Source organism: Xanthomonas sp. GPE 39 (genome assembly GCF_000963005.1).
In the GTDB taxonomy this organism is placed as follows: Bacteria; Pseudomonadota; Gammaproteobacteria; order Xanthomonadales; family Xanthomonadaceae; genus Xanthomonas_A.
The window spans coordinates 2,538,749-2,594,853 of sequence record NZ_JZHZ01000007.1 but is presented as its reverse complement, the minus strand read 5'-3'; the positions used below and the strand labels follow the sequence as shown (position 1 = coordinate 2,594,853).

Below are 56,105 nucleotides of genomic sequence, written 5' to 3'. Positions count from 1 at the left end.
AGGTGGCCGAGGCCATGCAGTTCGGCGCGCATGGCACCACGTTTGGCGGTAATCCGTTGGCGGCCGCAGTGGCGCGGGTGGCGCTGCGCAAGCTGGCATCGGCGTCGATCGCGGCCAATGTGGTCAAGCAGTCGGCGGCGTTGCGTGAGGGATTGGCTGCGCTCAACGACGATTTCGCGCTGTTTTCCCAGGTGCGCGGCCGTGGCCTGATGCTGGGCGCGGTGCTGACCTCGGTGCATGCGGGTCAGGCGGGCGCGATCCTCGATCATGCCGCCGCGCATGGCGTGCTGATCCTGCAAGCCGGTCCGGATGTGTTGCGCTTCGTGCCGGCGTTGAACCTCAGCGATGCCGAACTGAGCGCCGGCCTGACGCGTCTGCGCGGCGCTTTGCACGATTACCTCGCCACGCGCTGAGCGTTATTCGCTTCGGGCTTGGTCAGCCGCAGCGACCTCCGCAAACGCCTCGCGTGCTGCTTGCAGCGTCGCCGCCAATACGGCGTCGTCGTGGGCGCTGGAGACGAATCCGGCTTCGTATGCCGAAGGCGCCAGGAACACACCGCGTGCGAGCATCGCGTGGAAGAAGCGGTTGAACGCGGCGGTGTCGCAGGCGGTGGCCTGTGCGTAGGTCTCCACCTTCTCGCTGGTGAAGAACAGGCCGAACATCCCACCGACTTGATTGGTGGTGACGGCCACGCCAGCGGCGGCGGCGGCTTGTTCGAGCCCAGCGCACAACGCCGTGGTGCTCGCCTCCAGACGTTGGTGGAAGCCCGGTGCCTGGATCAACTCCAGCAGTGCCAGGCCGGCGGCCATTGCCGCCGGATTGCCGCTCAGCGTACCGGCCTGATAGATCGGGCCAGATGGCGCGATTTGTCGCATCAGCGCGGCGCGTCCGCCATAGGCGCCCACGGGCATGCCACCGCCGATGATCTTGCCGAAGGTGGTCAGGTCCGGCACCACGCCATAGTGCGCCTGCGCGCCGCCGAGGGCGACGCGGAAGCCGGTCATCACTTCGTCGAAAATCAGCAATGCGCCATGCTGGGTGCACAGTGCGCGCAGATGCTGCAGGTAGCCGGCGCGCGGCGGGATGCAGTTGGCGTTGCCGACCACCGGCTCGATGATGACGGCGGCGATCTCATCGCCCATCTGCGCGAACAGCGCGTTAGCGCCCTCGACGTCGTTGTAGGCCAGTGTGGCGGTGAGTTCGCTCAGCGCTGCCGGCACGCCAGGGGAGGTCGGCACGCCCAGAGTCAGCATGCCGCTGCCGGCCTTGACCAGAAACGAATCGCCGTGGCCGTGATAGCAGCCTTCGAATTTGACGATGCGGCTGCGCCCGGTCGCGCCGCGCGCCAGACGCACGGCCGATAGCGTGGCTTCGGTGCCGGAGTTGACCATGCGCACCATCTCGCACGAAGGCACCAGCCGGGTGATGGTCTGCGCCATCGTCACCTCGGCCGGGCATGGCGCGCCGAACGATAGCCCGTCGGCAATTGCGCGCTGCACCGCCTCGCGCACCGCCGGGTGGTTGTGGCCGGCGATCATCGGCCCCCACGAGCCGACGTAGTCGATGTAACGGTGACCGTCCACGTCGTACAGATATGGGCCGTCGGCGCGCTGCACGAAGAACGGTTCGCCGCCGACCGATTTGAAGGCGCGCACCGGCGAATTGACTCCGCCGGGGATCAGCGATTGCGCTTGTGCGAACAGGGCGTGTGAGCGGGTGTGCTGCATGGGGGACATCCTCGGCGGGCTGAGCGGGCGTGCGCATGGCGCATGTGCGGTGATTGTCGCGGCTGTGGTGGTGAGTCGCCATGCGCATTGGTGGCGGACGTGCTGTTCTCATGCCATGTAGGCGGCGGACGTGGCGTGGATATCGGGGGTGAGTCGGGGCATGGAGCCTGCGCGTAGACACCATGCCGGCCCCGCCAGCGCATCAGGCGAAACAGGCGCGATAGGCCGCCAGTGCGGCCTGCGGATCGGCGGCATCGAACACGCCACTGATGACCGCCAGCAGATCGGCGCCGGCGTCGACGATGGGCCGGGCGTTGTGGGGGGTCAGGCCGCCGATCGCCACGCGTGGCAGTCGCAGCGATGCGGCGTCGCGCAGCAGGCCAGGATCGGCGCGGCGTGTGGCGACCTTGCTGCGGCTGGGAAAGAACGCGCCGAACGCGACATAGCTGGCGCCTGCTGCGGCGGCGGCGTGGGCGCGCTGTAGGTCGTCGTAGCAAGACGCGCCGATCAGCGCGTGTGGTCCGAGCATGGCGCGGGCGCGTCCCAGGTCGCCGTCGTCCTCGCCCAGATGCACGCCAGCGGCGCCGACTGTCTGTGCCAGCATCACCTCGTCGTTGATGATCAATGGCACCCCGGCCCGCAGGCACATGGCCTGTAACGCGCTGGCCTGGGCCAGACGCTGCGCCGCATCGGCGCGCTTGTTGCGGTATTGCAGCCAGGTCACGCCCTGTTCCAGCAATGGTGCCACCCGTTCCAGCAGGCGTGTGCCATCGGTCTCGTCCGGGGTAATGAGGTACACGCCGCGAGGCGTGGTGGATGTGCTCATGCAGGTGCAAGCCTTTCGATACGTCGGCGGCGATGGGACAATGGCGCTTTCCCCTGCCGTAGACCTGCGATTATCCAATGAGCGATACCACTACCACCATCTACCGCGCCTGGATGTGCGTCGTCTGCGGCTTCATTTACAACGAAGCCGACGGTTTGCCGGAGGAAGGCATCGCGCCGGGGACTCGCTGGGAAGATGTGCCCGACACCTGGACCTGCCCCGATTGCGGCGTCACCAAGGACGATTTCGAGATGGTGACGATTGAGTAATTTGGTGGGGATTGGATGTTTTCCGCCGGTGCGCGGCTTCGTTGAGATGTCGCTCGCGCGGTTTTTGCTGCGCGGCTTCACTCTTCGCTAGGCTGTCACTGTTGCCTTCCCTGCAATCGCGCAGCGCCCGGATGCCTGCAGCGCTGGGTAGCTATTTCTCGACCGGGCAACCCTTTTTAAGCCATGGCTCGATTGCAGTGACCCAGCGGTGTAGGTCAATCCATCGCGCCTCAATGCATCCGTTGTGCGCGTGCGCTGAGTTCCACCAGGTATTCGCGGATCGTCAAGGCGTCGTGCGCTTCCGGATTTAGCTGCAGATAGCGGCTCAGGTCGTGGCGGGCGCCGAGCACATAGTCCAGTTGCAGATAGGCCAGGCCCCGATCACGCAGGGCGTCCGATTGGTCGGGCATCAGCTTGAGTACCCGGTCGGCGCTGCGTGCGGCACGGTCCCATTCCTTGCGTTCGGCATAGACGCCGTGAAGGTTGCGCAGCACCCGGGTGAGGATCGCGCGGTGCGGAGCCGGATTCAGTATCTGCAGTAGCGCCCGGTCGTCCGGGTTTTCCCCGCCCAGGTGTGGTCGCACGCGTTCGCGGAGTTCTTCCACCGCCAGTGGGCGGCCGCCGTTAAACGGGTCCATGACCAGCAGACCATCGTCCACCGGCAAGCGGACCAGGAAATGTCCAGGGAAGGACACGCCATCCAGCGGGATGCCCAGGCGCCGGGCCACTTCCATCTGCACCAGCGCCAGCGAGATCGGGTTGCCCAGGCGGCGCTCGAACACCTGGTTCATGTAACTGTTGCGCGGGTCGTAGTATTCGTCGTGATTGCCGCTATAGCCAAGCTCTTCGAACAGATGGCGATTGATCGCCGCCATTTTCAGCGGCCATGGTTCGATCAGCGCGACCTCGTGCCGCAGATGGTCGGCATGGTTTTGCGCCAGCGTGTCGTAGTGGGCCGCATCCAGTTCCGGATATTCGTCGCGTGCGATCAGCAGTGCGGTTGCCAGCAATGGCAGCGCATCGTCGTCCAGGGTGGACAGGGTGTTCCAGCTTGGCAATGTCAGTGCGTCGGCCATGATCGAAGACTGGCGGCAAAACGTGGCCCGATCAAGTCCGGCATTTCCTGACAGCGATGTCGGATTCAGCGCCGTGATGGCGGCCCGCTGTGGAGTCAATGGGCCTGCGGAATGCTCGGGTCGAAGTGCAGTTCGGCACCGTTTTGCAATTTGAGTTGCTCGGCCTGACCGGCGTTCAGTTCGAGCACGTAGCGCGCCGGCGCATTGCTCGGATACGGTGGGCAGCCGTTACCCGCCGAGCACGGTGGCACATTGCGCTGCTGCGCCACCAGCTTGCGCTGGGTGTCGAAGTAGAGGATGTCCAGCGGGATCTTGGTGTTTTTCATCCAGTAGGCTTGGGGTTCTTCGTGTTCGTGGATGAACAGCATGCCGTGGTCGGCCTCCAACTTGTCACGAAACATCAGCCCGCGTGCGCGTGTAGCGTCGTCCTGCGCCAACTCGACCTGATAGCGGTGTCCGCCCAGTTCCACCCAGTGATCGCCAGCGCTGGCACAGCTGCTCAGTGCAACAAGGAAAAGAACGCTAAGGGCTCGGGACAGGGACATGGCGTTGCAATAAATGCGAGAAGGAGAGCGCGCACCTTGTTGCATCGTGCGCGGGGAGTCAAGCCTCTGACGGAATTCCTTGCGTGGCGCTTGTGCTGCGGCTGCGGACACTTTTGTTTCTGTAGGAGTGATCTTGCTCGCGATGCGCGAGCGGCAAGGCATGCAAAGCGTCGCGGCGTAAACCGCGCCGACAACCACATCGCGATGGTCACCGATGGAGACGATCCGATGGCCGAATCGGTCGAGCACGATGCGGCACCGGAAAACATCGCCGAATCCCGAATCAAAACACCCGTGGCGGCTCGCCGCCGACGATCACCACATCGGCGCGGCGGCGCGCAAACAGGCCGACGCAGACCACACCGGGGATTTGATTCAACTCGCGCTCCAGCGTGAGCGGGTCGGTGATCGAGAGGTGATGCACATCGAGTATCACGTTGCCGTTGTCGGTGACCACGCCATCGCGCCAGACCGGCTGGCCGCCGCTGCGCGCGAGGATTTCACGGGCAACTAGGCTGCGTGCCATCGGGATCACTTCGATTGGCAGCGGGAATGCGCCCAGGGTCTGCACCTGCTTGCTGGGGTCGACGATACAGACAAAGCGCTCACTCGCCTCGGCGATGATTTTTTCGCGGGTCAGTGCGGCGCCGCCGCCTTTAATCAGGCATTTGTTCGGATCGCATTCGTCGGCGCCATCCACGTACAGCGACAGGGTGCCGGTGTGGTTCAGTTCCAGCACCTCGATGCCGTGCTGGCGCAGGCGTGCGGTGCTGTGTTCGGAGCTGGAGACCGCGCCCTTGAGGCGGTGGCCGATGCGGCCGAGCGCATCGATGAAGTAAGCGACGGTGGAGCCGGTGCCGACACCGACGATCATGCCGTCCTCGACGTACTCGATGGCTTTCTCGGCGGCAAGGCGTTTTGCTTCGGACATGGGGGGATTCCGTGGGCGGGATTAGGGGGGGGCGTGGGGCAGGGGACGTGCTGTGCGGGTGGTTACTCCAGCGACAGCAGCAGGGCCCACTGCGCGGCGCTGACCGGGAAGACCGACAGGCGATTGCCGCGCGCGACCAGTGGGAAACCATCGCCGAGCACATCGGCGTGCGATTTGATCTCCTCCAGGGTGATCGTGCGCGTGAGCTTGCGCTCGAACGCCACGTCCACCAGATACCAGCGCGGCTGCTCCGGTGTGGCTTTGGGATCGTGGTAGTCGGAGGAAGGATCGAACTGGGTCGCGTCTGGGTAGGGATCGCTGGCCACTCTGGCAACGCCGACGATGCCTGGCACCTTGCAGTTGGAGTGGTAAAACAGGATGCCGTCGCCAACGTTCATGCTATCGCGCATGAAATTGCGCGCCTGGTAGTTGCGCACGCCGTTCCAGGGTTCGGTCCCGACCCGCTGCAGGTCGTCAATCGAGAAGGCGTCCGGTTCGGATTTCATCAGCCAGTAGCGGGTGCGTGCAGTCATGCGGGCAAAGTGGGCGCGGTCGTGAGAGTGAGGGATTCAGTACAGACGGCGTCTAGCGTCACGTCCCAGGCGGCGACCGGTAATGCAGCGACCTGTTGGGTGTCGAAGGCGGCACCGACCAGCCATGGCGGATGGGGTTGCTGTTGGCGGAATGCGAAGCTGCGATCATACCAGCCGCCTCCCATGCCCAGACGGTGGCCGGCGTGGTCGAAACCCACCAATGGCGTCACCACCAGCGCCATCTGTTCGGGGGCGAGCATCGCTGCCGCATCGAGATCGGGTTCTGGAATGCCATAGCGGTTGGCGACCAGTGGCTGCCCCGGACGCCACGGCGCAAAGCGCAGGGTCGTGCCGTGCAGGACTGGCAGGCAGTACTGCACCGTGTCTGGCAGCGACAGTTGCCAGCGATGCAGGGCGATCTCGCCGTCCATCGCCCAGTAGCCGGCGACATAGCCGTGTTGCGGTGCGAACGGTAGCTGGAGCAAGCGTTGCGCCAGTGCGTCGGCGGCGCTGAGACGCGTCGCGGCGGGAAGCGCGCGGCGGCGCGCGCGCAGTTGCTGACGCAGGAGCTCGCGAGGGTCGGCAGGCATGGCTGGGCCGTCAGTGAAAGACGCTCCTATTGTCCTGGCCGGCGCGGACGCTGCCTAGAGCGTGGCAGTTGGGTTGAGGTGAGGTGCTTGGTCGCCTCAGCAGCAAGGGCGGCCAGTTCGGTCGGCGGCCAGGAGCGGTGGCGCGGTTGGCCGCAGTGCGGGCCGCAGATGAGATCGGGATCGCAGCGGTGCCGCGTTGTCGGTGATGCGGAGCGTGCCGAGCTGGAGATGGCGATGGTAGGGGCGCGCGGCACCGGCAGAAAAGGAAACGGCGCCTTGCGGCGCCGGTTCCTGGAACAATTGCATTCTCCGCCGTGACGATGCGTGCGAAACGACCTTGAACCCGGGGTTCAAGTGGGATGGCTGGGGAACCTTCGGGCTTCCCGCTACGAGGCGGACCTGCACTCCCGATTCCGTCGCCACCCCGTGGTCGTCATTAAGGGACAAGGCGAATGTTTGCACACGCTGTCGTTCACAGCAGAGAACGCGGGGCTAGTATAACGCTGTCGCCGCGCTTGGCACGTCCGTCTGTCGCACGGTGCGTTGCAATTTACCTTCATGATCGAGCCGCGATGGCCGAATCAACGCGTCGTATCGGTCACACTATCCAGGCGCCGGTTGAGATCGGCAAGCGTGCGGGTCATTTCGTGTTCGCGCTGGGCGTTTTCGTCGCTCAGCTGCTGGAGTTCATGTGCCAAATTCAGCGCGGCGAGGACGGCGACGCGGTCCACTGCCGCCATGCGGTTGCTGCCGCGTATCTCGCGCATCTTCGCTTCGAGCACACGCGCGGCAGCGAGCAGGCTGTCGCGCTCTTGGGCCTCGACGCCAACGGTGTATTCGCGGTCGAGGATACGGATGCTGACCGGTTCGCTCACGTGTGCTGCTCCAGCGATTTCAGTCGGGCGATCATGGCTTCCACGCGCGAGCGCGCCTGCTCGTTCTTGGTCAGCAGTTGCGAACGCTCGCCGATCAATTGCTCCTGCTGTTGGCGCAGGCTGCGGTTTTCGTCGGTCAGGCGCTGGCAACGCTCCACCAGTGTTTCCACGCGCATGGCGAGTGCGCGAAGTTCGGCGAGTACATCGGGTGTGTCCATGGCGCTCACGATAGACATGCGTTCGCGCGGTGGTCAAGACGCCGCGCGGCGGTGCGATGGCTGCCGCTCAGATGGGCAGCCGCAGCGGTTGTTGCAGCAGCTTGAGGCAGGCATCCGGTTCTAGCGCGGGCGCGACCAAGTGGCCCTGGATTTCGTCGCAGCCATGTTCGCGTAGGAACATGAGCTGGCTGGGCTGTTCGACGCCCTCGGCGACGACCTTCAGGTCCAGCGAGTGGCCCATTGCGATGATGGTGCTGGTGATGGAGGCATCGTCCGGGTCCATGCTCAGGTCGCTGATGAAGGCCTGGTCGATCTTCAGGGTGTTGATCGGCAGCCGCTTCAGATAGGCCAGCGACGAGTAGCCGGTGCCGAAATCGTCGATTGCCAGGGTCAGGCCCAGTTCCCGGCAGGCGCGCAGGATTTCCGCGCTCTTGCCGACCTGCGACATCACCACGCTCTCGGTCAGTTCCAGTTCGACATTGGCCGCCGGTACGCCGGTGTCGGCCAGGATCTGCGCCATCAATTCCGGCAGGTTGCTGCGTTCGAGCTGGATCGCCGAGACGTTGATCGACATGCACAGATCGGTCAGGCCCATTTTGCGCCAGTCACGCAGCGCGCTGCAGGCTTGGCGCAGGACCCATTCGCCGATTTGCAGGATCAATCCGGTCTCTTCGGCCAAGGGAATGAACTGGCTCGGCGAGACGGGCCCGAAATCGGCACTGTGCCAGCGCAGCAACGCTTCCACGCTCACCACGCGCTGTTCGCGCAACGAGTAGCGCGGCTGATAGACCAGTTTCAACTCCTGATCCAGTGGAATCTTGCGCAAGGTGCTGGCCAGTGTCGCGCGATGGCGGGTGGCCTCGTCCATGCTGGCCGAGTACACCTGGGCATTGCGGCGTCCGGCCGCCTTGGCCTGGTACATGGCTGTATCGGCGTGCTTGAGCAGTTCGCTGGGCAGTAGCGCATGTTGCGGGAACAGCGAAATACCGATGGAGGTGGAAACCGCCACCTCGCGGCGATCGTCCAGACGCAGCGGCGGCTCGAACGCCGCCAGCACCCGCGCGGCGACGCTTTCGGCCTCGTCTTGGCTGATGATGTCCTCCACCACCACGGTGAATTCGTCGCCGGCCAGACGTGCGACTGTATGCTGCGGTCCCACCGCCTGTTGCAGGCGTTCGGCGACTGCGCGTAGGACCTGATCGCCGACGGAGTGACCCTGTGAGTCGTTGATGTCCTTGAAACGGTCCAGGTCCAGGAACAGCACCGCAACCGTGCCGGCCTGACGGCGTGCCCGGACGATCGCCCGGGCCAGCCGCTCTGACAGCAGGGCGCGGTTGGGCAGGCTGGTCAACGTGTCGTAGTTGGCCAGGTAGCGCAGTTCCTGCTCGGCGCGTTTTTGTTCGGTGATGTCTTCCAGTACCACCACTTGGAAGCTCTGTCGGCCGTCTGCATCGACCACGGTGTTGCGGCGCATGTGGCACAGGATCTCGTGGCCGTCCTTGCGTCGCTTCCAGGCATCGCCACGCCAGTGAAGCCCTTGATCGAGCATCGGCGGTGGTGGGACGTTGGGCGCGTGGTCGATCAGTGTCATCGGCTGGCCCAGGACCTCGCGCTCGCTGTAGCCGGTGATCCGGGTGAAGGCCGGGTTCACCGAGATAAAGCGCCGCTCCTCGTCGAGCACGGCCACCGCCTCGTTCATGCTGCGCAGTACTTCTGCGGCGATACGCCGTTCCAGGTCGGCTTGACGGTGCGAGGTGATATCGCGTGCGGTGCCGGCGAGGCGGCGCGGATTGCCGGCCGCATCGTAATCCACCACGCGTCCACGCACCCGCGCCCACTGCCAGACGCCGTCGCCGGTCAGGTCCACCCTGTATTCGGCCAGATAGATCGCGGTGAGCCCCTCAAGATGTTCGCTGAGCGCATGTTTGGCCTGGGCGATGTCGTCGGGATGGATCCTGAGCGGATCGTCCTCGTGGATCACCAGAGCGATTTCCTGCATCTGCGGGTTGGCATCGTCCACGCGCATCCGCCGTAGCGTGCGATTTTGCAGGTCGTAATCCCAGAAGTGCTCGCCCGAAGCCCATAGCGCCAACTTCAGGTAATGGTCGTGTCGCTGCAGCTCTTCGTAGCGCCGTAGCTTTTGCCGCATACGCCGCCGGTAAAGCAGTGCATACAGTGACAAGGTCAGCCCGCCGATGGCCAGGAAGAGGGCAATGACTGGGCGGTCCCAGCTCCAGTCGGCGGTGAGATGGCTTGCGATTCCCGCAGTGAGGTGCTCTAACAGCATGGCGGGACGTGATATCTATCAAGGAAAGGGACTGCTGAGTGTAGGCATGTGCCGGAAGCCTTCACAAGCAGCAAGGTGTATGCGGATTGTTACACTGGTCCGTCATTCAGTCCGCTGCCGGCCTCCCGAGCCGGTGGCAAGCCCCCCGACAGACCCTGTATCCATGACCGAACTTCCCACCGCCGCCGCTATCGTCAATGCCAGTCAACAATTGGACCTGGCCGCATCCGCAGCCGAGCTCCACGGTGCCCTGTGCGGCTGGCTGGCTGGCGGCGGCGCCGACCTGCCCGCCTGGCCAGCGGCGGTATTGGCCGATGCCGACATTGCCACGCCACGCCGCGGCGATGCCCTGGACCAACTGCGCCAGGCTACCGTAGCGCAGTTGGAGGACCGCGATTTCGGTTTCGACCTGGTCCTGGCCGAGCCTGGGACGCCGTTGCCCGAGCGAGCCGATGCGTTGTTCGAGTGGTGCCGTAGCTTCCTTGGTGGTTTCGGTCTTGCCGCAGGGGCCAAGCCGCCGCTGTCCGAAGAAGGGCTTGAGGCCTTACAGGACTTGGCCCGACTGGGGCAGACCAGTGGCGAGGAGATCGACAGTGGCGACGAAGACGAGGAGGCGTTGGCCGAGATCGAGGAATTCGTGCGGGTGGCGGTGCTGCTGCTGCACAGCGACTGCGTCCTCGCTCCGCGTCACCGGCAGCGGTTGAACTGATGAAGCGGCTCACCGGGATTGGTGCAGCCGAATACGCGCGCCGGCGTCGACGGCTGATGGACATGGCGGGCGAGCAGGCCATCTTGGTGTTGCCGAGCGCGCCGGAGCGCGTGCGCAGTCACGATACCCATTATCCGTACCGCCAGGATTCGGACTTCTGGTATCTGTGCGGATTTCCGGAACCAGAGGCGGTCCTGGTGTTGGTGCCCGGACGCCGTCATGGCGAGGCGCTGCTGTTCTGCCGCGAGCGCGACCCCGAGCGCGAAGCCTGGGACGGCCCGCGTGCCGGCCAGGAAGGCGCGGTGGCTCACTATGGCATGGACGATGCCTACCCGATCGAGGATCTCGACGACATCCTGCCTGGCCTGCTGGAGGGTCGCTCGCGGGTCTACTATCACTTCGGCCGCGATGTCGATTTCGATCTCAAGCTGATCGGCTGGGTCAAGCGCGTGCGCGAGCAGGTGCGGCATGGCGCGCAGTTGCCGCACGAGTTCCTGGAACTGGGCCACTTGCTGCACGAGCAGCGCCTGTTCAAGTCGCGCGATGAGATCGCGTTGATGCAGGTGGCCGCCGACCTGAGTGTGGCCGGACACCGCGCGGCGTGGCGGGTGGCGCGGTCCGGAGTGCACGAATACCAGTTGCAGGCCGAGATCGAACACGCGTTCCGTGCAGGTGATGCCTGTCCCGCCTACGCCAGCATCGTCGGCAGCGGCAGTAACGCCTGCGTGCTGCACTACCGCGCCAATGCCGCGCGCCTGCGCGACGGCGATCTGGTCCTGATCGATGCGGGTGCCGAGTACCGTGGCTATGCCGCCGACATCACCCGCACCTTTCCGGTCAACGGCCGCTTCAGCGCCGAACAACGCGTGCTGCACGATTTGGTTGGCGCCGCCCACGCGGCGGCGCTGGCGCAGGCGCGGCCGGGCGTCGCATACGAGGCCGGGCATCTGGCCGCAGTGCAGGTGCTCACCGAAGGTCTGCTGCGGCTGGGTTTGCTCAAGGGCGGCCTGGAGCAGAACCTGGAGAGCGGCGACTATCGGCGTTTCTACCGGCACAAGACCGGGCACTGGCTGGGGCTGGACGTGCACGACGTCGGCGACTACAAACTGGCTGGTGCATCGCGCCTGCTGGAGCCGGGCATGGTGTTCACCATCGAGCCGGGGCTATACGTCGCCCCCGACGATCAGGAGGTGCACGCGAAGTGGCGTGGCATCGGCATTCGCACCGAGGACGACGTGCTGATCACCGACGACGGCCACCGCGTGCTGACCGACGCGCTGCCGCGCAGTGCCGAGCAGATCGAAGTGGTGATGGCGGCGGATTGATCCAGCGCATGCGCTGCGCTTGACCGGTGCGCTGGTTCAGACCGCCGCGAACGCCGGGCGCGTCAGATTCTCCGGTTCGTCCTCGGTGCACACCACCTCGTCCTCGATGCGGATGCCGCCGTAGGGCTTGAAGTGCTCCACCCGAGCCCAGTCCACGCTGTGGACGTGTTTGGTCTGTTTCAGCGCGTCCAGCAGCATGTCGATGAAGTACAGGCCGGGTTCGATGGTGACCACCATGCCCGGTTCGAGTGTGCGGGTCATGCGCAGGTACGGGTGGCCGTCGGGCCGCTCGATGCGCCCGCCTTGGTCGCTGGCGGCGAAACCACCAACATCGTGGACTTGCAGGCCGATCGGATGACCGAGGCCGTGCGGAAAGAAGGTGGCGCTGACGCCGCTGGCGACGGCGGCTTCCGGCGATACCGTGAGCACGCCGAAGTCTTTCAGTACGCCCATCAGCGCCAGGTGTGCGTCCAGATGCAACTGCGCGTAGTCCACGCCGGCGCGCACGTTCTGGCCCATGCGCTGTTGCGCGGTGTCCACCGCGTCGATCAACGCCTGGAATTCGCTGCTGGTGTCGGTGGCGTAGGTGCGGGTGATGTCGCTGGCGTAGCCGTGTGCGCTGGCGCCGGCGTCGATCAGCAGGCTGTGCAGCGGCGTCGGCGTCTGTCGTTGCAGCTCGGTGTAATGCAGCACGGCGCCGTGCTCGTTCAGTGCCACGATGTTGCCGTAGGGCAGTTCGGTCGCGTCTTGGCCGACGGCGGCGCAATAGGCCATGTGGATCTCGAACTCGCTGCGGCCTTCGCGGAACGCCGCTTCGGCGGCGCGGTGGCCGCGCACCGCCAGTTGCTGCGCCTGACGCATCAGCGCCAGTTCGTAGGTCGTTTTGTAGGCGCGGTGGTAGTCCAGATAGTCCAACACCACCTGCGGATTGTTGGGAATGTAATCGCCGAGTGCGCTGTGCGGTTCGCCGAGAATCGCGCAGCGCGCTGGCGTTGGTAGCAGTGCCAGTGCTTCTTCCGGGCTGCGAATGATGTGGATGTCGCAATGCTCCACCCACCAGCCGTTGGGTGCCGCCGGCACTGCGTGCCAGTAGTCGTGTGGTTGGTGGAAGATGACTTGCGGTCGCTGTCCCGGGGTGTACATCAGCCAACTGTTCGGCACTCGGGTGAGCGGTAGCCATGCCTTGAACTGTGGATTCACTGCATAGGGATAGTCGCGGTCGTCGAATGCCTGGTAATGCAGGTTGCCGCTGGGTACCACCAGGTGCTCGAAGCCAGCGCGCGCCAGCGCTGTGTCGGCGCGGTGCGATAGCGTGCGCAGATGGTTGGCGTACAGGGCACTGAGGGTGTGCTGGAGCATGGGCAGAACTCGGTCGGCGTGGGATCAACGAGGACGCAGTGTGCCGCAATTCGGGGGTGGGGATTCGGCGCCTTGCGGCTAAGAATGGCTAACAACGCTGCCGCGTCGCCGCCGGACGGGGGCGGGCAGTGCTCGGAATCCTCATGTGCCGTCTGTACATGGCGGTTGCTGCGCGCGGTCTGTTACCCAACCGGCCGCGACTGGCGAGGTTTTTTAGCCACGCTAAGGCCAGCGATGGCGTCGCATTAAAGACGCAAGTCGCCGCTTCTGCGCGTGTCGTGGAGTATGCAATGAACAGGTCAGCCGTTGGGCTCGGCGTTGTTGACCCATTGTCGTAACAGATCGCGGTGCGCGGCGGAGATGGTGAGAAAGCAGAAGCCTGTCCAGGCATGGCCTGGCGTGTGCGAGGCTTCGCTCCACAATAGGTGTGCGCCCACGTCGATCTGCACCTGACGATCGGTTTGCGGCATTGTGAAGCGCAATTGGTACAGCGCGTCGTCATGCAAGTGGGTCGATGCCAGCAGCAGCATGCCGTGTTCGGACACATTGCCGAGGCGGCCGATCACCACCTCTTCCATCATGTCCAGGACCGGCACCATGTCCGGCACCGGGCGGCGCGGCGAGCGACGAGCTTCGGCGATCATACGTCCTCCGTGGAGATATTCGACGCAGTCGCGCCCGCGAGAGTTCGCAGCCTGTGCATGGCCGCTTGCCAGGCGCGGTCGATCAAGCGTGTACGGTTGCCGCTGATGATGCTTACCTGGCCCCGCGCCAATAGTCTGGCAAGTCCATCCAGTGAGTAGTCGGCGGTTTTTTGTCCGCGTTGATTGACGAACAACGCGCGTTCTGTGGACGTGCTGTACCACGACAAACGTTGTCGTTTCGGGTTGTGCTGTTGGTCGGTGACGAACACGAACCATGTGCCGAACGGCAGGCTGCGCAGATGCTCGTAGGCTGCTTGTTCGTCCGCGGTGCGTGGCGGTAACGGCGGCTCATTGTCTTCGCTTTGCACGCCAACACGCGCACGCAACTGTAGCGTGGTGTCAGATACAGGTAGCAGTGCCGATGTCTCGGCAGCCCCCGGCGTGGAAAGAATGCGGGCGATGGCCGCAGCCTCGTCCTGGTGATAGCCGACCTGCAGCAAAGCGTTGCACACAGCATCGGTCAGAGCAGTGTCGGCTGCGTCATCGGTGCGGCAGGTGATCTCGGCGATGCGTGCGCTGAGCCGCTCGCGTTCGCGCCACGCATCGGAGTCTTCGCCTTGTCGCAGCAGCGTCAGCACCAGCACGTCGGACCATGCCTGTTGCAAGAGGGTCTGCACCACGTATGGCGGTTGCCAGGCATTGCACAGTCGCTCCAGGCTGTGGCCGGTCGTCTGCTTGGCTAGCGCCAGTCGTTCCTTGCCACGTGCCGCTTCGATGTGTCGGCGTTCGGCGATCTCCGCCTTGTGTACCAGCGCGCGGCAATGTGCCTGGATTTCTTGGTATGCCTGTTCGAAGACCGTGACATTGCCTTCGTATTCCTCGACGACCCGATCCACGGTTTTGTTCAACTTCAGTAGCAACGGTGCATCGACGTCCTCGTCGCCGAGCCAGAGCAGGCTGGATTCGGCCACCGCATTGAGTAGTTCGCGTGCTGGATGCCGGTCGCACACGAAGAGCGTGGGATCCTGCAGCGCTGCGCGTACCAGTGGCACCTGTAAGCGTTCCAATAGCAATGCTGCTGGCGTGCCGCTGCGTACCTCGCGTTCGATTTCGCCGTACAACAGGGCGAGCAGATCGAAGATGTCGGCATCCTGGCAGGCCAGCGTGGCCTGCGGACCGTGTTCGCTGCGCAAGACGTTCGATAGTGCCGCCTGCACGTCGCGGATATGGCGACGTCCGCGCAACCCACCCATGGTGCTGTGCGCTGGCGGCTGCGCTTGAAATTCGCCCAGTGCCTGCAACAGCGTGGTGGTCGCAATGGTGACCGTCTCGGCTTGGGGCGCGTCGGTCTGCGCGGGGCGGATGGCGGCGATTGGATCGGCCGCCGATATGGCCGTGGCAGGGGCGGCATTCCTGCGTGCCGCCATGAGCAAGCTGCGCAGCGTGGTCAGCTCGGCCGGTGCATCGAGCGTGTTGGCTGGCGTCACCGTTGCCATTGGTGCGGCGATCGCGCGGTCCTCTGCCGTGATCGCAGTGCTGTGGGGATGGCTTGCCGCTCGTGTCTGACCGATGACCGGATAGGGAGTGTCGGGTGCACGTGCTGCGCTGCGTGCGGCGACCGCTGCTGTGGGCGAGGACGTGCGCGTGGGGTAGGGCCGGTAGACCAGTCCAGGCAGTACGCCAGCGTCCGTGAGCAGGTCATTTGCCCGTTCCACGATGATGGCGTAATGCGTCATGACATGGCGCTCGAACGCGCGGTATAGGGCCAGTTGTGCGTCCAGCCCCATCTGTAGTTGCTTGCCGGCTTCGCGCAGTATGCGGCACAGCGCCTGCGGTCCCATTGGCAGGTGTTCGACCTCGAACGCGGGACGCGCGGCGAGTACGCCGAAGCGGTGGCCGAGCAGTTGCAATGGAATGTGGGTGCGAATCGCCTCGCGTCGGGCAATCTCGTGCAGCACGATGTTGCGGTCGATCTCCACGTCGCAGACCAAACTCAGGGCCTGGGTTGCCGCCTTGGTCGTGCTGGACTGCTCCGACTGAACGCTCGCCGCAGTGCTGCGAATCGTGGCCAGCGCGGATTCCAGTTGCGCTCGGAACAGTGGGACGAAGTGCGGGCGTTGTGCACGCAGGTTCTGCGCATCCTGATGGTTGTCTTGCCGCAACTGGCAGTTGTGCGCGTGTTCGGCTTGTTCGAGCAGTGCTCGCTCCAGTTCGTCCAGGGTTGCTTGTAGTGGCGACTCCAGCGACTGCCGCAACAGCGCGTTCAGACATGTCAGCAGATGACGCACGCGCGCCGGTAAGACGACGCTAGCAAGCGTCGCCGGGGAACCCGACAAGATTGCAGACAGGGGCATCCTGTGACCGTCGTTTTTTACCGAGGGGGGTATGTAACACGTTTCTGCCGACACAACCATGCCGGCAGCGGTCGCTTCAGAGCATGAATAGGGCGATGACGTCGTTGGTGAAACGCCGCCCTAGTTCGGTTGGTATCACCTTGTCATCTTCCAACTGCAGCCATTGGCGTGCCTGCGCTTGTTGCAGTGCCGAGGCAATGCTGGCCGATGCGAGCCCGGTACGCGCGGTGAAATCGCGCAGCGCGAAACCGTGGTTCAGGCGTAGCGCGTTAAGCATGTATTCGAACGGGCGTTGCTTTGACTCGATCCAGTCCTCGCCGCCGATCGCGGCCGGCGTTCCAGCTGCGTCCATGAAGGCTTGAGGATGCTTGTGCTTCCAACGGCGCAGGATGCGCTGTTCGGCGCCAGAGCTGATCTTGCCGTGGGCCCCGGCCCCGATGCCGAGGTAGTCGCCGAAGGTCCAGTAGTTGAGGTTGTGCGCGCAGCGCGCGCCAGCGCGTGCATAGGCGCTGACTTCGTACTGAGCGTAGCCTGCCGCGGCCAGCAGCGCTTGGCAGTGTTCCTGCATGTCCCAGGCGTCGTCGTCCTCGGGGATGCCCTGCGGCGGCCGTGCTGCGAACAGTGTGTTCGGTTCCAGGGTGAGCTGGTAGTGGCTGATGTGAGTCGGCTGTAGTGCCAGCGCCCGTGCTACGTCGGCCTCGGCCTCGGCCAGAGTCTGCTGTGGCAGTGCGTACATCAGATCCAGGTTGAGGTTGACGTAGCCGGCGTCCTGCGCCAGCTTCACCGCGCGCTCGGCTTCGGCGCTGTCGTGGATGCGGCCCAGGCGCTGCAGGGCCGCATCGTCGAAGCTCTGGATGCCGAAGCTGAGTCGGTTGACCCCAGCGGCGAGATAACGGTCGAAACGGCCGTGTTCGGCGGTGCCCGGATTGGTCTCCAGGGTGATCTCCAAGCCCGGCGCGAAGCGCAGGCGTGCGCTCGCCGCCTCCAGAAAACGCGCGATGGCCTCGGGCGGGAACAGGCTGGGGGTGCCGCCGCCGAAGAACACACTGTGTACCACCCGGCCCCACACCAGCGGCAGATCCTGGTCGAGGTCGCGGATCAGTGCGTCCACATACGCATCGAATGGCAGCGCGCCTTTGGCCGCATGCGAGTTGAAATCGCAGTACGGACATTTGCGCACGCACCACGGCAGGTGGACGTACAGCGACAGCGGCGGCGGCAATAGCCGCGGCGCGACGTCGTGCGCGCGGTGGTCCGTGTCCGACGCATCGGATGGGGGCTGCTGGTGGTCGTGCGACATGGCCAATGAGTCAGACGTCAGTGCGACACCAGTTCGGTCAGCCGCTGCTTGAGTTGCCGCAGTGCGATGGCGCGATGGCTGATGCGGTTCTTCAACGCGAGCGACATTTCTGCGGCGGTCTGACCATGCTCGGGATCGAGGAATACCGGGTCGTAGCCGTGTCCGCCATTGCCGGCGCGGGCCTGGGCGATGCGCCCGCGCCAGCGACCCTCGACCAGCAATGGCTGTGGATCCTCGGCGTGCCGCATCAGCACCAACACGCAGTAGAAATGCGCGCCGCGCTGTGCGTCCGGCACCTCGCGTAGGGCGTGCAGCAGTTTGTCGATGTTGCCCTGCGCATTGCCGTGTTCGCCCGCGTATCGCGCCGAGTACAGGCCCGGCGCGCCGTGCAGCGCGTCCACGCAGATGCCCGAGTCGTCGGCCAGTGCCGGCAGTCCAGTGAGGCGGGCGGCATGGCGCGCCTTGAGCAGCGCGTTCTCGACGAAGGTCAGGCCGGTCTCGTCGGCATCGTGCACGCCGAGTGTGGATTGCGCGAGCAACTCCACACCGACATCGTCGAGCAGGGCGTGCAGTTCTTCGAGTTTGCCAGCGTTGCTGCTGGCCAGGACCAGTTTCATGGTGTCGGCTCCATTGGCTCCCAGACTGTGCCGTCGACAGCGCACAACGCCGCGACGATCAGCCTGACTTTGGCGATGTGCGGATTCATTGCGCCAGCGCGGTGCGTTGCGCCGCCAGCAGCTCGCCAATGCCGCGCTCGGCCAGACCGAGCAGTGCATCCAATTCGTCGCGGCGGAACGCATGACCTTCGGCGGTGCCCTGTAGTTCGATGAAGCCGCCGCCATCGTTCATCACCACGTTCATGTCGGTATCGCAGTCGCTGTCCTCGGCGTAGTCCAAGTCCAGTACCGGAACGCCACGGTAGACGCCGACTGACACCGCAGCGACCGCGCCGAGCACCACGGGTTTTTTCAATTCCCCGCGCTGGCGCAGCCAGTTCACCGCGTCCACCAGGGCCACGTAGGCGCCGGTGATGGCGGCGGTGCGGGTGCCGCCATCGGCTTGCAGTACATCGCAGTCCAGGGTGATGGTGCGCTCGCCCAACGCGTTGCGATCCACGCATGCGCGCAGCGCGCGACCGATCAAGCGCTGAATCTCCAGCGTACGACCGCCTTGCTTGCCGCGTGCGGCTTCGCGTTCGGAGCGCGAGTGCGTGGCGCGCGGCAGCATGCCGTATTCGGCGGTGACCCAGCCTTCGCCCTTACCACGCAGAAAGCCCGGCACGCGGTGTTCGACGCTGGCGTTGCACAGCACGCGGGTGTCGCCGAAGCTGACCAGGACCGAGCCCTCGGCGTGACGGGTGAACGCGCGCTCGATGCGGACCGGGCGCAATTGCTCGGCCGTACGGCCGCTGGGACGGGAAAAAGACATGCAGGGAATCCGGGAGTGTCGTGAGGCCGTGCGCGGCGAGGCGGGAACGGGCGCTGGAGCGGGTGATGGAGGTTGAGGTGAGGACGAAGCCGGCTGGGGGCGTCATGCACTTCGGGCGCATACCAGCCAGCGTCAGCATCGAGGGTATAGCGTCGTTGAAGGTCAACGCGGCTCGCCTCGAAGGACATGACGAGCGCTAGGGTAACATTCGTGCTTTGTTCGCACGGGAACTTCGCATGATCCGCAGCATGACCGCCTTCGCTGGCGCCGAGCGCATCACGCCCTGGGGGACGTTGGGGTGCGAGCTGCGTTCGGTCAACCACCGTTTCCTGGAAGTGGGCGTGCGCCTGCCGGAGGAACTGCGTGCGCTGGAGCCGCAACTGCGCGAGCGCGTGGCCGCGCGCATCAGTCGCGGCAAACTGGACTTGATGCTGCGTCTGCGTGCGCCGGACACGGCGCACACGTTGGTGGTGAACGACACGCTGGTCGAGCAGTTGGGCATCCTCGCGCAGCGGCTCGGCGTGCGGTTCCCGCAGTTGCGGGTGCAGTTCGTCGACCTGTTGCAACTGCCTGGCGTGTTGCAGGGGCAGGTGGTGGACCCGGCGCTGCTGCAGGCGCAGGCGCTGGAATTACTGGACGAAGTGCTGGTCGAGTTCGTTGCCGCGCGCGAGCGCGAGGGCGGCAAGCTGGCCGCCGTAATTGTCGAGCGGGTGGACGCGGTGGAGCGTGTCGCCGGCGAGGTGCGCACCTTGATCCCGGCCATTCGCGATGGTCAGCGCGCCAAGTTGGCTGCGCGTCTGGCCGACTTGTCGCATCCGGTCGATCCGGGGCGGGTGGAACAGGAGCTGGTGCTGTGGCTGCAAAAACTCGATGTGGACGAGGAACTGGATCGGCTCGGCAGCCACATCAAGGAATTGCGCCGGGTGCTGCGGCAACCGGAACCGGCTGGGCGGCGCCTGGATTTCCTGTTGCAGGAATTCAACCGCGAAGCCAATACGCTGGGTTCCAAATCGGTGGATAGCCGCACTTCCAACGCCGCGGTGGAACTGAAAGTGTTGATCGACCAGATCCGCGAACAGGTGCAAAACCTGGAGTAGGTGACCCCTGCCGTCGTGGCGTGCCGGTGCCGATGCGTTTGGCACGATCGGCACGGCGATGTTCACAAGCGCGATCTCAGCGCGTCTTCATGAGGGCACGTCGCCGCGATGGGCGCGTTCCCCGTCATCCAGGCGCGGAACGCGCCGGTTGCATCGGGGGTGTGCCATGCCACGGCCGACGCCGTTCGACTTCACTGTGCCTGCGATCCGTGGCAGGCCAAACAGTGGGTGATCCGTCGGCGGACGAAACCGATCGAAGGAGACCCGAGATGACTGCCATCGTGATTTATGGAGATGCTGTACAGCAAGCCCGCAACCGGATCCGCTCGGTGCAGGTGTCCGTGATGTTCAACATACTGGGGTATATGCAAATCAGTGAAGGAGAGCAGTATGCAAGTCTGCTTGTAACGAAGATTAATTCACTGAAGGAAGTTCCAGGAAACGGCGCTGCCAATGCCAACCTCGCGCGCGCAAAAATTTACATCAATAATTTCTACAACAACAATAACGGAGAAGGCGGGGAGGTTAAAGATGTATTCGCGCTGGGGGATGCCATTCGTGAAGTTGGGGAGTACATTGAAAATGGTGGCGCAGGAAAGTCTATCAAGGATTTCGAGAATAATCTGCGTAACAAAGTGGCATTCGATAAGTCAACCAACAGGGCGCGCCAGGAGGTGTCTGACTATGCATTGAGCGAATGGCCGCCCCTTGGGATATTCAAGAATCGCCTCCTGGATCGCAGTGTGGTCAAGTACATGGAGCGTTTTTATGGGCCATATATTGGTGCGGATATATCAGGAACCACCACCGATGGGCTGGCGGTGTTGGCCTATCTAGAAAATGTTGGTAACGAAAATGGCATGAAAGAACGAGCAATGACGCAAGCTCAGCAGGGATGGGAGTTGCCGCCGATCGCCAGCATGGTACTGCAGTACCATCATTCGCTACTGGAGTGCGGCTTGGCCTTGGCATTGAAAAATAGTGCATTGAAAGAAGGTGAGTCGGATGAATCTTTGTTGAGATATTTTAATTATTACGACTTGGGGACGCTTCTTAATTCAATAAGGGCGAAGTCGATATTCAGTCATCTCCTTAGGGATGGCAGTGAAATGATGCGTTCCGAATTGGGTGGATATAGGTTGATTGTATTGCGTGATTTTATTGACGTTGGATCAGTTGATCGGGAGTATTGTGAGATTGGATTGCTGGTGAATGGATGCGATGATATGTTTAATATTGGGCAGGAAGTTTATAATTTATTTTGCGAAAAAATAAGGGATCAATTAATTTCCGGTGATGGTGCATATCGCGACGGAAATCCCAGTCTTTTGAATGTGGCTTTGTCATGTGGTGGAAATGTTGGGATCAGTGAAGATGGTATAAAAAATCTGGCTAGGATGAAATTGGCTGACTTGAAAAATTTGAAAGAAAACGGGAAAGCATTTGATGATTTATATAACGTAATCAGGGGTGCGTCGCCAAATCAGGGGGTGGGCATTGTTGATTCTGGAGACGCCGCTGCCGAAGATAGTGCTGTCGAAACGACGCCGCCGAACACGCTGCTCTCCACATTAAATTCGCTTCAGCCTTCCCAGCTTGCGGCATTGAGAAAAATACTGTCCAACTGATGCTGGGGTGACGTCGCTATTCCATGCTGTGCTATGGGTATGCGCGCCTATTTCTAGTTCGGAACGGCTGACCGAACAGTCGGCCGTTTTGTCTGCCTCTGTCTGTATCATGCGGTTTTTGGGTTGCGCGACATGTCGCGAAGGCCATCCTGGCTGTATTCGCGATGTTGCGACAGCCGATCGGAGCCGTGGGCGATAAAAGCGATTATGGCATCTTGGAGGTCGTAGACAAGTTTTCACAGGCCTCCGCGTCACACGTCATTTCTCACCGAAGTTTCAGGCACAACGCCGCAACGAAACATTCGGGGTAATGAAAAATGTTCGAAAGTGAAGCGACGGTTAGTGTGAAAAAGGGTTCCGTCCCAGATGAAATATGGCAAGACTGGGTGCAGTGCGCGAAGATTCTTCGCGGAAGAGCAATGTTTTTGACAAAAGGAAATGTCGAGGAGGCTGAGGATATTCTTTCATCGACTATTATCAGGACAGCAAATCACGTTTTGCTGCATCGTACTGTAGTGCGTGAGCCGCGTTCGTTTTTCCTGTGTGCGCTCAATAACGAGTTCATTAGTCGCTGTCGGAAGCATGCACATGAGCGTCGTTTGCGCGACTTTCATGCCGATGTGTACAGCGATCTGCTTGCGCCTGAGGACGGGTTGGGAATAGTAGGTGTTGAGGACACCAGATCGAATCGGGACACATTGGCGCTGCTGGAACGCGTGGTTGCACGGCTACCGTCTGACGGTCGCTTATTGTTTCGGTTGCGATTTCGTGAGGAACGCTCCAGTGTCGAGATCGCTTCGCTGTTGAAAATATCACCAGCACTTGTGCGTAAACGCGTCCAATTGTTACGCCAAAAGCTGCGCGGTGCGGTTGCCGTGCTGGAGTGATCATCGCGTTGCCTTTCACAGTGTGTTCCTTGCTGCGTCTTAGTGATAAGCCCCTTGTCGATCCACCGTATAACGAGGAATCAATGTCATGGCAGAACAGAACGTCAATGCGCAGGTGACCGATGCAGTCACTCAAACCAATGTGAAGGTAGTGGCCGAGGCGCCAGCGCAGGCGATTGCCTCGCTGTACCAAGTGGTCAGCCATGCGACCGGGCTGTCGGTGCAGAACGCTGTGCACAGTCAGCAGGCGATGAACCAGATTACGACCGCGATCGTGTCCAAGGCCTGTCAACTAATCATGGAAGTGGCCGATAGCGGAACCAAGCCCTAGTCGCTGATTGCCGGAGATCCTTGCCATGAATTTGATGGATTGGTTGCGGAATTTCAAACTGCCACTTGCCAGCGTGTCGACCGCGCCAGGCAGCCAGACTGCGGATCGTGCCAATGAACGCGATGCCGTATCTGACGCGACGGACACCGCCGATGCTGCTGTGGCCGTGTCCGCCGCGCCGACGGAGACGGAGACGGAGAAAGCGACCATGGGCCAGGCTGCGTCGGCGCAGGGCGAACATGGTGTCGTTGCATCCACGTCGCCTGCTTCACAGCCAGCGACAAGCGTCGAGGCTGACAGTGCCACGAATGTCGCGGACACGCCTGTCATCGCTGAGGCCGACCAAGGTGGCGAGACGGGGGCGGCCAGCAGTACCAGCAGTACCTGCAGCCCAAGCAGCCCAAGCACAACAACTACGCCAGCTACCGTAAATGGGAGTGTCAACGCAGCTGCGTCGCCACCGGATACCTCCGCGCTCAATCAGAAGATCGTGCAGGCGGTGGATTTCAGCAATGCGCAAACGACTCAGTATTTGTCGCCGGCTATGATCCGGACACCGCCGGACGTGATGGCGACGCAGAGCGCGGGATTGGCGGTGCAGGATGCTGCGGGCTACATGAACGCGATCATGCAGATCGCGTTGGCGGCACAGGCCGTGATTGCCAAGAAGGCGGCCGAAGGGCCGGTGCAGGCGGTCGAGGAGATTCCGGTCTTGTTGGAGATGCAGAAGATGGTCGCTTCTGCGGTCGAGGTCTATGGCCAGGTTAGTCAAGTCGCCGGAAACTCCGCCAAGGCGATTGGCACTGCGGTTTCCTCCATCACCAGTGGGTAAGGGGGTGTCTATATGGATCCCGGACAAGTGAAGGCGGTCAAGCAGCACGCCAGTGATACGGCATTGTCCCAATTGTTGTCCGCGCAGCGTCAGGTCGAGCAGGCGCGCAGTTGCTACCAGGCCTTGCGCGCGTTATTGCCGACCACCTTGATCGAAGCGGTGCGCCTGACACAGGGCGAGCAGCGCGCTGCAGAAGCCGGCCAGCAGGGTCGGGATGCGGCCAACGGTCTGATCCACCAGGCAGAACGCGCGTTGCAGCAAGTGATCACCGCTTTGCGGGTGGATCACGAAGCGATGGTTGCGTTGATCCGGCAATTGAATGGCGCGGCGCGGGATATCCAGGTGCCTCCACCTTTGTCGATGGTTCCGGTCGGCGACGACGATCATGGCGAGGATGCGCGGCGTGTTGTGGCATCACTGCGTGGCGCTATCGCCACCGAGGTTGCGCAGGCGATCGATCAGCAACTGCAGCCCTTGCGTGCGCAGGTCGAAGCGCTGTTGGCGCAGATGGGCGCTGCCTCGCCGACACCGTCTCGCGTGACACGATGATCGCGATGCGACGCGAGTTCACACCCTTCCCGTTGTTGCGTCTTTTAAGAGCCGAACGCCTCCGGCTAAACGAGGCTTATCCCACAGGAGTAAAAATCATGCCAGATCCCACTCATGTCAATACGATGGTGACCGATGCGGTTACCCAGTCCAATGTGAAAGTGGTGGGCGAAGCTCCCGCCATTGCGATCAGTTCCTTGTACCAGACGATGGCGCATTCGACCGGCATTCTGTTCGAGAATGCGGTGGCAGCTCAGCAGCAGCAGAACACCCTGGCGCAGGCCGCGGCTAATCAGGGCGTGATGCAGATCTATAGCGTCGACACAATGTCTGGTGCTGGCGCGACCGAGAAGGTGGCTCAGTCCGGAGTGGCCGATAATCTGACCAGCCTGCTCACCGTGTTGCAGGCGTTCAGCAACAACAACAGCTGATCGTTGTAGCGATGCGTTTCAAGGCTCCTTTCTGGAATACGGAAAGGAGCCTTTTTGATCCGCAGCGGTGGCACTGACGCTGCGCCCAGCGCTCAATACGCAATGAGTGTGGGGTGTGCCTGGATTCCATACAGTCTCAGGCCGCCATGCCGGAGCGGAGAGAGGTGCAATGAAATCGCGCAAGTCACCACCGCGCATGCAAGTGTCCGAGCAGGTACAGGGTCTGCTAAAACTCGCCACGACGGCGTTGCCGGTGCTGTACCTGTCCGGGCGCATGTTCGCCGACGCCTACTGGTCGGCGCTGGGAATGGGGGCGCTGCCGTTGAGCTATGCCAGCGACGATTACATCTACATGGGATTGCTCGCGTTGACATGGAGCGCGGCCTCGCTCTTCGGTATGAACCATGAGCAATGGCGAGGTGTGGTGTTGCTGGGGGGCATCGGCCTGGGCATCACGGCGCTGTTGGGCTGGTCCGTGTTCGGCGCGTTACGCGATTGGTTGCGAGTGCGCGCGCAAGTGCGGATGGCCGGCATCAGTCCAGATAATGCATGGCGTGTTTCCGAGGCCATGGTGCTTGCGTTCGTGATGGTGGTAGCCCTGTTGGTGCTGACGGCATTGGCGGCGCGGCAGGAAGGCACTCGTCATGCTAATCAGCGGCTGCGGCGCTTGACCATGGAGGCGAACGTTGGCAGCGCTGTCGGACGCGTGGAGGAGAAGGTCGCGGATAAGGTGGTCGTACTCGATTGCAATGGGCGCTGGTGCGTGGTGTGGCAGCCGGGTGGGCCTGTCGCTTTGCCGGTCGACAAGATCGTGCGTGTGCAGGCACGAGGTCACGTGGCCGATGTCGCATCCGTGCATCAGAAGAGTGATTAAGAGCGGCTAACAAAACGACTGCGTCGCCGCCGGACGGGCGCGGGCAGTGCTCGGAATCCTCATGTACCTCTGTACACTGCGGTTTCTGCGCGCTGTCCGCGCCCACCCGACAGCGACTCGCGACGTTTTGTTCACCACTCTAACGAGAAACGTCGCGACTGGCTGTCGGATGCACGCGGACAGCGTGCAGAAACCGCGGTGTACAGTGAGGGGGACGCGAGCATTGCCCGTCCCGTACCCGTACCCGTACTCGTACTCGTCCGGGGGCGACACCGTGTCGTTTTGTTAGCCACTATATTGGTGCGCGCGGAGCCAATTGCACAGTGTGCGATGGTCGCTATATCCCAAAGCTATCAGGTCGTTGTGTTGCAATGGCGAGTGCATCCGCATTCGGCGTGTTGACGCCTCTGTACACGTGTTTCCTTACACGTGTTTCCCTATTCGTCAGAACATGAGAGCCCTTCTCAAGTTTGCGTGTGCCGTGCGTGTGCTGGCGGCCGCTTGCCGAGGAGGGCGCGCCTGCTGGTGGGGCGCCGGCGTTTTGAAAAAAATAACCTTTAAATCATATGGTTATATGATGTTTGCGAGCCGGGCGAGGGCTCCGTTCGGTGCCGCAGGCCGATCGAAACTGCTTGCGGTCGCCGCTGGGGCTGGTATCGTGCGCCGCCCGACCATCGACGCTGAGATCCGACCGATGCGTGGCACCCTCTACATCGTCGCGGCGCCTTCCGGCGCCGGCAAGAGCAGCATCGTCAATGCGACCCTGGCGCGTGACCCGCAGATCGCGTTGTCGATCTCGTTCACCTCGCGCGCGCCGCGCCCGGGCGAGCGCCATGCCGAGCACTATCACTTCGTTACCGCCACGCAGTTCCAGGGCATGATCGAGGCCGGCGATTTTTTTGAATACGCCAGCGTGCATGGCGATTGGAAGGGCACCGCGCGGCAATCGGTGGAGCCGCAGTTGGCCGCCGGCCGCGATGTGCTGCTGGAGATCGACTGGCAAGGCGCGCATCAGGTGCGCGCCAAGGTGCCCGACGCGGTCAGCGTGTTCATTCTGCCGCCGTCGCGGCAGGCGCTGGAGCAGCGCATGCGCAAGCGCGGCCAGGACAGCGAGGCGGTCATCGCGCAGCGGCTGGCCGCCGCGCGCGAGGAGATGTCGCACTACGCCGATTTCGACTACGTCATCGTCAACGAGCATTTCGATACAGCGGTGGACGAGATGTGCGCGATCTTCGTCGCCAGCCGCTTGCGCCGCTTGCCGCAACAGCAGCGTCATGCCGGGCTGATCGCGACCCTCTTGCAGGAATCGCCAACTGGCTGATTCCAAAGGAAACTGAATGGGGTGAGGTTGATTCCGGGCCGGTGCCGCCCTACAATCGCCACTCTTTCCCTCATTCCAACGCGTGGCCGTCGCCGGCCCGCCGGGAGCCCGCATGGCCCGCATCACCGTAGAAGATTGCCTGGAAGTTGTGAACAACCGTTTCGAACTGGTCATGATGGCGTCCAAGCGCGCCCGCCAGCTTGCCAACGGCGTGCAGGCCACCCTCGACAACACCGAGTCCTCCGACAAGCCCACCGTGCTGGCATTGCGCGAAATTGCCGCGCGCAAGATCGACAATGCGCTGATCGATCAGGTCGAGAAAGCCGAACGCGAGCGCGCCGAGCGCGAGGCGCTGGAATGGGCCGCCGCCGAGGTCGTTGCCGACGAGGACATGTCCAAGAACGACGATTGATCGCGCCGCCGCGCTGTGATCGTTCGACCAGCAGCCCGCATCCGCGGGCTGTTTCGTTTCTACGGTTTGCCGTCCACGCGCTGCTGACATAGTCTTTGCCAATGAACCCCGGTCCCCCCGCCCAGGTCGCCAGCGCTGCGCCTTCACCAGTCGATGGGTCAGTCCCCGACTACGTCCTGCAACTTGAGCGCAGCGCCAGTTATCTGCCCGTTGAGCAAATACCGTTGCTGCGCCGCGCGTGGGAAGTCGGTGCGTCCGCGCATGCCGGGCAGACCCGCAAGTCGGGCGAACCCTATATCACGCATCCGGTGGCAGTGGCCGGGGTGTTGGCTGAGTTGGGCCTGGACGTGGAGGCGCTGATCGCGGCCATCTTGCACGACACCATCGAGGACACGCCGTTGACGCGCGCCGAGCTGGCCGCCGAGTTCGGCGAAGCGGTTGCCGAACTGGTCGATGGCGTCACCAAACTGGACAAACTCAAGTTTCGCGACCGTCAGGAGGCGGCGGCGGAGAGCTTCCGTAAAATGCTGTTGGCGATGTCGCGCGACCTGCGCGTAATCATGATCAAGCTCGCCGACCGCTTGCATAACATGCGCACGCTCGGTGCGCAGAGCGCCGAGGCGCGTGGTCGTATCGCCCGTGAGACCTTGGAAATCTATGCGCCGATCGCGCAGCGTCTGGGCATGAGCTTGATGAAATCCGAGTTGCAGAACCTCGGGTTTCGCGCGCTGCATCCGTGGCGCCACGCGATCATCGAGAAACATATCCGCAGCCAGCCGGTGGTGCGCCGCGAGTCGATGACCCTGGTGGAAGTGCAGTTGTCCCAGCGCTTGGCCAAGGAAGGGTTGGAGCACCGTCTGGTCAGCCGGATCAAGACCCCGTGGAGCATCTACAACAAGATGCGCGACGAGAACAAATCCTTCGATCAGGTGATGGATGTGTTCGGCTTTCGTCTGGTGTTGCGCGGCGTATCCGATTGCTATCACGCGCTGGGCGCGGTGCATGCCACGTTCAAGCCGCTTGATGCGCGTTTCCGCGATTTCATTGCCATTCCCAAGGCCAATGGCTACCAGTCGCTGCATACGGTGTTGTTTGGTCCCTACGGCTCGCCCATCGAGGTGCAGATTCGTACCGAGGAGATGGACCTGATTGCCGAGCGCGGCGTCGCCGCGCACTGGACCTACAAGTTCGGCGGCGACTCGCCCAACAACGCGCAGAGCCGCGCGCACGCCTGGATCGTGGAGTTGATCGAGTCCCAGCGTGCCGCGGGTTCCTCGCTGGAGTTTCTGGATAACGTCAAGGTCGATCTGTTTCCTGACGAAGTGTATCTGTTCACGCCCAAGGGCAAGATCCTGGCATTGCCGCGCAATTCCACTGCACTGGATTTCGCCTATGCCGTGCATACCGACGTCGGCAACCGCGCGGTGGCCTCGCGCGTGGATAAGAAGCTGGTGCCGCTGCGCACCAAGTTGGTCAGCGGGCAGACCGTGGAAGTGATCACCGCGCGTTCGGCCACGCCAAAACCGCAGTGGCTGGAATTCGTGGTCAGCAGCAAGGCGCGCACCGCGATCCGTCATCAGCTCAAGCAACTCGAACACGAAGATGCGGTGCAGCTTGGTCATCGCATGCTCGACCGCGCGTTGGAGGGGATGGACAGTGCGTTGGAGCGCCTGCCGAAGGGGCGCCTGGATTCGTTCCTCAGCGAGCATCGCTACCCGCGCCTGGAGGCGTTGCTGGCCGACATCGCGCTGGGCAACTGGATGCCGACCCAAGCCGCGCAGGCATTGATGGCCTATGCCGAGTTGCGTGGCGGCGGCCATTCCAAGCACTCGCAGGAAAAGATTCTAATCAACGGAACCGAGCGCGGCGTGGTCAGCTTCGCCAATTGTTGTCAGCCGATTCCCGGTGACGAGATCATGGGGTATCACACCGCCGGCAAGGGCATCGTGGTGCACCGCTTGGATTGCCCGAACCTGGCCGAACTGCGCAAGTCGCCCGAGCGCTGGGTGCCGATCGATTGGGACGCCAGTGTCATCGGCGATTACGACACTGCTTTGGTGGTGGACGTGGAAAACCGCACCGGCGTGCTGGCGCAACTGGCTGCGGCAATCGCGCAGAGCCAATCCAACATCGAGCGTGTGGACTACCTGGATCGCGATTTCAATGCGGCGGTGCTGCGTTTCAATATTCAGGTGCGCGACCGCAATCACCTGGCCGAAGTGATGCGCCGGTTGCGACGTCTGAGTGCAGTGCAGAGCGTGCGCCGCCAGTAAATTCCAGATGCGGATGCGGATTTTCCGCGAGCGCGTGGCACGCGTATCGTGTGGGGCGTAGGCCCCGCGTCCCGGCTAAACTAGGCGGAAATTTCCCTTCCTTGGAGTGGACATGTCTCGCCAGATCATCCAGACCGACCGTGCCCCGGCGGCCATTGGCCCGTATTCGCAGGCCGTGCGTGCCGGCAACACCGTGTATTTCTCCGGGCAGATCCCGCTGGATCCGGCGACGGGCGAAATCGTCGCTGGCGACATCGCCGCGCAGGCGCGGCGCGCGTTCGATAACTTGCAGGCGGTGGCTGAGGCGGCGGGCGGTTCGCTGGCGCGCATCGTGCGGCTGGGGCTGTATCTCACCGACCTATCGCAGTTCGCGCAGGTCAATGCGGTGATGCAGGAGTACTTCCAGGCACCGTTTCCCGCGCGCTCCACGATTGAGGTCTCGGCCCTGCCAAAGGGAGCGGGTTTCGAGGTGGATGCGGTGATGGTGCTGGACTGATCAGCGCCCGTGTCGCCTGTGCAGGTTCCGCCGCCGGCGCTGTCTGCGGCAGGGCAGGCGGCGCTGACGACGCTGCCCGGCGTCGGTCCCAAGCTGGCGGAAAAATTCGCCGCGCGTGGTCTGTCCATCGTGCAGGATCTGTGGCTGCACCTGCCGCTGCGCTATGAGGACCGCACGCAACTGACCGCGGTGGCCGCGCTGCAGCCTGGGGTGCCCGCACAGGTGGATGTGCGGGTGCAGGCGGTGGATCGCGGTTTTCGCTACCGGCCGATGCTGCGTGTCGCGGTGGCCGATGCCTCGCATGGCACGTTGGTGTTGCGTTTTTTTCAGTTCCGCGCGGCGCAGGCGGCACAGTTCGTGGTTGGCGCGCGTTTGCGTGCTTTCGGTACGCCCAAGCCAGGTCAGCATGGGCTGGAGTTCGTGCATCCAAGTTATCAGTTCCTCGGCGAAGACGAGGACGTGGCGCTGGGTGATCGTCTGGATCCGGTGTATCCGGTGGTGGAAGGGGTCGGTCCGGCGACCCTGCGCCGACTGATCGGCCAAGCACTGGATCGCCTGCCGCAAGACGCGTCGCTGGAGCTGCTGCCACCGGCGCTGCTGGCCGAACTGGACTTGCCATCCTTGCGTCACGCGTTGCTGGTCGCGCATCGGCCGCCACCGCAGGCTGATCTCGCTGCGCTGGCGGCGGGTCTGCATCCGGCGCAGCAGCGGCTGGTGCTGGAAGAGTTGCTCGCGCACCACCTGAGCCTGCGTCGTCAGCGGATCGCCTTGCAGCGGCAGCCAGCGCCGTCGTTGCGTAGCCGTGGGCTGTTGGTCAAGCGCCTGCAGCAGTCGTTGCCATTTCAGCTTACCGGCGCGCAGTTGCGGGTGTTCGCGCAGATTCGCGCCGATCTGGAGCAGCCGGCGCCGATGTTGCGGCTGGTGCAGGGCGATGTCGGCAGCGGCAAGACCGTGGTCGCGGCGTTGGCGGCGATGCTGGCGGTGGAAAAGCGCAAGCAGGTGGCGCTGGCGGCACCGACCGAACTGCTCGCCGAGCAGCATCTGACGAATTTGCGCGCCTGGCTGGAGCCGCTGGGAGTAAGCGTTGCCTGGCTGGCCGGCAAGGTCACCGGCAAGGCGCGCAGTACGGTATTGGCGCAGATCGCCTCGGGCCAGGCGCAGGTGGTGGTCGGTACGCATGCGTTGATGCAGGCGGCTGTGACATTCCACGATCTGGCGCTGGCCATCGTCGATGAACAGCACCGCTTTGGCGTGCACCAGCGCCTGGCGTTGCGCGACAAGGGCGCCTCGGGCGCGGGCGTGCCGCACCAATTGGTGATGACGGCCACGCCGATCCCGCGCACGTTGGCGATGGCCGCTTACGCCGATCTGGATGTCTCGGCGATCGATGAATTGCCGCCGGGTCGCACGCCGGTGCAGACCATCGTGCTCAATGCCGAGCGTCGTCCTGAGTTGGTGCAGCGCATTCGCGTCGCCTGCGCCGAAGGGCGTCAGGCCTATTGGGTGTGCACGTTGATCGAGGACGCCGAGGAGGGGCAGACATCCGCGCAGGCCGGTGCCGGCAATCGGCTTGAGGCCACTGCAGCGCAGGCCACCTTCGAGACATTGTCGGCGCAATTGCCGGAGCTACGCGTGGGCCTGGCTCATGGGCGCATGAAGTCCTCGGAAAAACAGGCCGCGATGCGTGCCTTCAAGCAAGGTGAGATCGACCTGCTCGTCGCCACCACGGTGATCGAAGTGGGTGTGGACGTGCCCAACGCCTCGCTGATGATCATCGAGAACGCCGAACGCCTGGGCTTGGCCCAACTGCACCAGTTGCGTGGTCGTGTCGGGCGCGGTGCGGCGGCTTCCAGTTGCGTGTTGATGTACCAGGCGCCGCTGTCGGCGATGGCGCGGCAGCGGTTGGAAACCATGCGTCAGACCAACGATGGTTTCGTCATTGCCGAAAAGGACCTGGAATTGCGAGGTCCTGGCGAGTTGTTGGGGACTCGCCAGACTGGTCTGGCGGCGTTTCGCGTGGCCGATCTTGCGCGTGATGCGGGATTGCTGCCGCGTGTGCATGCGTTGGCCGATCGGCTACTGGATACATCGCCTGCACTTGCCGACCGCATCGTCGCACGTTGGGTCGGTGGCGCGGTGCGGTTCGTGGCGGCTTGATGGGTAGCTCAGAATCCGGACTTCTCGGCTAGAGCGTGTGATGAACTTTGAAGGATGCTAGCGGCGTTGCTGAGCATGAGAGCGGTTAAATACGACGAAGTGCAGACCAGTCAGAGTTTCTGGCAAGTGCTCGTTGTCGCGTGACGTAGAATCGAGCGTAGGTCATTGACGATCGCTTCAAAGCAGCCTGCTTGCAGCCATCATTGCGTCTGCTAGTGGTCGCCTCCCATGGCGTGAAATCGTTGTGCAGCAGACGCCAGTTTTGCATGATGTGCAATGCCAGACTCGGTGTCCGAACGAATCAGCCAGCGATAGTGCATGCGCGACAAAATTCCTCTGTTGATCGATACCGATCCCGGTGTGGACGATGCGTTGGCTTTGTTGATGGCCTTCGCCGATAGGCGCCATGACGTGGTCGGCCTGACCGTTGTCGCGGGTAACGTTGGTCTGCAATACACGGTGCGTAACGCGCTGAAGGTGTGTGAGGTGGCGGGGCGCGAGGATGTGCCGGTGTTCGCAGGTTGTGCCGATCCCTTGCTGCATCCTGCAGTGGACGCGGCGCATGTGCATGGCATGGATGGGTTTGGCGATGTCGGCCTGGTGCCGGCGGCACGCGCTGCGCAAGCCGAACATGCGGCGCTGGCGATCCTGCGCCTGTCGCACCAGTATGCTGGTCGCCTGTTGCTGGTCGCGCTGGGCCCTCTGACCAATCTCGCGCTGGCGTTGAAACTGGATCCGACCTTGCCGCAGCGGCTACACCGCTGCGTGGTGATGGGCGGAGCGGTCACCTGTCACGGCAACATCACCCCGGCCGCGGAATTCAACATCGCCTTCGATCCGGAGGCGGCGCACATCGTGTTCTCCAGCTTTCCGCACATCGACGTCTGCGATTGGGAGGCGACCGTGGCGCATGGCCTGCCGTACATCGAGGTCGAACGATGGTTGGCTGCGGACAGCCCGCAGGCGCGTTTCTACGAGGCAATCTCGCGTAAGACCCGGCACGACTCGGAAGATGCGCGCGGCGAGTGCTGGTATGCGGCCGATGCGTTGGCGATGGCCTGGGCGTTGCAGCCTGATGGTGCTGAGCAAGTGCAGTCGCGTCCCTTGCAGATCGAGCTTTCTGGTGCTCACACCCGTGGCGCGACCCTGGTCGACTGGCAACGGCGACTTGGCCGGCCCGATAACGCGCAGATATTGATCCGCTATGACCCATCTTGCTTCCTGGTCCAGGTTCGCGCGGCGCTTGGGGCGGCATGACGTAGCGTGGTCGCATGGTCGCATGGTCGGCCGAGGCGGGGCTTGCGTTGCTCGGCTGGCGCTCGCGGACAACAGACACGTTGCGCCCAGGGCCGTCGCACTGCTATAGTTGCCCTCTTGTCCAGCAGCCACCTACGGTGCGAGCCCATGAAGGCCGACATCCATCCCCAGTATCGCGACGTCGTGTTTCACGATGTCACATCCGGTTTCAAGATTCTGACCCGTTCCACCATGTCCTCGAAAGAGACGATCAAGTGGGAAGATGGTGCGGAGTACGCGCTCATCAAGGTCGAAATTTCTTCGGCGTCTCACTCGTTCTACACGGGTAAGAGCAAGATGATCGACACCAGTGGTCGTATCGACAAGTTCCAGAAGCGCTACGCGCGCTGATCGGAACGCTCGGTAAGTATGCGGCGGCCGCGTTTTGCGCGGCCGTTTTGCTATCCGGCGCGTGCGTTGTCACTTCGGCGTGAATATGTCGGAGTCATTGCCAGGCTGTGCCCGGCGAGGACGCAACGCTGTGTCCCGCGGCCTCGCCTCTGTGCTGCATCACGTATTTTGGTGGTGAGCAGGATGACAGGCGCTACAAATGTTGCTGTGCGATAATGCCGTGATCCATGGTAACGACCGTGGACTTTCTTCACGCGTCTGTTCGCAATGTGCCGGACGGGCGCCTTCCATCGAGGAGCGCACACTGTGTCCGATCTTGATCAGGTCACGCTGAATGCCGGCGACAAGTCGGTCGTTCTGCCGGTACTCAAGCCCACCTTGGGCAACGATTGCGTCGACGTTTCCAAGTTGACCAAAGAGACCGGTCTCTTTACCTACGATTCGGGTTTCACCGCCACTGCAAGTTGCAAGTCGGCGATCACCTACATCGACGGCGACAACGGCGTGCTGCTGTATCGTGGCTACCCGATCGAGCAGTTGGCCGAGAAGTCCAACTTCCTGGAAGTCGGCTATCTGCTGATGAACGGCGAGTTGCCTACCGCCGACGAATTCAAGAAGTTCGAACACGAAGTGACGCATCACACGATGATGCACGAGTCGCTGAAGAACTTCCTGGGCGGTTTCCGCCACGACGCGCACCCGATGGCCATGCTGGCCGGCTCAGTGGCTTCGCTGTCGGCGTTCTACCACGACACGCTCGACTTGAACGATCCGGAACAACGGCGTCTGGCGGCGATCCGTCTGATCGCCAAGGTGCCGACGATCGCTGCCGCTGCCTATCGCTATTCGATTGGCTGGCCGATCCGCTATCCGCGCAACAATCTCGCTTATGTCGAGCGCTTCCTGCATCTGATGTTCGAGGTGCCTAGCGAGCAGTTGCAGATGAATCCGGTCGTGGCCAAGGCGCTGGATCTGTTGTTCATCCTGCATGCCGACCACGAGCAAAACGCCTCGACCTCGACGGTGCGCCTGGTCGGCTCCACTGGCGCCAATCCGTATGCGTCGGTTGCTGCCGGCATCACCGCGTTGTGGGGTCCGGCTCACGGCGGCGCCAACGAAGCCGTGCTGAAAATGCTGGAGGAGATCGGCACTGCGGACAACGTCGAGAGCGCCGTGGCCAAAGCCAAGGACAAGAACTCCAGTTTCCGTCTGATGGGCTTCGGTCATCGCGTTTACAAGAACTTCGATCCGCGCGCCAAGATCATCCGCGAGATGACCCATAAGGTGCTGGGCGAACTGGGTGTCAACGATCCGCTGTTGGAAGTGGCGTTGAAGCTGGAAGAGGCGGCGTTGAAGGACGACTACTTCGTGCAGCGCAAGCTGTACCCGAACGTCGATTTCTATTCGGGCATCATCTACAAGGCGCTCAACATTCCGGTGGAGATGTTCACCGTCATGTTCGCCATCGCCCGGACCGTCGGCTGGGTGTCGCATTGGCTGGAGCAGCAGGTCGATCCAGAAATGAAGATTGGTCGTCCGCGGCAGATCTACACCGGTTACGACAAACGCGATTACACCAGCGTCGGCAAGCGCTGATCCCAGCGTCGTTGCTGTGTGTCTCTGAAACGCCTCACATTGTGGGGCGTTTTTTTGCCTCTCGCAGCAGCGAGCATTCGGTGCGAATGTTCCCCGCCAGGTGGGTTTTGCGTGGCAGGTGGGGCTTGCTGCGCGAGGCGATGGCACCGGCGGTGCGGTCAGTCCAGTCGCTGACCCTCGGCGAGCTCTTGTTCGGTGAGTAATTGCCGCAACTGGCTTGCCGAAGCACGCCGCATCGGCTTTTCGTCCACCTGCGATAGCGGCGCTTGGCGTAGCGCGTCGTAAGGCAGCACGGTCAGGTCGAAGGTCAGATCCTCGGCGCTGAACAGCCATACCGGGAAGTCCTCGCTGCGTTCTCGATCCAGGCGCAGACGGCGGCTGCGTAGTTCGGCCGGAATCCGTTGTTCCTCCAGAAAACGCGCCACCGCTTCCGCATCGTCGCTGTGCAATTGCAACTGCACGGGACTATTCGCATCGGCGGTACCGTCGTGCACTGGCCCGGTCAGGCGGGGGGCGAATGCGTGCAGAAACTCCATCGCGCGCAGTGCCGCCTCGCGCCGTCGACGCAGGCCATCGGCATGGCCGGGGCCGGCGAACAGGCGTTGGTGCTCGCGCAACGCCTCCTGGATTTCGCTGTTGCGTGGGAGCGAGGCGTCGTCGTGGATGCCGAGGCGGGCGGCGGCTTTGCGTTTGGCTTGATGGAAGTCGCGGATGCCGCCTTCGGCCATTAGGCGTGCCGCTTCGTGTGCCAGTTGCCGGCGGCGTTCGTGCGTGCGGGTGCGGGCGTGTTGCAGGGCATGATCCATGACGCATCTCAACGCAGAGATTAGCCCGACTGTACAACAGTTGCGCGAATATTCGGGTGCAGGCGCATCGCTATCGGATTGTGCGACTTGCGGCGAGCCTCGCCGCTTGGCGGTGCCAGCGCTGACGGACGGCTGTCAGCGCTGGTGGCTGCGCAAGGTGAGCAGCGCAAGGTCAGAAGATGTCGAATGCGGCGTCGTTGGTCTTCTGGTTCTGCAGGCTCTCGTCCACTTGCTGGATGTGATCCATGTCTTCGGCCTTGATCCATTCGGTGGCGCCGTTGAGGGTGGCCTGGACCATGCCGGCCGGTGGATCGTTGCTGGCGATCGGTTGATCCTTCAGTGCGACGCGCATGTAGTCGATCCAGATCGGCAGCGCCGCCTTGCCACCGTATTCGCGATAGCCGAGCGAGCGGTAGTCGTCACGACCGACCCAGACCGTACTCACGTAGGGGCCGCCGAAGCCGGAGAACCACGCGTCGCGGTGATCGTTGGTGGAGCCGGTCTTGCCGCCGACGTCCGCGCGGCCGAGAACCTTGGCGGGGGTGCCTGTGCCGCGTTGGACGACGTCGCGCATCATCGAGTTCATTTGGTAGGCGATGCGCTCGTCGATCACGCGTGGCGCGACCTTGGCTTGGGGATCGACGGCTGGCGTGGTTTGGGGGGCCGCAGGGTTTGCCGCCGTCGTCGCGGTCGGCTTGGCTGCCGCTGGCGGTGCGGCGGCACCGAAGTTGAAGCCGTCGACTACTTGGCTGACCGGGGTCGCATGATTGCCGATGCTGCCGCAGCTACGGCACGCGGTCGCTGGGTGTTCCTGGAACAGCACGTGGCCGTCGCGATCGGTGACTTTGTCGATGATCCAGGTGTCCACGCGCGAGCCGCCGTTGACGAAGGTCGCATAGCCGCGCGCCATCGATAGCGGGGTCAGCGAGGCAGTGCCCAGCGACATCGATAGGTTCGGCGGCAATTCGGCTTCCTGGAAGCCGAACTGGCTGATGTATTTGCGTGCGAAGTCCACGCCGATACTGTCCAGCAGTCGCACCGAAACCAGGTTGCGGGATTGCACCAGTGCTTCGCGCAGCCGCATCGGGCCGCGGAAGGCGCCGTCGTCGTTCTGTGGCGACCAGGTCTTGCCACGGCGGTCGCGGAACACCACGGGCGCGTCGAGCACGATCGAGGCTGGGTTGAAGCCTTTTTCGAACGATGCCGCGTACAGGAACGGCTTGAAGCTGGAGCCGGGCTGGCGTCGCGCCTGGGTGGCGCGGTTGAATTTGTTGCTGGCATAGCTGAAGCCGCCGACCATGGCGCGCAGCGCGCCGTTGCTTGCATCCAGCGACACCAGGGCGGCCTGCGCGTGCGGGATCTGCGTGAGTTCCCATTCGCCCGGCTTTTCGCCTGCCTGGATGCGCACCAGATCGCCGCGCTTGAGCAGGGTCGCGGGGCTGCGTCCGGTCCAGCGGCTGGCCGCGACCGGCAGCACCACGTCGGTCTTGTTGGCGAGCACCACCGTGGCGCTGCCGTCGCTGCTGGTGGCCGCGACGATGCTCGGCAGCATCCCGCTCTGGGCGTAGATCCCGGCCAGATGGTTGGCCAGCGCGGCCGCGTCGGCCGTGGCGGGGACCTCGAAGTGCTTCTCCACGCCATGCCAGCCATGGCGCCTGTCGTAGACCACCAGGCCCTGGTGCACCGCATGGGTGGCGGCAGCTTGCAAGGTGGAATCGATCGTGGTGAAGACGTGGTAGCCCTTGTCGAGCACGTCGCCACCGAAGCGCGCGATCATTTCCTGGCGGACCAGTTCGGCCACATAGGGGGCATCGACCTCGACCGGGCGCTCGTGCGGCGTGGCGTGCATCGGCACCGCCTTGGCCGCTTCGGCCTCTGCCGGAGTAATGAAGCCCAGCGCCTCCATGCGGCTGATCACATAGTTGTCGCGGCGCTGCTTGGCGCGTTCGGGGTTGCTGATCGGGTTGCCGCTGGAGGGGAACTTGGGGATGCCGGCCAGCGAGGCCATCTCGTCCAGGCTCAGCGCGTTGAGCTGTTTGCCGTAGTAATACTCGGCGGCGGCGGCGATGCCATAGGCACGGTTGCCGAAGAAGCTTTTGTTCAGGTACAGCTCGAAAATCTCGTCCTTGCTCAGTTCGGCCTCGATCTTGCGCGCCAGCAGGATCTCGGCCAGTTTGCGGGTATAGCTGTACTCGGAACTCAGGAAGAACTGGCGGGCGACCTGTTGGGTGATGGTGGAGCCGCCCGGTACGCGTTTGTCGCTGGTGGTGGCCAGCAGCCAGACAGCGCGGGCGATCCCTTTGTAGTCCACCCCGCCGTGCTCGTAGAAGCGTGCGTCTTCGGTCGCCAGGAAGGCCTGTTTGAGCCGTTCCGGCACATCCTTCATGGTGATCGGATAGCGTCTGGTCTCGCCGAACAAGGCCATGAGCTTGCCGTCGCTGGCGTAGACGTACATCGGCTCCTGCAGCTCGACCTTGCGCAGCGTCTGTACATCGGGAAGCTTGGAGGAAACGACGTAGTACAGCCCGCCGAGAGCGGCGGCTCCGACCAAGGCGAGCATGACCAGCGCTGCCAGCGCCCAAAGCAGCCAGCGACGAAAACGTGGCATCGCGAGAGATTCCGATTGCAGATTTCTTGGGCGCAGAGTATAGAGTACGCGGGGGAGCGGCTGGGGTCGTTTCTGGGGATGCAAGGGGTTTCACGCCGTAGGGTATGCCGTGACACGGGTCACGACATGTCCTGGGTGGTTGCCAATTGCGAAGAAATCGTTATTAATGCGCCGACGTAATATTTTCGTCCAAGTGCCCGTCGGCAGGGGAAAAACCGTGGGGCTTATCCCGAAAAGTCAGCCGCCGCTGATCGGTATCGACATCAGTTCGACTGCAGTCAAGTTGCTACAGCTATCGCGTAGCGGCAACCGTTTCCGTGTCGAGCATTACGCCGTCGAACCCTTGCCTCCAAACGCCGTGGTCGAAAAGAACATCGTCGAGGTCGAGGCGGTGGGCGAGGCGATTCGTCGCGCCGTGACCCGCTCCGGCACTCGCGCCAAGCATGCCGCTGCGGCTGTTGCTGGTTCGGCGGTGATCGTCAAGGTGATCCCGATGCCGGCCGAATTGGACGAGAACGAACTGGAAGCGCAGGTCGAGTTGGAGGCGGTGAACTACATCCCGTACCCGATCGAGGAAGTGAACCTGGATTTCGAGGTGCTGGGTCCCGTCGCCAACAATCCGGAGATGGTGCAGGTGCTGCTGGCCGCGTCGCGTTCGGAGAATGTCGAGCTGCGCCAGTCGGCACTGGAGTTGGCCGGTCTGGTCGCCAAGGTGATGGATGTGGAGGCCTTCGCGGTCGAGAACGCCTTCGCGCTGGTGGCCAGCGAGCTGCCCATGGCCAGCGACGGCATCGTCGCCCTGGTCGATATCGGTGCCACCATGACCACGCTCAACGTGCTGCGTGGCGGACGTAGCCTGTACAGCCGCGAGCAGGTGTTCGGCGGCAAGCAACTGACCGACGAAGTGATGCGCCGCTATGGCCTGACCTACGAGGAAGCCGGTATGGCCAAGCGCAAGGGCGGCCTGCCGGAGAGCTACGAAATCGAGGTGCTGGAGCCGTTCAAGGAGGCAACGGTGCAGCAGATCAGCCGTTTGCTGCAGTTTTTCTATGCCGGTAGCGAGTTCAACCGGGTCGACCATATCGTCCTGGCGGGCGGTTGCGCAGGATTGGCCGGGTTGCCGGAGATGGTCGAGGAACAACTGGGCGTGGCGACCGTCGTCGCCAATCCGTTGGCTCAGATGACCCTGGGGCCGAAGGTGCAGGCACATGCGTTGGCTCAGGATGCGCCGGCCTTGATGATCGCGACCGGCTTGGCGCTGAGGAGCTTCGACTGATGGCGAAGATCAATCTGCTGCCCTGGCGGGCGGAGCGGCGCAAACAGCGCGAGCGCGAGTTCTACGGGATGCTGGGTCTGGCGGCGATGGCTGGGGTGCTGTTGTCGCTGCTGATCTGGTTCTACTACGACCGCCAAGTCAGTGGCCAGAATGTGCGCAATGCCTACTTGCAAGCCGAGATCGACAAGGTCATGGCGCAGAACAAGGAAATCGACAGCCTCGATGAGCAGAAGCGGCGCCTGTTGGCGCGCAAACATGTCATCGAGGAGTTGCAGGCCAAGCGTTCGCAGATGGTGCACCTGTTCGATTCGCTGGTGCGCACCATCCCCGACGGGGTGGTACTGACCTCGGTGAAGCAGGAAGGCGACATCCTCACCTTGGAAGGCCGTGCGCAATCCAACGCGCGTGTCAGTACCTATATGCGCAATCTCGAAGGCTCGGGCTGGATGACCAAGCCGGAGCTGTCCGTCATCGAGGCCAAACCGCAAGATAAGACGACCAAGGGGCCGATCGTCGACGCCAAGGCGTTGCCTTATGTGTTCACGCTCAACGTCAAGCTGCCGGTGCCTGGCGATACCGCGGATGCGGCTCCAGGCGACGCCGGGCGCGCATCGGGGGCGAAGACTGCGGTGCCGGCAACAGGCACCAAGACGGCGACTCCGGCGGCTGCGCCTGCCGGTGCGGTCGCTGCGCCGATGCCGGGTGGGGCAGCGCACGCGGCGACCGCCACGTCAACGCAACAGGGGCCGGCGTCATGAGTAAGAAATTCAATATCAAAGACCTGGATTTCAACAATATCGGTAACTGGCCGCAGCAAGCCAAGGCCGGTTTCTGCGTCTTGTTGGCGGTGTTCATCCTGATTTTGTCGTGGTTCCTGCTGATTAGCGGTAAGTGCGATGAGCTGCAGTCGTTGGAGCACAAGGAAGCCCAACTGCGTGCTTCGTTCGAGAAAGAGCAGAGCCGTGCGGTGAACCTGCAGCCGCTGAAACAGCAACTGGTGCAGATGGGGCAGGTCTTGCAGCAAATGCTAAGGCAGTTGCCGAGCAAGACCGAAATGCCCGATCTGATCATCGATATTTCGCAGACCGCGCTGTCCAGCGGCCTGAGCAATGAGCTGTTCCAGCCGGGCCCGGAAGTGCCGAAAGAGTTCTACGCTGAGAAGCCGATTGCGCTGCGGATGGTCGGGAGCTACCACCAGTTCGGCGCATTCGTCAGTGGCGTTGCTTCGTTGCCGCGGGTCGTGATCCTGACCATGCACGACATCAACCTCAAGCCACGCGACAAGGCCAGTGGTGGTGGCCGGGGCGAACTGGAACTGTCCGGCACGGTCAAGACCTATCGCTACCTCGACGACAAGGAAATGGCCGAGCAGGAGAAGGCGGCAGCGGAGAAAAAGAACGCAAAGCAAGGCGGTGGCGCATGAGCCGACATGGCACGGTCTTGAAGGTCGTGGTCGCGGGCGTGCTGGCGTTGCTGCTTGCAGGATGCGCGCGCGATGTGACCAGCACTCCCGGCGATGCGCCGAACCTGGAGAATTGGGTCAAGGAAGTGCGAGCGCGTCCGGCGCAACCGCTGGAGCCGTTGCCGGTGATGCAGCAGTTCGAGACCTTCGAGTACACCGCGCAGGGGATGCGCGATCCGTTCAGCGATGCCTGGGTCAATCCCGACGGCAACAACGGCCTGCGCCCGGATCCGAACCGGCGCAAGGAGCCGTTGGAACAGTTTCCGCTGGACGGTCTCAAAATGGTCGGCACCTTGGGGACCGGCTCCGGTCAGGTGGCGCTGGTGATGGCGCCGGACAAGGTGACCTACCGGGTGCGTCCGGGCGTGTATATGGGCCAGAGCGATGGCCGCGTGACCGCAGTGCACGATGATCGCATCGATTTGATTGAACTGGTGCCCGATGGCGCTGGCGGTTGGCTCGAACGTCCGGCCTCTGTGGCGCTGGACGATCAATGATTGATTATGGGGATAGCACGATGACTTTTTCCAAAGCCCTGAGCCTGCGCCCCATTCGGCGCCGCGCGACGATGCGGCTATGCGCGTTGGGGGTGGTGGCGGTGCTGGGCAACGCGGTCGCCGCGCCTGTTACTGCTCCTGCTCCGGCCGCCGTCGCGGCGCCGGTGTCGACCAAGCTCTCGCTGTCGAAGATCGACTTCAAGCGTGGCGATGGTGGTTCGGGACGCATGATCCTGTCCTTCAGCGGAGCTGGCGCCAGCCCGGATCTGCGGACTCAGGGCAATAGCGTGGTGGTCGATGTCGGCAATGCGGTACTCCCGTCGGAGTTGCAGCATTCGCTCAATGTCATCGACTTCGCCACCCCGGTGCAGCGTATCGATGCCAAGCCATATGCGGGTGGCACGCAACTGGTGCTCAACACCAATGGCACGTTCGAGTCGCTGGCCTACCAGTCCGGTAACGAGTACGTGGTCGAGATCACTCCGCGCGCCGCCACGCCGGCGGTGGGCGCTGTCACCGCGGCGACGGTCAGCAAGGCTGCTGCGCAGGTGGCCGCGCGCGGCTACAGCGGTAAGCCGGTGACCTTCAACTTCCAGGACGTGCCGGTCCGCACGGTGCTGCAACTGATCGCCGAGGAATCCAACCTCAACATCGTTGCTTCCGATACCGTGCAGGGCAGCGTAACCCTGCGTCTGGTCAACGTGCCGTGGGACCAAGCCCTGGACATCGTGTTGCGCGCCAAAGGCCTGGACAAGCGCCGCGACGGTGCGGTGATCTGGGTTGCCCCGCAGCAGGAACTGGCTAAGTTCGAACAAGAAAAAGAAGACGCGCGTATCGCGATCGAGAACCGCGAGGATTTGGTCACCGACTACGTGCAGATCAACTATCACAGCGCCACGGCCATCTTCAAAGCGCTGACCGAGGCCAAGGGCATCGGTGGCGGTAGCGGTGGTGCGGGTGGCGGTGGTGGCGCTGGTGGCAGCGGTCAGAGCGACAACGGTTTCTTGTCGCCGCGTGGTCGCATCGTTGCCGACGAGCGTACCAATACGCTGATGATCAGCGACATCCCGAAGAAAATCGCGCAGATGCGCGAGCTGATCAACGTGATCGACCGGCCAGTCGATCAGGTGCTGATCGAGGGACGTATCGTCATCGCCACCGATACTTTTGCCCGTGATTTGGGAGCGCGTTTCGGCGTGGCCGGGCGTCGCAGCTACGGCAGTAACACCGGCGTCGTCAGTGGCAACGTGGCGGACAATAGCTCCATCCTCAACAACAGCTTGCATAACATCCCGAACGGGCTGAACGTCAACCTGCCCGCAGGCACGTTCACCACCGGCAACCCCGGTGCTATCGCCTACACCTTGCTTGGTGCCAACTTCTCGTTGGACATGGAGCTATCGGCGCTTCAGGAAGAGGGCCGTGGCGAAGTCATTTCGAACCCGCGCATCGTGACCTCCAACCAGCGTGAGGCGGTAATCAAGCAGGGCAAGGACATCGCCTATGTCACCATCACTGGTGGTACGGGCGGTGCGGCGGCTACGCCGAACGTGCAATTCAAGGAAGTGCTGCTTGAGCTGAAGGTGACCCCGACCATCACCGACGATGATCGTGTCTTCTTGAACATGAACGTCAAAAAGGACGAGGTCGATCACTACGTCACCTTGCAGAACTACGGCACCGTGCCAGAAATCAACCGTCGTGAGATCAATACGGCGGTGCTGGTGGACGATGGGCAGACCGTGGTGATCGGCGGCGTTTACGAATTCACCGATCGTAACAGCGTGGCTAAAGTGCCGTTCCTGGGCGATGTCCCCTTCCTGGGCAATCTGTTCAAGCAGCGCGGTCGCAGCAAGGCCAAGGCCGAGTTGCTGATTTTCGTCACGCCCAAGGTCATGCGCGTCGCCAAGCGCGCTGGTTGAGGTAGCGCCGTCAGGCGCTGGAGTCGTCCAACGGGAGAGGCGCAGGTCTCTCCCGTTGTCGTTCCTGGCGCTGGATGATGAGAGTCTGAATTCGTCTCGTGCGGCGTTGCTTGTGCACGGAACCATTTCAGCGAGGATCGGTCAAACTCGGCACATGAACACTCCATCCCCGACTTTCGATTCTTCCTCTGCTGCGTCCGAGCAGCAGCGCCTGCACGCCGCGTTCGTCGCCTTGCGCGAAGGCCTGTCCCAGACCATCGTCGGCCAGTCGGCGCTGGTGGAGCGCCTGCTCATCGCGTTGCTCGCCGATGGTCATCTGCTGGTCGAGGGCGCGCCCGGCCTGGCCAAGACCACCGCGATCCGTGCACTGGCCGCGCGCCTGGAAGCGGATTTCGCACGTGTCCAGTTCACTCCGGATTTGCTCCCGGCCGATCTCACCGGCACCGAAGTCTGGCGTCCGCAGGAAAGCCGCTTCGAGTTTCTGCCGGGACCGATCTTCCATCCGATCCTGCTCGCTGACGAGATCAACCGCGCACCGGCCAAGGTGCAGTCGGCCTTGCTCGAAGCGATGGGCGAGCGCCAGGTCACCGTTGGCCGCCACACCTATGCCCTGCCTAAATTGTTCCTGGTGATGGCGACACAGAACCCGATCGAGCAGGAAGGCACTTTCCCGCTACCGGAAGCGCAACTGGACCGTTTCCTGATGCACGTGCGTATCGGCTATCCCGAAGCCGCCGCAGAAGCGGAGATCCTGCGTCTGGCCCGCGAGCGTGCGCGCGAAACGTTGGAAGCAGGCGAGGCGCTGCCACCGCGCATGCCGCTGGACGATGTGTTCGCGGCACGCCGCGCGGTACTGGCGTTGCATATGGCGCCGCCGCTGGAGCGCTATCTGATCGAACTGGTGCTGGCCTCGCGCGATGCCAGCGGCTACGACGCCACGCTGGCGCGGCGGATCGCGTGGGGCGCAAGCCCGCGTGGCTCGATTGCGCTGGAGCGTTGCGCGCGCGCACGCGCCTGGTTGGCCGGGCGCGATTTCGTCACTCCCGACGATGTGCGTGCGGTCGCGTTGGATGTGCTGCGCCACCGTGTATTGCCCAGCTACGAGGCCACCGCCGAGGGCTGGGACGGTGATCGTCTGGTCGCTGCCTTGCTGGATAAGGTGCCGCCGCCGTGAACGGGGCCGGGGAAGATCGCAGCGACGCACGGACGCGTCGCGCTGTCGTGCTGGCGAGGTAGGGCGAGATGACCGTGCAGGCGACAACGTCGGGCATGTCACAGGCTGCCGTCTCGGTCGATGCCGGGATTGCCCCTAGCCTGGCGGAATTGGTGGCGTTGCGTGCCGCCGTGGCCAGGGTGCCACCGCCGCGTCGCGGTCGGCATGGTCTCAGTGGTGCCGCGCCATCGGCATCGCGCGGGCGTGGCATGGACTATGCCGAGTCGCGCGAATACGTGGTGGGCGACGATGTGCGCCATATCGACTGGCGGCTCACCGCGCGGAGTGGTCGCACCCATACCAAGGTGTTCCAGGCCGAGCGCGAACGGCTGAGCCTGATCGTGGCCGACACCGCGCCGTCGTTATATTTCGGTACCCGTGTGCGTTTCAAATCGGTGCAGGCAGCGCGTGCCGGCGCAGTGGCTGCCTGGGCCGCGCAGCGGCAGGGCGACCGCTTGGCCGCCTTGCGTGGCAGCCGCAGCGAAGCGCCGGTGCCGCCAGCATCGGGGCAGCGTGGTGTCTTGCGTGTGCTGGATGCGTTGGTGCGTTGGTATGCGCAACCGCCGCAGGACGATGCGGGTCTGGGCGTGGCGCTGGAGCATGCGGCGATGCTGCTGCGTCCGGGATCCCGACTGGTCGTGCTGGCCGATCCAGCCAGTGCCAAGGCCGTCCCCGCAGCGCGCTGGGCGACCCTGGCGCGGCACAACGACGTGGAACTGCTGCTGTTGGCCGATGCACTGGAGTTGCAACCGCCGCGCGCGGCGCTACCGTTCTGGACCAGCGAGCGTCGGGTCGAGGTCGATCTGCTGTCCACCCACGCGCGACAAGGTTGGCGCGAGCAGTTTGTGCAGCCGCTGGAAACCCTTGCGGCCGAGTTGCCTGGCCGTGGGGTGCAGGTGCGGGTGCTGCGCGGCGATGCGCCCAGCGAGTCCTGGCTGCTGTCATCGGGATCGCGAGCTGCAAACGTATGAGTCCGCAACACCTGGCGCTGCGTGATGTGCATCTGCCGCCCGCACCGGCCTGGTGGCCGCCTGCGCCTGGCTGGTGGATGGTGGCTGCGCTGCTGTTGCTGGTCATCGGGGGCGTTGTGTTTTTGGCGATGCGCAAGCGTCGGCGCGGCCAACGTTGGCAGCGCCAATTCGATGCGGCATTGCACGCGCGCGCGCTTCCCGCGCAAGTCGCTGCGGTGTCGGAACTGCTGCGGCGTGCGGCACGGCGCAGCGACCCTGTCGCCGCAACATTGCAGGGCGAGGCATGGCTGCGTTTCCTCGATGGCCCCAAACGCCAGGAGTTCTCCGTCGGTCCGGGGCGCCTGCTGCTCGATGGCGGGTATCGGCGCACGCTGGATCCTGCGCAGGTGCAGGCGCTGCTACCGTTGGCACGGCAGCGCTTTCTGGAACTGATGGCGGCGCGGCGCGGATGATGGCGATGAGTATGTTTTCGCACGATTGGCACAGCGCCGCCGACATGTTGGCTGGATTTGCCTGGCCATGGATGTGGTTGGCCCTGCCGTTACCATTGTTGGCACGTTGGCTGTTGCCTGCGCGCCGGGGCGATGCACCGGCCTTGCGTGTGCCCTATGGCGAACGCTTGCAGGCGGTGGCGGCAGCGCCGACGCGAGGTGGCCTGTGGCGTGCCGGGGGCTGGCTGGCGTGGCTTGCCTGGTGTTGTCTGTGCGCGGCAGCGGCGCGCCCATTGCAGCTTGGCGAGCCGATCGCGCCACCGCAGCAGGCCCGGCAAATGATGCTGGCGGTGGACCTGTCCGGCAGCATGAGCGACCCGGACATGCGTCTGGGGGGGCGCGTGGTCGATCGCCTGACCGCAGCCAAAGCGGTGCTGGCCGACTTCCTGGACCGCCGCGACGGTGATCGCATCGGTTTGCTGGTGTTCGGTCAACAGGCCTACGCGCTGACCCCGTTGACCGCCGATCTGGCCACCGTGCGCGACCAATTGCGCGACAGCGTGGTCGGACTGGCGGGCCGCGAAACCGCGTTGGGCGACGCGATCGCGCTGGCGGTCAAACGTTTGCGCGAACAACAGCAAGGCGAGCGGGTGTTGATCGTGCTCACCGACGGTGTCAGCAATGCCGGTGTCCTGGATCCGCTCAAGGCGGCCGAACTGGCCAAGGCCGAGCACGTGCGCGTGTACACGATTGCGTTGGGGGGCGAGGGTGGTGGCATGTCGTTTTTCGGCATGTCGATTCCCGGCAGCGGCGGCGACGACGAAGTCGACGAAGACACCTTGCGCAAAATCGCACAGGACACCGGCGGCCGCTTCTTTCGCGCACGCGACACGGCCCAATTGGCCTCGATCTATGCCGAATTGGATCGGCTGGAGCCGGTGCGCTCGGCGGGGCCGGCGGTACGTCCGCGGATCGAACGTTATGTGTGGCCGCTTAGCGCGGCGCTGGTGTTGGCGCTGGCGGCGTTCGCGTGGCCGTGGAGGCGCAGATGAGCGCCGTGATGGACTTTTTGCATGCGTTGCACCTGCTGCGCCCGCAGTGGTTGTGGGCGCTGCTGTTACTGCCCTTGCTGGGCTGGAGTTGGTGGCGTCGTCGCCGCCGCCGCGACATCTGGCTGCGCACGGTGGATGCGCACCTGTTGCCGCATCTGCTCGCGCGCGCTGGGCGCAAGGGCACGCTGGGACTGTGGCTGGGGACGCTCGCTTATCTGATTGCGGTGCTGGCGCTGGCCGGACCGAGTTGGCGTGAGCAAGCGCAGCCGCTTTGGCAGTCGCACATTCCGTTGGTGATCGCGCTGGATCTATCCTCGCGCATCGAGGCCAGCGACCTGCCGCCGTCGCGTTTGCTGCAGGCGCGTGCCAAGCTGGCAAGGTTGCTGAAAGAGCGCAGCGGTGGCGAGGTGGCATTGCTTGCCTATGCAGGCGAGCCTTATACCGTCGCACCGTTGACCGACGACGCGGGCAACGTGGCCTTGTTCCTGGATGCGCTGTCGCCGCAGGTGATGCCGGTGGCAGGGCAACGTAGCGATTTGGCGATCGATTGGGCGGCGCGGTTGCTGCGTCAGGCGGGTTTTTCCCATGGCGATATCCTGCTGCTCAGCGATCAGGCCGATGCTCAGGCGCAGCAGGCGGCTGCGCGCGCGGCCAGCCAGGGCTATCGCGTCTGCGTCCTGGGACTGGGAACGCCACAGGGCGCCGCCTATCGTGACGCTCAGGGTGGCTTGGGTCATGCGCAATTGGATGCAGCATCGTTGCGTGCGCTGGCGTCTGCAGGTCATGGCGATTACGCCGGGATAACGCCCGACGATGCGGATCTGCGTGCGTTGGGTGTGCTGCGGTCGCAGGATCAACAGGCGACGCTGGCGGATAAAAGTCAGGGCCGTATTTGGCTGGATCAGGGCTACTGGTTGCTGCCGCCGTTGATGTTGTTGGCGTTGTGCGCGTTCCGTCGTCGTGGCGTTACGGCGCTGGTGTTGTTGTGCGTACTGTTGCCATTGGCGACGCCACGATTGGCGCAGGCGGCCGATGCGGGTCGCCGGGATGGGTTGTGGCAGCGCCCGGATCAGGTGCGTCAGCAGCGCCTGGATACGGGCGTGCAAGCGTATCGCAAAGGCGATTTCGCCGCCGCGCAACAGCAGTTCGAGGGCGTGGATAGCGATGTCGGCTGGTACAACCTGGGCAATGCGCTGGCGCGTCAGGGCCGTTACGATCAGGCGATCACGGCCTACGACAAGGCGTTGAGCTTGCATCCGCAGATGGCCGATGCGATCGCCAATCGCGCGGCGGTGGAAGCGGCGCGCAAGCGTCAAGCGTCGGCGCAGCCTCCGCAATCGGGTCAGCAGGGACAGGATCGCTCGCAGCAGCAAAAGGGTCAGCAGCAAAAGGGTCAGGCGCATAACGGCGATCAACAAAACAGCCAGCAGCAAATGGGCGAACAAGGCAAGGATTCGCAGCAAAACGCCCAACAGCAAAACGGCCAATCGCAACAGAAAAACCCCGCTCAGCAGCAAGCTGCCCAGCAACACGCCGATTCGCCCGCTACGCAAAAGCGCGATGCGCAAAAAACGCCGCCGACGCCTGCCGATGCTAAGGCCCAGCAACAGGCCGATGCGGCGCAGCGCCAGCAGATGCAGCAAGCGATGGCAGGGCAGGGTGCGGAGGATCAACACGCAACGCGTGCCGCCGAGGTGGCGAAGGAAACTCCGCAGCAGCGCGCGCAACGTCAGGCGGTGGAAGCGTGGTTGCGACGGGTGCCGGATGATCCCGGTAATCTGCTGCGGACTAAATTCATGCTCGAACACCAACGCAGACAGCGGGAAGAACCATGATCGACTTCAAGCGACATTACCGGAGCGCACACGGTGTTGCCTTGCTGCTGTTGGTCGCGTTGTGGCTGACGGTCATGCCGGTGGCTGCGGCCACGCGTGCATGGCTGGACCGCGATAGCGTCGGTATTGACGAAGGCGTCACCCTCAATATCGAAACCGATCAGACGACAGCGCTGCCGGACTACACGCCGCTGCGTGCGCAGTTCATCCTCAGCAACGAAATCAAGAGCCGGCAGATGCAGGTCGTCAACGGGATGGTTTCGTCCAAGGCGTTGTTCGGCGTGGTGTTGACGCCGCGCACCAGCGGCACCTTGCAGATTCCCTCGTTGCGGGTCGGTAATGAGCAGACGGCGCCATTGCGTTTGCAGGTCGCGGCTGCAGCGGCCGCGTCGCCGCCGGCTGGTACTCCTGCAGCCGATTCGTCAGCGCTTGGCGATGCCGACGTCTTCGTGCAGACGCAGGTGGATGACGCCCAGCCGTATGTGCAGCAGAGCGTGGGCGTGGTGGTGCGGTTGTACCTGGGTGTGCCGTTGAATTCGGGAGAGCTGGATCTGCAGGCGCCTGTGGGCGCGGCGTTACAACGCATTGGCGAGGATATCCAGAGCCGGCGCGAGATCAACGGGCGGATGTACACGGTGGTCGAACGCCACTATCTGCTGGTGCCTGAGCACAGCGGTCCGTTGCTGTTGCCCGGTGCGCGCTTCGTTGGGCACGGTCTGGGCGGTTTATTCGACGATGACTTCATCGGCCGTGGGGGCGATCTCAACGCGCGTAGTGCGGCGCAGACCTTGCAGGTGCGTGCGCAGCCGGCCAGCGCGCCGCAGCCGTGGTTACCCTTGCATGGGTTGAGCTTGCGTTACACGGTCACGCCGCCGCGTGCGAAGGTCGGCGAGGCGGCGGATATCGTCGTCGAGGCGCATGCGCGCGGTGCCATCCAGGCGCAGTTTCCGGAATTGCCGACGCCCAGTGCCGATGGCGCGCAGGTGTTCGCCGAGCCAGCGAAGGTGCAAGAGCGTTTTGTCGATGGGGGGCCGGAGCTGACGATTACCCGACGTTATTCGATCGTGCCGCAGAACGCCGGGCCGCTGCTGCTGCATGGTTTGCAGATGCCTTGGTGGGATGTGGCCGCCGGCGCCGCGCGTGAGGCCGTGCTGCCGGATCTGACCTTGCAGGTGCAGCCCGGTCAGGGAGTGCCCGCGCCGCCACCGGTCAGTCCCACGGCGACAGCGCCGAGCGCGACGCCGGCTGACAGTGCGCCAGTGACATCGTCTACGCAGTACGCGGGGGTCGCCTCTGTGCGGCTGTGGATGGTGCTCGCGGTGGGCTTTGCGGTGCTGTGGCTGGCGACCCTGGTCTGGGCCTGGCGTCGCGTGCGGCACACACATGGTGCCGCCGCAATGCCGCCGATGCCAGTCGCTGCCGCTGCGTCGCGACCTCCGCGTGCGGGCCTGGCCGAGCTGCGCAAGGCGTTGGACAGCGGAGGTTTTGAAGAGGTCGTCATGCTGTTGTGTGCCCAGGCGGGTGTTGCCGATCTCGATGCGGTAGTGCTGCGGCTGGACGATGCCGCGCAGCGCGAGGCATTGCTGCGAATGCAGCGCGCGTGCTGGGGCACCGCAGGCGATGTGCAGGGCGCGCGTGCCGCATTGCGCGCTGCGTTCGCGTCCGGGCCGCGTTGGCGTGAGCAGGGGCGGTCTGCGTCCGATGGCGATGATCTGCCGCCGCTGTATCCGCGCGATGCGTGAGCTCTGATCGCATTTGCCGCAACGCATTGTGTTGCCCGGCGCAGCGCACGAGCGGCGTGCGCTGGAGTCGTTGCGATGATCCGCCACGGCTTGGGCGCGGCGACATTGCCGTGATGTTGGGTGCTCGCTGACTCGCGCCTGCGCAAAGTGCATGGTATGTGCCGCCCCGACATGCCGTGTCGCCGCCTGTGGGACAATGGCAGGCCCGACGCCACGCGCCCGCTGCCGACAGAGCCCTCATGACGACGCCTACCCGCCGCCAACTCGCCAATGCGATTCGCTTCCTCGCCGCCGATGCGGTGGAGGCCGCCAAGTCCGGTCATCCTGGCATGCCGATGGGCATGGCCGATATCGCCGAAGTGTTGTGGAACGATTTCCTGCGCCACAATCCGAACAATCCGCAGTGGTTCAATCGCGACCGGTTTGTCCTCTCCAACGGTCATGGCTCGATGCTGCAATACGCGTTGCTGCATCTGTCCGGTTACGACTTGCCGATTGAGGAACTCAAGCGCTTCCGTCAGTTGCATAGCAAGACCGCTGGCCATCCCGAGCGCTGCGAAACCCCCGGTGTGGAGACTACGACCGGGCCGCTCGGTCAGGGCTTTGCCAACGCGGTTGGTTTCGCGCTGGCCGAGAAGTTGCTCGCGCAGCGCTACAACCGGCCCGAGCATCAGATCGTTGATCACCGCACCTGGGTGTTCATGGGCGACGGCTGCCTGATGGAAGGCATCTCGCACGAAGCGGCCTCGCTGGCCGGCACTTGGGGCCTGGGCAAGCTGGTGGCGTTCTGGGACAACAACCATATCTCCATCGACGGCAACACTGCCGGCTGGTTCAGTGACGACACCCCGGCGCGCTTCGAGGCTTATGGCTGGCATGTGGTCCGCGACGTGGACGGCCACGATGCCGAGGCAATCAAGGCGGCGATCGAGACCGCAATGGCCGAATGCGATAAGCCCACACTGATCTGCTGCCGTACCACCATCGGCTTCGGTGCGCCGAACAAGGCCGGCAAGGAATCCTCGCACGGCGCGCCGTTGGGCAAGGACGAGCTGGAGGGCGCGCGCAAGGCGTTGAACTGGCCCTATGGCCCGTTCGAGATTCCGGCAGAAATCTACGCTGGCTGGCGCGCCGGTGGTAGTGGCACGCTGCGTCAGGCCGAGTGGGAGCAGGCGTTCGACAAATACGCCAAACAGTATCCGGCCGAAGCGGCGGAGCTGATCCGGCGCTCGCACGGCGAACTGCCGGAGGATTTCATCGCCCAGGCCGATGCCTACATCGCCAAGCAGGCCGCCGAGGGCCAGAGCATCGCCTCGCGTAAGGCATCGCAGATGGCGATTGAGGCATTCGCGCCGCTGCTGCCGGAATTGGTGGGTGGCTCGGCTGACCTGGCTCACTCCAACCTGACCCTGTGGAAATCCAGCAAGTCGGTCGCCAGCGACGATCCCAATGCCAACTACGTGTACTACGGTGTGCGCGAGTTCGGCATGACCGCCATTGCCAACGGCTTGGCGCTGCATGGCGGCTTTATTCCGTTCGACGCCACCTTCCTGGTGTTCAGCGATTACGCCCGCAATGGTCTGCGCATGAGCGCGTTGATCCCGGCGCATGCGATCCACGTGTACACCCACGACTCGATCGGCCTGGGCGAGGATGGCCCGACCCATCAGCCGGTGGAACACCTGGCCGCGTTGCGCTATATCCCCAACAACGATGTGTGGCGTCCCTGCGATACGGTCGAGTCTGCGGTGAGCTGGAAGGCCGCGATCACCCGTAAGGACGGCCCGAGCTGTCTGGTGTTCAGTCGCCAGAATCTGCCGCACCAAGCGCGTAGCGATGCGCAGATCAAGCAAATCGAGCGCGGTGGTTACGTGTTGGCCGATGCCGCTGGTGGCGTACCCGATGTGATTTTGATCGGCACCGGCTCGGAAGTTGGTCTGGCGATGGAGGCGAAGCAGGTGCTCGACGCCGCAGGCTTGAAGACCCGCGTGGTGTCGATGCCATGCACCGATGTGTTCGACCGTCAGGATGCTGCTTACCGCGAGTCGGTACTGCCGAAGGCGGTGCGCAAGCGTGTGGCGGTGGAGGCTGGTGTCACCGGCTTCTGGCGTGCCTACGTTGGCCTGGACGGCGCAGTGATTGGTATCGACAGCTTCGGCGCCTCGGCGCCGGCGGAGGTGTTGTACAAGCACTTCCAGATCACGGTTGAGCATGTGGTCGCGGCAGCGCGCGCGCTGTAGGGCGAACCTGTCACTTGTCGGCAACAGCGGGCCGACACAGGCTGGCCGGCTGTTTGTGTGTCGCGTCGATTCGCTACGCGGCTATTTGCATTGTTGCTTGTTCATGCTGATGTTGTTCAGCCCATCGGCATCGAACACCTTCGCCGGTCGGTTCTCCGGGTCCATGGAGGTGTAGAGGTTGTTGATCGCTTCCAAGTGTGGCCTGCCTCGCCACTTTGGAAGCGTTGCTGCGCTGCGTTGTTCGCTCAGGCCATGCCATTGCACAGCAGCGCTTTGCGGAAGGTTCGCATGACTGCGACGCGCGCTTGGTACAGGGCAGATTTTCTGCGCTGAGTCGAGTTCGGGCAGTGTCTTGCTTTTCGCGATGGTGGCGTCATTCTTCGCGCACGATACTCCAAGAATTCGCGGCGGAGCATGCGCTGGCTATCAGGCGATTGCCTAGATTGGAGTGTGCTACTCCGGTATGCAGCATTGTCCTGATCGGCGTGGGCTCAATGCGTTGAGCGCGCCATGGCGGTAGCGATAATCGGTCCTGCCATCGCCGCGCGGTGGCTATATTGGATAGGCTCAGCCGCGCTTGCGCGATCTGCTGCGTGCCGGCTTCGTGGTGGGCGTGGTGTTGGGGGCGGGTGCCTTGGTGAGCACACCGTCTTCGTGCAGTTGCTGCAGCCAGGAAAGCGTATCGACGTAGGACAGAAAGTGCTGCAGATAGCCGGGCGAGAGCGTGCGCATCAGTGTCAGTGCGCGGTGGACCAGCACCCCTGAATTCAGCGGCCCAGCGTCGGTTGGTGCCTGTTGCAGCGACTGCCGCAGTTGGCTGCGGCTGCGTAATGCGTCCCACAGTCGGCGCGCATCTTCGAGTGTTTGCAGTTGCGGTGCTGAGCTTGGGGTGAGCGCAGAGGGAATGGTATCGGGATGCAGCATGTCGGCTGCGAGTGCGCGCCGCTGCGCCAGCAGTGCGCCGAGCGGCCCGGGTTGCCGCGCACGGGTGATTGTCTGGGTGGTGGATGCGGCGTCAGCGTCGGACTCGGCGGCAGGCGCCGCCGTCGCGCATCTCTGCGGTGGCACCTTGGCTTGTTGCTCGGCGTCGAGCAGCGCGACCAACTTCTGTTCCAACAGGTGCCGCGCCTGACCGTGGTGATGCGCGGTCCGTCGCGCGAGTGCGTCGATGAAGCGCGCGTGCAGGGTGTTCTGACGTTCGCGCTGCTGCACGCGCCAGGCTGCCAGACGTGCGGCGAGGTCGCTGGAATCAGTGTGCATGTGCTGGCGCGGCGGTTTTGTTCGGACGCGGTAGCGGCGCCATTTCCACGCGCCGGTTGCTGGCGCGTCCGGCGTCGTCCGCGTTCGACGCCACAGGCTGCTGCGCGCCGAATGCGGCGGCGAAGATCGCGTCTGCCGGTACGCCGGCATCAATCAGCGCGCGGGTCACGGTCAGGGCGCGCTCGGCGGATAGTTCCCAGTTGTCGACGAACTGGCGGTTCCCCTCGCGCACTTGGCGGTCGTCGGTGAAGCCGCTGACCATCAGGATTTCGTTGCGTGCTTTCAGGTAGCTGGCCAGCGGTGTAGAAAGGCTGTTGAGCAATTCACGGCCTTCCGGCTGCAACTGGTCGGAGTTCAGCGCGAACAGCACGCTGCCGCGGATGCCGATGCGGCCATCGACCAGGGTCACCCGACCCGCCGCCAGTGGTACGGCCAGTGCCTGTTCCAGTGTCTTGCGCTGTTGCGCCTGGCGTTGTTGCTGGCGCATCTGCGCGTCCAGTTTGTTGGACAGTTGCAATTGCACGCCGATCACGCCGATCAGGATCAGCACGAACGCGCCGAACAGGACCGACATGAGGTCGCCGAACACGGCCCAGATCGGCGTGCCGGCCTCGGCTTCGATGTCCAGTTCATCGCTCATGTCGCGTCGGCCTGGTCATGCGTGTGACGTGCAGCGAGTTGCCGCAGTTCCTCGGTGATCTGTTGCTGCGAGAGCATGCTCAGGTCGATGACCTCGCGTGCTTGCGCCACGTAGTAGGCCAGTTGTTCGTCGCTGCGCGCCAGGGATTTTTCCAGTGCCTGTTCGATACCTTGCAGCCGTTCCAGCAAGGCGCTGTTCGATGCGCCGAAGGCGTGTACTGCGCCGGCGAAGGCTTCGCCCAGGCTGGCCACCTCGGTGGCGCCGACGGCGACCTGTGCCGCCGCGCTGCCGAGCTTGCCGCTTTCGTCCTCGATGCGGTCGCTGAAACGGGTGCCGACGCGTTCGAGCAAGTCCGCCGAGGTGGTGACCAGCGCGTCCACTGCGCTGCGTTGCTCGGTGGAGGCGTGATTGACCGCGTCGAGCAAGGTGTGCAGCGTGGTCAGCAGGTGGTTGCGTTCGTCCAGCATGGCGGTGTCGCGGACCATGCTGTCGGACAGCGCCTGACGCAGTTCGGTGAGGACGTCGGCAGCGGCCTTCGGTGCTTCCGATGCGGTTTGCAGCAAGCGTGCGATCTCGGCGATGGTCTCGCGCGCCTGCGCCTGGCTCTGTGCGGACATCTCCGT

Annotated in this window: 53 protein-coding genes and 2 other RNA genes (2 of these 55 running past the window's edge); 33 read left to right on the top strand and 22 right to left on the bottom strand. The window is 63.6% G+C overall.

Features of this window, described 5'->3' with window-relative positions; all coding sequences use genetic code 11:
- Positions 1-413 carry the final stretch of an acetylornithine transaminase gene (locus tag XALGPE39_RS10810; protein WP_045728185.1) on the top strand. Its footprint begins 820 nt before the window's first position, so only the last 413 of its 1,233 coding nucleotides appear in the window; the start codon falls outside the window, past its left edge; it ends in the stop codon at positions 411-413.
- 3 nt (positions 414-416) lie between these two features.
- Here XALGPE39_RS10810 and hemL read toward each other — a convergent pair whose 3' ends face one another.
- Complete coding sequence (gene hemL / locus XALGPE39_RS10805) at positions 417-1,727, bottom strand: glutamate-1-semialdehyde 2,1-aminomutase (protein ID WP_045728184.1); 1,311 nt, start codon at positions 1,725-1,727, stop codon at positions 417-419.
- A 202-nt stretch (positions 1,728-1,929) separates the two neighbouring features.
- Positions 1,930-2,553, bottom strand: coding sequence for a thiamine phosphate synthase (thiE, locus tag XALGPE39_RS10800; RefSeq protein ID WP_045728183.1), 624 nt, complete (start codon positions 2,551-2,553; stop codon positions 1,930-1,932).
- Positions 2,554-2,630: 77 nt separating this feature from the next.
- Here thiE and XALGPE39_RS10795 point away from each other — a divergent pair, with 77 nt between their 5' ends.
- Entirely contained in the window at positions 2,631-2,822 is a 192-nt protein-coding gene (locus XALGPE39_RS10795) for a rubredoxin (protein WP_045728182.1), read from the top strand.
- 230 nt (positions 2,823-3,052) lie between these two features.
- Here XALGPE39_RS10795 and XALGPE39_RS10790 read toward each other — a convergent pair whose 3' ends face one another.
- The 9 genes from XALGPE39_RS10790 to XALGPE39_RS10755 form a co-directional block, all read right to left on the bottom strand.
- Positions 3,053-3,898, bottom strand: a complete 846-nt coding sequence (locus XALGPE39_RS10790; RefSeq protein ID WP_045728181.1) for a SirB1 family protein — start codon at positions 3,896-3,898, stop codon at positions 3,053-3,055.
- Between the two features lie 95 nt (positions 3,899-3,993).
- Positions 3,994-4,443 carry a DUF192 domain-containing protein gene (locus tag XALGPE39_RS10785; RefSeq protein WP_045728180.1) on the bottom strand — a complete coding sequence of 150 codons (450 nt, stop codon included), beginning with the start codon at positions 4,441-4,443 and terminating at the stop codon, positions 3,994-3,996.
- A 283-nt stretch (positions 4,444-4,726) separates the two neighbouring features.
- Positions 4,727-5,374, bottom strand: coding sequence for a ribose-5-phosphate isomerase RpiA (rpiA, locus tag XALGPE39_RS10780; RefSeq protein ID WP_045728179.1), 648 nt, complete (start codon positions 5,372-5,374; stop codon positions 4,727-4,729).
- 62 nt (positions 5,375-5,436) lie between these two features.
- Entirely contained in the window at positions 5,437-5,907 is a 471-nt protein-coding gene (locus XALGPE39_RS10775; protein ID WP_045728178.1) for an EVE domain-containing protein, read from the bottom strand.
- Positions 5,904-6,497: a 5-formyltetrahydrofolate cyclo-ligase gene (locus tag XALGPE39_RS10770; protein ID WP_045728177.1), complete on the bottom strand. Its 594-nt coding sequence runs from the start codon at positions 6,495-6,497 to the stop codon at positions 5,904-5,906. The genes XALGPE39_RS10775 and XALGPE39_RS10770 overlap by 4 nt, the downstream gene beginning before the upstream one ends.
- A 302-nt stretch (positions 6,498-6,799) precedes the next feature.
- Positions 6,800-6,984, bottom strand: a non-coding RNA gene (gene ssrS, locus XALGPE39_RS15255) — 6S RNA.
- Positions 6,985-7,078: 94 nt separating this feature from the next.
- Positions 7,079-7,372: a cell division protein ZapA gene (locus XALGPE39_RS10765; RefSeq protein WP_045728176.1), complete on the bottom strand. Its 294-nt coding sequence runs from the start codon at positions 7,370-7,372 to the stop codon at positions 7,079-7,081.
- Positions 7,369-7,590: a TIGR02449 family protein gene (locus XALGPE39_RS10760; RefSeq protein WP_045728175.1), complete on the bottom strand. Its 222-nt coding sequence runs from the start codon at positions 7,588-7,590 to the stop codon at positions 7,369-7,371. The genes XALGPE39_RS10765 and XALGPE39_RS10760 overlap by 4 nt, the downstream gene beginning before the upstream one ends.
- Before the next feature lie 67 nt (positions 7,591-7,657).
- Positions 7,658-9,877, bottom strand: a complete 2,220-nt coding sequence (locus XALGPE39_RS10755; protein ID WP_045728174.1) for an EAL domain-containing protein — start codon at positions 9,875-9,877, stop codon at positions 7,658-7,660.
- 163 nt (positions 9,878-10,040) lie between these two features.
- Here XALGPE39_RS10755 and XALGPE39_RS10750 point away from each other — a divergent pair, with 163 nt between their 5' ends.
- The gene (locus XALGPE39_RS10750; protein WP_045728173.1) at positions 10,041-10,586 is read left to right on the top strand and encodes a YecA family protein; all 546 of its coding nucleotides are present in this window, start codon (positions 10,041-10,043) and stop codon (positions 10,584-10,586) included.
- On the top strand, positions 10,586-11,911 hold the full coding sequence (locus XALGPE39_RS10745) for an aminopeptidase P N-terminal domain-containing protein (RefSeq protein WP_045728172.1): 1,326 nt from the start codon (positions 10,586-10,588) through the stop codon (positions 11,909-11,911). Before XALGPE39_RS10750 ends, XALGPE39_RS10745 begins: the two co-directional genes overlap by 1 nt.
- Positions 11,912-11,947: 36 nt before the next feature.
- Here XALGPE39_RS10745 and pepQ read toward each other — a convergent pair whose 3' ends face one another.
- The 6 genes from pepQ to rph all read right to left on the bottom strand — a co-directional run bounded on the left by pepQ (position 11,948) and on the right by rph (position 18,996).
- Positions 11,948-13,270: a Xaa-Pro dipeptidase gene (gene pepQ / locus XALGPE39_RS10740; protein WP_045728171.1), complete on the bottom strand. Its 1,323-nt coding sequence runs from the start codon at positions 13,268-13,270 to the stop codon at positions 11,948-11,950.
- Positions 13,271-13,569: 299 nt separating this feature from the next.
- A complete protein-coding gene (locus XALGPE39_RS10735; protein WP_045728170.1) occupies positions 13,570-13,914 on the bottom strand; it encodes a PilZ domain-containing protein in 345 nt (114 codons plus the stop codon).
- On the bottom strand, positions 13,911-16,268 hold the full coding sequence (locus XALGPE39_RS10730) for a DUF1631 domain-containing protein (protein ID WP_045728169.1): 2,358 nt from the start codon (positions 16,266-16,268) through the stop codon (positions 13,911-13,913). Before XALGPE39_RS10730 ends, XALGPE39_RS10735 begins: the two co-directional genes overlap by 4 nt.
- 76 nt (positions 16,269-16,344) lie before the next feature.
- Positions 16,345-17,568, bottom strand: a complete 1,224-nt coding sequence (hemW, locus tag XALGPE39_RS10725; protein WP_045728168.1) for a radical SAM family heme chaperone HemW — start codon at positions 17,566-17,568, stop codon at positions 16,345-16,347.
- 17 nt (positions 17,569-17,585) lie between these two features.
- Positions 17,586-18,185 carry an RdgB/HAM1 family non-canonical purine NTP pyrophosphatase gene (rdgB, locus tag XALGPE39_RS10720; protein WP_045728167.1) on the bottom strand — a complete coding sequence of 200 codons (600 nt, stop codon included), beginning with the start codon at positions 18,183-18,185 and terminating at the stop codon, positions 17,586-17,588.
- 85 nt (positions 18,186-18,270) lie between these two features.
- Positions 18,271-18,996 carry a ribonuclease PH gene (gene rph / locus XALGPE39_RS10715; RefSeq protein ID WP_045728166.1) on the bottom strand — a complete coding sequence of 242 codons (726 nt, stop codon included), beginning with the start codon at positions 18,994-18,996 and terminating at the stop codon, positions 18,271-18,273.
- A 236-nt stretch (positions 18,997-19,232) separates the two neighbouring features.
- On the opposite strand from rph, the gene XALGPE39_RS10705 reads away from it, so the two are divergent.
- The 17 genes from XALGPE39_RS10705 (at position 19,233) to XALGPE39_RS10630 (ending at position 35,527) form a co-directional block, all read left to right on the top strand.
- Positions 19,233-20,093 (top strand): YicC/YloC family endoribonuclease, encoded by an 861-nt coding sequence (locus XALGPE39_RS10705; RefSeq protein WP_045728164.1) that lies wholly within the window; start codon positions 19,233-19,235, stop codon positions 20,091-20,093.
- A 269-nt stretch (positions 20,094-20,362) separates the two neighbouring features.
- Complete coding sequence (locus XALGPE39_RS10700) at positions 20,363-21,721, top strand: hypothetical protein (protein WP_045728163.1); 1,359 nt, start codon at positions 20,363-20,365, stop codon at positions 21,719-21,721.
- Positions 21,722-22,038: 317 nt separating this feature from the next.
- The gene (locus tag XALGPE39_RS10695) at positions 22,039-22,608 is read left to right on the top strand and encodes a sigma-70 family RNA polymerase sigma factor (RefSeq protein ID WP_045728162.1); all 570 of its coding nucleotides are present in this window, start codon (positions 22,039-22,041) and stop codon (positions 22,606-22,608) included.
- A gap of 88 nt (positions 22,609-22,696) precedes the next feature.
- The gene (locus XALGPE39_RS10690; RefSeq protein WP_045728161.1) at positions 22,697-22,939 is read left to right on the top strand and encodes a RebB family R body protein; all 243 of its coding nucleotides are present in this window, start codon (positions 22,697-22,699) and stop codon (positions 22,937-22,939) included.
- Positions 22,940-22,946: 7 nt separating this feature from the next.
- Positions 22,947-23,771, top strand: a complete 825-nt coding sequence (locus XALGPE39_RS14925; RefSeq protein WP_152624887.1) for a hypothetical protein — start codon at positions 22,947-22,949, stop codon at positions 23,769-23,771.
- 12 nt (positions 23,772-23,783) lie between these two features.
- Positions 23,784-24,320, top strand: coding sequence for a hypothetical protein (locus tag XALGPE39_RS10680; RefSeq protein ID WP_045728160.1), 537 nt, complete (start codon positions 23,784-23,786; stop codon positions 24,318-24,320).
- Between the two features lie 98 nt (positions 24,321-24,418).
- On the top strand, positions 24,419-24,751 hold the full coding sequence (locus XALGPE39_RS10675) for a RebB family R body protein (RefSeq protein ID WP_045728159.1): 333 nt from the start codon (positions 24,419-24,421) through the stop codon (positions 24,749-24,751).
- Between the two features lie 169 nt (positions 24,752-24,920).
- Complete coding sequence (locus tag XALGPE39_RS10670) at positions 24,921-25,625, top strand: hypothetical protein (RefSeq protein ID WP_045728158.1); 705 nt, start codon at positions 24,921-24,923, stop codon at positions 25,623-25,625.
- Between the two features lie 61 nt (positions 25,626-25,686).
- A non-coding RNA gene (locus XALGPE39_RS15250) (sX9 sRNA) lies at positions 25,687-25,761 on the top strand.
- Between the two features lie 558 nt (positions 25,762-26,319).
- A complete protein-coding gene (gmk, locus tag XALGPE39_RS10665) occupies positions 26,320-26,946 on the top strand; it encodes a guanylate kinase (protein ID WP_045728157.1) in 627 nt (208 codons plus the stop codon).
- Positions 26,947-27,058: 112 nt separating this feature from the next.
- A complete protein-coding gene (rpoZ, locus tag XALGPE39_RS10660; RefSeq protein ID WP_045729149.1) occupies positions 27,059-27,358 on the top strand; it encodes a DNA-directed RNA polymerase subunit omega in 300 nt (99 codons plus the stop codon).
- A gap of 101 nt (positions 27,359-27,459) precedes the next feature.
- Positions 27,460-29,631, top strand: coding sequence for a bifunctional (p)ppGpp synthetase/guanosine-3',5'-bis(diphosphate) 3'-pyrophosphohydrolase (locus XALGPE39_RS10655; protein WP_045728156.1), 2,172 nt, complete (start codon positions 27,460-27,462; stop codon positions 29,629-29,631).
- 112 nt (positions 29,632-29,743) lie between these two features.
- Entirely contained in the window at positions 29,744-30,127 is a 384-nt protein-coding gene (locus XALGPE39_RS10650) for a RidA family protein (RefSeq protein WP_045728155.1), read from the top strand.
- Positions 30,128-30,136: 9 nt separating this feature from the next.
- Positions 30,137-32,284 (top strand): ATP-dependent DNA helicase RecG, encoded by a 2,148-nt coding sequence (recG, locus tag XALGPE39_RS10645; protein ID WP_045728154.1) that lies wholly within the window; start codon positions 30,137-30,139, stop codon positions 32,282-32,284.
- Between the two features lie 318 nt (positions 32,285-32,602).
- On the top strand, positions 32,603-33,541 hold the full coding sequence (locus XALGPE39_RS10640) for a nucleoside hydrolase (protein WP_045728153.1): 939 nt from the start codon (positions 32,603-32,605) through the stop codon (positions 33,539-33,541).
- 147 nt (positions 33,542-33,688) lie between these two features.
- The gene (locus XALGPE39_RS10635) at positions 33,689-33,931 is read left to right on the top strand and encodes a type B 50S ribosomal protein L31 (protein WP_045728152.1); all 243 of its coding nucleotides are present in this window, start codon (positions 33,689-33,691) and stop codon (positions 33,929-33,931) included.
- A gap of 306 nt (positions 33,932-34,237) precedes the next feature.
- Entirely contained in the window at positions 34,238-35,527 is a 1,290-nt protein-coding gene (locus tag XALGPE39_RS10630) for a citrate synthase (RefSeq protein ID WP_045728151.1), read from the top strand.
- A 158-nt stretch (positions 35,528-35,685) separates the two neighbouring features.
- Here the strand turns inward: XALGPE39_RS10630 and XALGPE39_RS10625 are convergent, their stop codons facing one another.
- Complete coding sequence (locus tag XALGPE39_RS10625; RefSeq protein ID WP_045728150.1) at positions 35,686-36,333, bottom strand: hypothetical protein; 648 nt, start codon at positions 36,331-36,333, stop codon at positions 35,686-35,688.
- Positions 36,334-36,505: 172 nt separating this feature from the next.
- The gene (locus XALGPE39_RS10620) at positions 36,506-38,941 is read right to left on the bottom strand and encodes a penicillin-binding protein 1A (protein WP_045728149.1); all 2,436 of its coding nucleotides are present in this window, start codon (positions 38,939-38,941) and stop codon (positions 36,506-36,508) included.
- A gap of 217 nt (positions 38,942-39,158) precedes the next feature.
- Between XALGPE39_RS10620 and XALGPE39_RS10615 the strand changes: the two genes are divergently transcribed.
- The 12 genes from XALGPE39_RS10615 (at position 39,159) to tkt (ending at position 53,582) form a co-directional block, all read left to right on the top strand.
- Positions 39,159-40,217, top strand: a complete 1,059-nt coding sequence (locus tag XALGPE39_RS10615) for a pilus assembly protein PilM (protein ID WP_045728148.1) — start codon at positions 39,159-39,161, stop codon at positions 40,215-40,217.
- Entirely contained in the window at positions 40,217-40,975 is a 759-nt protein-coding gene (locus XALGPE39_RS10610; protein WP_045728147.1) for a PilN domain-containing protein, read from the top strand. The genes XALGPE39_RS10615 and XALGPE39_RS10610 overlap by 1 nt, the downstream gene beginning before the upstream one ends.
- Entirely contained in the window at positions 40,972-41,640 is a 669-nt protein-coding gene (locus XALGPE39_RS10605) for a type 4a pilus biogenesis protein PilO (RefSeq protein WP_045728146.1), read from the top strand. The genes XALGPE39_RS10610 and XALGPE39_RS10605 overlap by 4 nt, the downstream gene beginning before the upstream one ends.
- A complete protein-coding gene (locus tag XALGPE39_RS10600; protein ID WP_045728145.1) occupies positions 41,637-42,176 on the top strand; it encodes a pilus assembly protein PilP in 540 nt (179 codons plus the stop codon). The genes XALGPE39_RS10605 and XALGPE39_RS10600 overlap by 4 nt, the downstream gene beginning before the upstream one ends.
- Before the next feature lie 20 nt (positions 42,177-42,196).
- Entirely contained in the window at positions 42,197-44,098 is a 1,902-nt protein-coding gene (locus XALGPE39_RS10595) for a type IV pilus secretin PilQ family protein (RefSeq protein WP_045728144.1), read from the top strand.
- Between the two features lie 154 nt (positions 44,099-44,252).
- Positions 44,253-45,272 carry a MoxR family ATPase gene (locus tag XALGPE39_RS10590; RefSeq protein ID WP_045728143.1) on the top strand — a complete coding sequence of 340 codons (1,020 nt, stop codon included), beginning with the start codon at positions 44,253-44,255 and terminating at the stop codon, positions 45,270-45,272.
- A 95-nt stretch (positions 45,273-45,367) separates the two neighbouring features.
- Complete coding sequence (locus tag XALGPE39_RS10585; RefSeq protein ID WP_152624886.1) at positions 45,368-46,282, top strand: DUF58 domain-containing protein; 915 nt, start codon at positions 45,368-45,370, stop codon at positions 46,280-46,282.
- Complete coding sequence (locus XALGPE39_RS10580; protein WP_045728141.1) at positions 46,279-46,734, top strand: DUF4381 domain-containing protein; 456 nt, start codon at positions 46,279-46,281, stop codon at positions 46,732-46,734. Before XALGPE39_RS10585 ends, XALGPE39_RS10580 begins: the two co-directional genes overlap by 4 nt.
- Positions 46,735-46,745: 11 nt before the next feature.
- Entirely contained in the window at positions 46,746-47,765 is a 1,020-nt protein-coding gene (locus XALGPE39_RS10575; protein WP_161795354.1) for a VWA domain-containing protein, read from the top strand.
- A complete protein-coding gene (locus XALGPE39_RS10570) occupies positions 47,762-49,600 on the top strand; it encodes a tetratricopeptide repeat protein (RefSeq protein ID WP_045729148.1) in 1,839 nt (612 codons plus the stop codon). Before XALGPE39_RS10575 ends, XALGPE39_RS10570 begins: the two co-directional genes overlap by 4 nt.
- Positions 49,597-51,342, top strand: coding sequence for a BatD family protein (locus XALGPE39_RS10565; protein WP_045728139.1), 1,746 nt, complete (start codon positions 49,597-49,599; stop codon positions 51,340-51,342). Before XALGPE39_RS10570 ends, XALGPE39_RS10565 begins: the two co-directional genes overlap by 4 nt.
- Before the next feature lie 239 nt (positions 51,343-51,581).
- Positions 51,582-53,582, top strand: coding sequence for a transketolase (gene tkt / locus XALGPE39_RS10560; protein WP_045728138.1), 2,001 nt, complete (start codon positions 51,582-51,584; stop codon positions 53,580-53,582).
- Positions 53,583-54,149: 567 nt separating this feature from the next.
- On the opposite strand, the gene XALGPE39_RS10555 is transcribed toward tkt, so the two are convergent.
- The 3 genes in view from XALGPE39_RS10555 to XALGPE39_RS10545 are tightly spaced (each overlapping or abutting the next) and all read right to left on the bottom strand, a layout consistent with a single transcriptional unit that may run on beyond the window.
- Positions 54,150-54,842: a DUF2894 domain-containing protein gene (locus XALGPE39_RS10555; RefSeq protein WP_045728137.1), complete on the bottom strand. Its 693-nt coding sequence runs from the start codon at positions 54,840-54,842 to the stop codon at positions 54,150-54,152.
- Positions 54,832-55,482, bottom strand: coding sequence for an OmpA family protein (locus XALGPE39_RS10550; protein ID WP_045728136.1), 651 nt, complete (start codon positions 55,480-55,482; stop codon positions 54,832-54,834). Before XALGPE39_RS10550 ends, XALGPE39_RS10555 begins: the two co-directional genes overlap by 11 nt.
- Positions 55,479-56,105, bottom strand: the end of a protein-coding gene (locus tag XALGPE39_RS10545) for a DUF802 domain-containing protein (protein ID WP_045728135.1). 1,470 nt of this gene lie beyond the right edge of the window; only the last 627 of its 2,097 coding nucleotides appear in the window; the start codon falls outside the window, past its right edge; it ends in the stop codon at positions 55,479-55,481. The genes XALGPE39_RS10550 and XALGPE39_RS10545 overlap by 4 nt, the downstream gene beginning before the upstream one ends.

Excerpts from the sequence above, each read along its gene's own strand:
- XALGPE39_RS10610 (WP_045728147.1), top strand. The coding sequence starts at position 40,217 with ATGGCGAAGATCAATCTGCTGCCCTGGCGGGCGGAGCGGCGCAAACAG.
- rpoZ (WP_045729149.1), top strand. The coding sequence starts at position 27,059 with ATGGCCCGCATCACCGTAGAAGATTGCCTGGAAGTTGTGAACAACCGT.
- gmk (WP_045728157.1), top strand. The coding sequence starts at position 26,320 with ATGCGTGGCACCCTCTACATCGTCGCGGCGCCTTCCGGCGCCGGCAAG.
- XALGPE39_RS10640 (WP_045728153.1), top strand. The coding sequence starts at position 32,603 with ATGCGCGACAAAATTCCTCTGTTGATCGATACCGATCCCGGTGTGGAC.
- pepQ (WP_045728171.1), bottom strand. The coding sequence starts at position 13,270 with ATGCTCCAGCACACCCTCAGTGCCCTGTACGCCAACCATCTGCGCACG.
- XALGPE39_RS10595 (WP_045728144.1), top strand. The coding sequence starts at position 42,197 with ATGACTTTTTCCAAAGCCCTGAGCCTGCGCCCCATTCGGCGCCGCGCG.
- XALGPE39_RS10700 (WP_045728163.1), top strand. The coding sequence starts at position 20,363 with ATGACTGCCATCGTGATTTATGGAGATGCTGTACAGCAAGCCCGCAAC.
- tkt (WP_045728138.1), top strand. The coding sequence starts at position 51,582 with ATGACGACGCCTACCCGCCGCCAACTCGCCAATGCGATTCGCTTCCTC.
- XALGPE39_RS10690 (WP_045728161.1), top strand. The coding sequence starts at position 22,697 with ATGGCAGAACAGAACGTCAATGCGCAGGTGACCGATGCAGTCACTCAA.
- XALGPE39_RS10695 (WP_045728162.1), top strand. The coding sequence starts at position 22,039 with ATGTTCGAAAGTGAAGCGACGGTTAGTGTGAAAAAGGGTTCCGTCCCA.
- XALGPE39_RS10675 (WP_045728159.1), top strand. The coding sequence starts at position 24,419 with ATGCCAGATCCCACTCATGTCAATACGATGGTGACCGATGCGGTTACC.
- XALGPE39_RS10755 (WP_045728174.1), bottom strand. The coding sequence starts at position 9,877 with ATGCTGTTAGAGCACCTCACTGCGGGAATCGCAAGCCATCTCACCGCC.
- thiE (WP_045728183.1), bottom strand. The coding sequence starts at position 2,553 with ATGAGCACATCCACCACGCCTCGCGGCGTGTACCTCATTACCCCGGAC.
- XALGPE39_RS10565 (WP_045728139.1), top strand. The coding sequence starts at position 49,597 with ATGATCGACTTCAAGCGACATTACCGGAGCGCACACGGTGTTGCCTTG.
- XALGPE39_RS10760 (WP_045728175.1), bottom strand. The coding sequence starts at position 7,590 with ATGGACACACCCGATGTACTCGCCGAACTTCGCGCACTCGCCATGCGC.
- XALGPE39_RS10555 (WP_045728137.1), bottom strand. The coding sequence starts at position 54,842 with ATGCACACTGATTCCAGCGACCTCGCCGCACGTCTGGCAGCCTGGCGC.
- XALGPE39_RS10750 (WP_045728173.1), top strand. The coding sequence starts at position 10,041 with ATGACCGAACTTCCCACCGCCGCCGCTATCGTCAATGCCAGTCAACAA.
- XALGPE39_RS10605 (WP_045728146.1), top strand. The coding sequence starts at position 40,972 with ATGAGTAAGAAATTCAATATCAAAGACCTGGATTTCAACAATATCGGT.
- XALGPE39_RS10745 (WP_045728172.1), top strand. The coding sequence starts at position 10,586 with ATGAAGCGGCTCACCGGGATTGGTGCAGCCGAATACGCGCGCCGGCGT.
- XALGPE39_RS10635 (WP_045728152.1), top strand. The coding sequence starts at position 33,689 with ATGAAGGCCGACATCCATCCCCAGTATCGCGACGTCGTGTTTCACGAT.
- rdgB (WP_045728167.1), bottom strand. The coding sequence starts at position 18,185 with ATGAAACTGGTCCTGGCCAGCAGCAACGCTGGCAAACTCGAAGAACTG.
- XALGPE39_RS10585 (WP_152624886.1), top strand. The coding sequence starts at position 45,368 with ATGTCACAGGCTGCCGTCTCGGTCGATGCCGGGATTGCCCCTAGCCTG.
- XALGPE39_RS10785 (WP_045728180.1), bottom strand. The coding sequence starts at position 4,443 with ATGTCCCTGTCCCGAGCCCTTAGCGTTCTTTTCCTTGTTGCACTGAGC.
- XALGPE39_RS10730 (WP_045728169.1), bottom strand. The coding sequence starts at position 16,268 with ATGCCCCTGTCTGCAATCTTGTCGGGTTCCCCGGCGACGCTTGCTAGC.
- XALGPE39_RS10650 (WP_045728155.1), top strand. The coding sequence starts at position 29,744 with ATGTCTCGCCAGATCATCCAGACCGACCGTGCCCCGGCGGCCATTGGC.
- XALGPE39_RS10580 (WP_045728141.1), top strand. The coding sequence starts at position 46,279 with ATGAGTCCGCAACACCTGGCGCTGCGTGATGTGCATCTGCCGCCCGCA.
- XALGPE39_RS10680 (WP_045728160.1), top strand. The coding sequence starts at position 23,784 with ATGGATCCCGGACAAGTGAAGGCGGTCAAGCAGCACGCCAGTGATACG.
- rph (WP_045728166.1), bottom strand. The coding sequence starts at position 18,996 with ATGTCTTTTTCCCGTCCCAGCGGCCGTACGGCCGAGCAATTGCGCCCG.
- XALGPE39_RS10795 (WP_045728182.1), top strand. The coding sequence starts at position 2,631 with ATGAGCGATACCACTACCACCATCTACCGCGCCTGGATGTGCGTCGTC.
- XALGPE39_RS10620 (WP_045728149.1), bottom strand. The coding sequence starts at position 38,941 with ATGCCACGTTTTCGTCGCTGGCTGCTTTGGGCGCTGGCAGCGCTGGTC.
- XALGPE39_RS10655 (WP_045728156.1), top strand. The coding sequence starts at position 27,460 with ATGAACCCCGGTCCCCCCGCCCAGGTCGCCAGCGCTGCGCCTTCACCA.
- XALGPE39_RS10590 (WP_045728143.1), top strand. The coding sequence starts at position 44,253 with ATGAACACTCCATCCCCGACTTTCGATTCTTCCTCTGCTGCGTCCGAG.
- XALGPE39_RS10705 (WP_045728164.1), top strand. The coding sequence starts at position 19,233 with ATGATCCGCAGCATGACCGCCTTCGCTGGCGCCGAGCGCATCACGCCC.
- XALGPE39_RS10670 (WP_045728158.1), top strand. The coding sequence starts at position 24,921 with ATGAAATCGCGCAAGTCACCACCGCGCATGCAAGTGTCCGAGCAGGTA.
- hemW (WP_045728168.1), bottom strand. The coding sequence starts at position 17,568 with ATGTCGCACGACCACCAGCAGCCCCCATCCGATGCGTCGGACACGGAC.
- XALGPE39_RS10600 (WP_045728145.1), top strand. The coding sequence starts at position 41,637 with ATGAGCCGACATGGCACGGTCTTGAAGGTCGTGGTCGCGGGCGTGCTG.
- hemL (WP_045728184.1), bottom strand. The coding sequence starts at position 1,727 with ATGCAGCACACCCGCTCACACGCCCTGTTCGCACAAGCGCAATCGCTG.
- XALGPE39_RS10625 (WP_045728150.1), bottom strand. The coding sequence starts at position 36,333 with ATGGATCATGCCCTGCAACACGCCCGCACCCGCACGCACGAACGCCGC.
- XALGPE39_RS10550 (WP_045728136.1), bottom strand. The coding sequence starts at position 55,482 with ATGAGCGATGAACTGGACATCGAAGCCGAGGCCGGCACGCCGATCTGG.
- XALGPE39_RS10770 (WP_045728177.1), bottom strand. The coding sequence starts at position 6,497 with ATGCCTGCCGACCCTCGCGAGCTCCTGCGTCAGCAACTGCGCGCGCGC.
- XALGPE39_RS10790 (WP_045728181.1), bottom strand. The coding sequence starts at position 3,898 with ATGGCCGACGCACTGACATTGCCAAGCTGGAACACCCTGTCCACCCTG.
- XALGPE39_RS10735 (WP_045728170.1), bottom strand. The coding sequence starts at position 13,914 with ATGATCGCCGAAGCTCGTCGCTCGCCGCGCCGCCCGGTGCCGGACATG.
- rpiA (WP_045728179.1), bottom strand. The coding sequence starts at position 5,374 with ATGTCCGAAGCAAAACGCCTTGCCGCCGAGAAAGCCATCGAGTACGTC.
- XALGPE39_RS10575 (WP_161795354.1), top strand. The coding sequence starts at position 46,746 with ATGTTTTCGCACGATTGGCACAGCGCCGCCGACATGTTGGCTGGATTT.
- XALGPE39_RS10570 (WP_045729148.1), top strand. The coding sequence starts at position 47,762 with ATGAGCGCCGTGATGGACTTTTTGCATGCGTTGCACCTGCTGCGCCCG.
- XALGPE39_RS10775 (WP_045728178.1), bottom strand. The coding sequence starts at position 5,907 with ATGACTGCACGCACCCGCTACTGGCTGATGAAATCCGAACCGGACGCC.